Source organism: Streptomyces sp. NPDC041814 (assembly GCF_055590565.1).
Genome location: NZ_JBVJAM010000013.1, coordinates 1 through 57,671, shown reverse-complemented (window position 1 = coordinate 57,671; position 57,671 = coordinate 1). Strand labels below are relative to the sequence as shown.

Genomic DNA, 57,671 nt, shown 5'->3' with positions numbered 1-57,671 from the left:
TGCCCGGGAGGTAGCGGGTCGCGATGTCGCACCCGGCCATGCGGGGTCGGACATGGGGCAGCATGCTGTCCTGGAGCGTCTCCGCGACGTTCTCCTGGTAGGTGTACATGCGGGCGTTGTCCAGGACGAGCCCGGCCCGCGCGGCGAGTTCGGCGCCGGTGGTGCGGTCCATGTCGTCGAAGGGCTCACGTCCGGGGCGGCGCATCAGGACCATGAAGCCGAGGACCACGTCGCGGGCCTTCAGCGGCACGATGAGCAGCGAGCGGTCCGTGATCAGGGGGCGCAGGTCGCGCTTCTCGAACTCGCCGGAGATCCGGTTGCTCAGCTCCTCGCTCACATGGGGCACGATGACGGGCTCGCCGGTGACCATGCACTGGAAGAACGGGGTGTGTTCGGGGAAGGCGATGGCCTCGCCGACGGGCACGGTGTCGTCCCAGCGGCCCGGTTCGTCGTTGTGCTCGACCCAGACGCGGTGCCAGATGGTGGTGACGTCGGGCGGCCCGTCGGGGAAGCCCTCACCGGCGAGGACGGCGGCGCGCAGATGCGTACCGGCGAAGTCGGAGAAGCGGGGGACGGCGGCGCTGGTGACCTCGCGGATGGTGCGTTCCAGGTCGAGGGAGCTGCCGATGCGGCCGCTCACCTCGTTGAGGAATTCCAGCCGCTCGCGGACCGCCGCGTATTCGAGGTCCAGCTCGGGGCGGGGCGCGGTGCGCGGCGGGACCGCCCGCTCCTCACCGCCGTACCGCTCCTCCCGCACCGGCAGCGCTCCGGCGCGCCTGGGCACGCCCCAGTCCGGGGTGACGGGGATGCGTTCGTGGTGGCTGAACTCCAGGACCGGATAGCCCAGTTCGAGCACCTGGGCGACGATGCCGGTCGCCTCCTGGACACTCATGTTCGGCAGGATCTCGGACAGCCGCGCGGACAGCCCGGGGTGGCCGGGGAAGTCGGTGTGCAGGGCGAAGCCGGGGGCGACCGTACGGGCCGGGCCGTCCTCGCCCGTCTCCACCCCGCGCAACTGCGCGCAGTCGGCGGCGAGCACGAGGAGGCGGGCCGGTCCGGGCCCGGCCAGCGGGTAGGCCCACCAGAGCACGTCGATCCGGCCGTGTGCGGGCTCGTCCAGACGGGCCCGGCCCGACGCCGGGTAGGGGAAGTCCCCGCTGAGCGAGCTGTCGAGCGCGGGGCCCTCGTCGTACGGAGCGGGTGCGCCGTTCACTCCCAGCACGCCGGAGACGGGCAGGAGTTCACCGGCCGGGCAGCCGACCGCGTCCTCGCGGGCGACGCCGAAGAGCTTTCTCGCCCCGGACGACCAGTGCGAGACGAGCCCCTCCGCGTCGACCACGGCGACGGCGAGCGGCAGGCGGCCCGCCGTGCCGTCACCCGGCAGTGGTGTCCTCTGCGGCGGCACACCGAGGTCCATGAGGGGAAGGCTCCTTCCTCACCGCGGCATTCCGCGGCGCGTGACTCCACGGTACGGGGATGCGACCGGCGTCCGCGGGTCATCGGCGGAATCCCCGGCGGGGGTGGTGCGCCCCGCGTGCCGCGGGGCGCAACGGCTGTCCCCGTCCCGGGCGTTCAGTCCTCGTGCCCCAGCTGGAGGTCGCGCTCGGTGCGCCCGCCGCCGGCGACCTGGAGGACCGTGGCGACGGGCGGGTAGCCGGCCGCGATCACGGTGTACTCGCCGGTGGACAGGTCCACGAAGCGGAACGCCCCGTCCGGGCCGGTGGTCACGGTGTCCACGACGTTCCCCGCCGCGTCCAGGAGCGTGACCCGGGCGTCCTCGACGGGCCGCCCGGCGGTGGCCCGGACGATCCCGCGCAGCACGGCGCCGCCGGCCAGTTCGATGTCCTGCCGGGTCTCCCGGGCCGCCTGCACGCTCACCGGGAGCGCGGCGGGCCGGAAGGCCGGGGCGGAGGCGGCCAGGGTGTACTCGCCGGCGACGAGCTCGGTGATCACGTAGCCGCCCTCGCGCCCGCTGCGCGTGGAGGCGACGACCTCGCCGCGTACGTCGGTCAGCGTGACGGCCGCGTCGCGCACGGGCACCCCGTCGGCCGTGACGACGGTGCCGGCGAGCCGGCCGGCACCGCCGAGCACCACGTCCAGCTCGACCGGGCGTTCGCCGACGGTGACGCTGACGGCCTGCGGCTGGTGGCCCCCGGCGGCGGCGATCAGGACGTACGAACCGGCGCCCGGCACGCTGAGCGCGTACCGCCCCTCGTCGCCGCTGGCGCCCCGGCCTACCTGCTGGCCCTGGACGTCGATGAGGGTGAGGGCGGCGCGCGGCACCTTCGTACCGTCGGAGTGCTGGACGCTGCCGGAGACCGGGACGCCGGAGAGGTAGCCGGCGGACGGTACGGCGGCATCGGTGCGGGCGGAGGGGATCGGTGTGTACTCGGTGGCGGCTTCGGGGCCTGCGGTGGTTTCGGGGCTGTGGGACACCAGCGGTTTCTCCTTGAGGAAGAAGGCGAAGAACAGGCCGAGCACGAGGACCGGCACGAGGTAGAGGAAGATCCGGGGCATCGCGTCGGCGTACGCCTGGATGTAGGCGTCCCGCAGCGCGGGCTCCATCGTGTGGACCAGCTGCGGGCTGATCGACTCCGGGTCGGGGAGGTCCGCCCCGGCGGGCAGCCGGACGGCGAGCGCGTCGGCCAGCCGTCCGGCGAACAGGGTGCCGAAGACAGCGGCTCCGACGCTGCCGCCGATCTGCCGGAAGTAGTTGTTGGCGCTGGTGGCGGTGCCCAGGTCGGCGGGGCGCACGGAGTTCTGCACGGCGAGGACCAGGACCGGCATGATCAGCCCGATGCCGAGGCCGAGGACCGCCTGCGCGATGCTGTATTCGAGGCGCGGGGTGTCGGTCTCCAGCCGGGACAGCAGCCACATGCCCACCGCCGAGACCGCGCTGCCCGCGATCGGATAGACGCGGTAGCGCCCGGTGCGGGAGATGAGCTGGCCCGAGATCACGGAGGCGCCGACGATGCCGCCCATCATGGGGAGCATGAGCAGCCCGGACTCGGTGGCGGTGGCCCCGTCGACCATCTGGAGGAAGGTCGGCAGATAGCTGGCCGCGCCGAACAGTGCCACGCCGACGACCGCGCCGACCAGGGCGGTCACGTTGAAGATCGAGTCGCGGAACAGCCGGAGCGGGATGACGGGTTCGGCGGCGCGGCGTTCCACGAGGAGGAACAGCAGAGTCGTTCCGGCAGCACCGGTGCCCAGTCCCAGGATGGTGCCCGAGCCCCAGGCGTACTCCGTGCCGCCCCAGCTGGTCAGCAGCACCAGGCAGGTGGAGGCGGCGGCGAGGAGGGCGGCGCCGAGGATGTCGAGCCGGGGGCGGACGGTGGGGCGGGGGAGCTTGAGGACGACGGTGATCACGGCGAGGGTGATCAGGCCGAACGGCACGTTGATGTAGAAGCACCAGCGCCAGGAGGCGTGGTCGGTGAAGAAGCCGCCGAGCAGGGGTCCGGCCACCGAGGCGAGGCCGAAGGCGGCGCCGATGAGGCCCATGAACCGGCCGCGCTCGCGGGGCGGGACGACGTCCGCGATGATCGCCTGCACGCCGATCATCAGCCCGCCGCCGCCGATGCCCTGGAGGGCCCGGAAGGCGATGAGCTGGTCCATGGTGCGGGACCAGCCGGCCAGCGCGGAGCCGACGACGAAGACGATGATGGCGAACTGGAAGACGCCCTTGCGGCCGAAGAGGTCGCCCAGCTTTCCGTAGACCGGCAGTCCGATCGTGGAGGCGAGCAGATAGGCGGTGACCGCCCAGGACATCTTCTCCAGGCCGTGCAGCTCGCCGACGATCTTCGGGAGCGCGGTGGCGACGATCATCTGGTCGAGCGCCGCGAGCAGGAGCGTGAGCATCAGCCCGACGAAGACCAGCCGGATGCGGCGGGGGTCCGTCTCGATGCCGTCGGAGGTGTCACCGGCGGTGGGCACCGCCGGTGCGGGCGGCGCCGGGGGCGGGGCGGGCGCGGGCGCCGTCTCGGCGTCCCCCGGGCCGCCGGGCTCGTCCTCCAACAGTGTGATGCCACCCACCACGTGCCGCTCCCCTCGTCGCGCTGCCGCACATTTCTCGCACCGCGCGACAAGTGAGGGCAAACGCGACGGGGGGCGCCGGCGGCGCACTCAGGGGGCGTATCCCCCGGTGAGAGGCACTACGGCGCACGACCGTCCCGCCGGAAAGACCACCCGAACCGGTGAGGCCGGGCGGTGTCGACGCGGGGTCAGTTCTCGACCTCGGCGGCGAGGTTCGCCAGCAGCTCGTCGTAGATGCGGGCGAGGCCCTTGGGCGCGAAGGTCCTCTCGAAGAAGCCGCCGATGCCGCCGGCTCCGTCCCACACGGTCGTGACGACGGCCTTGGACCTGCCCTCGCCGGCCGGGGTGACGGTCCAGGTGGTGACCATCGAGGAGTTCCGGTCCTTCTCCACGAGCTGCCCATCGGTCGGCTCGGTGACCTCAAGAAGGCAGTCGCGCACCCGCTTGCTGGTGGCCTGGAGCTTCCAGTGGACGAGGGTGCCCTCGCCGTCTCCGCCCTCGCGCACCTCGTACTCGCTGTAGTGGGCGGGGAGCACCTTGCCGCGGACGTCCTTGTAGTCGGCCAGCGCGTCGAACACCGCCTCCGCGTCCGCCGCGATGATCCGCTCCGTCGTGGCTTCGACCTGCGCCATGCCTGCTCCTCCAGCACTCGGTTCTTCGGGGGTGTGCTGAGCCAACCACCTCGCGTGTCGGGCTCAAAATCCGGGCCGGGACGAAGGGGAAAAAACGATCATGGGAACAAGTGTTCTATTCTCGGTCCAGAACTACCGAGGAGGCGTCCATGCGCTGGGACAATCTGGCTGAAGACAACGCCAACCACCCCACGAGCGGTACGGGTGCGCTCTTCGCCGCCGACGCGGTGACCACCCGCACCTTCGACACCCCGGAATTCCGGGGCATCACCTTCCACGAGATCCGGGCCCGCTCGATCGTGAACCGGGTGCCCGGCGCCTCCCGGATGCCGTTCGAATGGACCGTGAACCCGTACCGGGGCTGCACGCACGCCTGTGTCTACTGCTTCGCCCGCAAGACCCACAGCTATCTCGATCTCGACACCGGGCTCGGCTTCGACTCGCAGATCGTCGTCAAGGTCAACGCCCCGGAGCTGGTCCGCCGCGAGATCGCCTCGCCGCGCTGGCACGGCGCGCACATCGCGATGGGCACGAACGTCGACTGCTACCAGCGGGCGGAGGGCCGCTACCGGCTGATGCCCGGCATCCTGACCGCCCTGCGCGACCACGCGAACCCGTTCTCGATCCTGACGAAGGGCACGCTGATCCTGCGCGACCTGGAACTGCTGCGGCAGGCCGCCGAGGTCACCGAAGTCGGCGTCTCGGTCTCGGTGGGCTTCACCGACCCCGAGCTGTGGCGGACCGTGGAGCCGGGCACGCCCTCGCCGGAGCGCCGCCTCGACGTCGTACGGCGGCTGAGCGAGGCGGGCATCGGCTGCGGTGTGCTGATGGCGCCGGTCATCCCGCACCTCGGCGACAGCCCCGAGCAGCTGCGGGCCACCGTCCGGGCGATCGCGGCCGCCGGCGCGACGTCGGTGACCCCGCTCGTCCTGCACCTGCGCCCCGGCGCCCGGGAGTGGTTCATGGAGTGGCTGGGCCACCACCACCCGCATCTCGTACGGCGTTACGAGCGGCTGTACGCGGACGGCGCCTACGCACCGACCTGGTACCAGCGCCGTATCACCCGGTACGTGCACGAGCTGGCGGCCGAGTACGGCATCGGACCCGCCCACCGGGGCACCGCCCGTCGCCTCCCCCGGCGCGAGCCGCGGGCACCGCTCGACGGCTCGGAGCCCACCCAGCTCACCCTGCTCTGAGCGGGCGGGGCCGCACGGGGGCACGCAAACGGGTCATCTCTCACCACAACGGGTCCTTCCCGCTCCGATTGCGGGGAACATGCGGCGGGGGCTGCGTACCGCGCAGCCGCGTTCCCCCACTCCGGGAGGCCATATGACGAACCGTTCAGTACTGCTGTGCGCCCTCGGGGCGACGGTCGCCGGTCTGGTGACCGCCGCGCCGGCCACGGCGGACACCGCGACACCGCGCGCCGCATCGCTCGCCTGGAAGGACTGCGGTACGAAGTCCGCCCCGACGCTCCAGTGCGCGACGGTGCGTTCCCCGCTCGACCACGACGACCCGACGGGCCGCCAGGTCACGCTGGCCCTGACGCGCGTGCCGCACACCGCGAAGACCTTCCAGGGCCCGCTGCTGGTGAACCCGGGCGGGCCCGGCGGCAGCGGCCTGTCGATGGCCCCCTTCGTCGCCGCCTCGCTGCCGGAGAAGGTCGCCTCGCAGTACGACGTGATCGGTTTCGACCCGCGCGGCGTCGGGAAGAGCCGCCCGGCCCTGGACTGCCTGCCCGGGTACTTCGACCCGGTCAGGCCCGACCCCGTACCGCAGTCCCTCGGCGGCGAGCGGGTCAACCGCAACCGCGCCCGTGACTTCGCCGCGGCCTGCGGCGAGAAGTACCCCGACCTGCTGCCGTACATGGACACCGTGAGCGCGGCCAAGGACCTGGACGTGATCCGCCGCGCGACCGGGGCGCGGCAGCTGAACTACTTCGGCTACTCCTACGGCACCTACCTGGGCGCGGTCTACGCGAAGCTCTTCCCGGACCGCGTCCGGCGCCTGGTCCTCGACTCGAACGTGGACCCCGAGGGCGTCTGGTACGAGGACAACCTCACCCAGGACTACGCGTTCGACACCCGGCACAAGGCGTTCGCCGCCTGGGTCGCGAAGTACGACACCGCCTACCACCTGGGCGGCGACCCGGCGAAGGTGGAGGCCGCCTGGTACCGGATGCGGGACGCGGTGAAGAAGCGTCCGGCGGGCAAGAGGGTCGGCGCGGGCGAGCTCGACGACACCTTCCTGCCGGGCGGCTACTACAACGGCTACTGGCCGGTGCTGGCCGAGGCGTTCGCCGCGTACGTCAACGACAAGGACGAGAAGCCGCTCGTCGCGGCGTTCGAACGGTTCGGCGCGGTGGACGCGGAGGGCGACAACGGCTATTCGGTCTACACGGCCGTGCAGTGCCGGGACGCCGACTGGCCGCGCGACTGGAACACCTGGCGCAACGACACCTGGCGGGTGCACGCGAAGGCCCCGTTCATGGCCTGGGGCAACACCTGGTACAACGCACCGTGCGCCGACTGGCCGGTGGAGCCGCTGAACCCGGTGCGGGTGTCCAACCACGCCCTGCCCCCGGTGCTGCTGTTCCAGGCGACGGACGACGCGGCGACCCCGTACGAAGGCGGAGTCACCCTGCACCGCAAGCTGCGCGGCTCGCGCCTCGTGGTCGAGCAGGGCGGCGGCAACCACGGCGTCACCCTGAGCGGCAACGCCTGCCTGGACCGTTACCTGACGGACTACCTGGCGAAGGGCACGGTCCCCCGCGCCGGGCGGGGCGAGGCGGACGCGGTCTGCGCGAAGACGCCCGACCCGGAGCCGGAGACCGCCAAGTCGGCCCGCCCGGCATCCCGTCCGGACCAGGGCGGCACGCTGCACGGCCTGCTGGGGTTCCGGGGCTGAACGAGGGGCCTCGGGACTGAACGGAACACCGAGGGGCGCACGCGGAAGGACCGCGTGCGCCCCTCCGCTCATGGCGCCGGCAGCCGCCCCAGCGCCTCCCGCGCCGCGTCCGCCAGCCGGGGGCTGGGCAGCGCGGCCTCCAGGACCGGGCGGGCGGTGGCGTCCCCGAGGGCGCCCAGGCCCTCGACGCAGGCGAGCGCGACCCGCCAGTGCGGTTCGCCGGGGCCCAGCAGCCGGGACAGCGTGGTCACGAGGGCCGGTACGGACTCCGGGGCCCGGAGCGCGGTGAGCAGGCGGACCGGGTGGAGGGCGTAGGCGGTGCGCAGGGAGTTGGTGGCGAGGGCCGCTGCGGCGCGCGGGGTGCGGGGGTCGCCGAGGCGGGCCAGCGCGTGGGCGGCACTGACGCAGCGGTCGGGGTCGCGGTGGTTGAGGAGGAGCACCAGGGTCTCGAAGGCGCGGCGGTCCCCGGCGCAGCCCAGCCGGAAGGCGGCGATCTCGCGGGCCCAGAGCGGGCGTTCGCGCTCGACCAGCACCCGGGCCAGCTCCTCGTCGTCCTGGGTGGCGAGCAGGGCGCGGCATTCCGCCGACTCCCCCGCCTCGTCGGCCAGCCGGTGCGCCAGTGACCGGAACTCCTCGTCATCCATGACCGTCAGCGTATCGGCGGCAACGGTGCGTATCCGAGGGGGCCTGAAATGTGGCCCGGGCCACAACCGGTCAGGGCTGGCGCGCTCGTTACCCACTGGTTAAGCTCAGTTGAGCGGGACGTGCTCCCGTCGCTCCGATGGCCTGGTGACGCAGCCACCCGGAGTGTTGTCGGTTCGGCAGCTGTACGAGACGTGGCCCCGGGACAGGGCCCGTCGCTCCTTTCCGGTCCCGGGCGTGGATCACGCCCGGTGGTCGAACACCACGACAGGCACCTCCCGCACGCCCCGCGCCGCGCGCGCCCCGTGCGTCCCCTCAGTCGTCACTCATCCCTGGAGTCCCGTGATGGACACCCCTCTCTCCACCATTGCCGTCGTCGGCCTCGGCACGATGGGCACCGGAATCGCCGAGGTCCTGGCCCGCTCCGGCCGCGAGGTCATCGGCATCGACACCGACGAGGCCGCCGCCCGCCGGGCCGTCGCCTCGCTGGAGGCGTCCACCGCCCGCGCCGTGGAGCGCGGGCGGATCACCGAGGAGGAACGGCGCGACGCGCTCGCCCGCTTCCGTACGTTCTCCGAACTCCAGGCTGCCGCCAACGCGGAGCTGGTCATCGAGGTCGTGCCGGAGTCGTACGAGATCAAGCAGCAGGTCTTCCGGGAGCTCGACGCGATCGTCTCCCCCGCAACGATCCTCGCGACCGGCACCAACGCCCTGTCGGTGACCCGTCTCGCGGCCGAGTCGCAGCACCCCGAGCGCGTGCTCGGCCTGCACTTCTTCAACCCGGCACCGGCGATGAAGCTGGTCGAGGTGGTCTCCTCGGTGCTGACGGCCCCGCCCGCCGTCGAGGCGGTCACCGAGCTGGCCCGTCTGCTGGGCAAGGAGCCGGTGGCGATCGGCGACCGGCCCGGGTTCGTCGCGGACGGCCTGCTCTTCGGCTACCTCAACCAGGCCGCCGCCATGTACGAGGCGAACTACGCCACCCGCGAGGACATCGACGCCGCGATGAAGCTGGGCTGCGGCCTGCCCATGGGCCCGCTGGCCCTGCTGGACCTGATCGGCATCGACACGGCCCGGACGGTCCTGGAGGCGATGTACTCCGCCTCGCACGACCGCCTGCACGCCCCCGCGCCCGTTCTCGGCCAGCTCGCCTCCGCCGGTCTCACCGGCCGCAAGGCGGGCCGCGGCTTCTACACCTACGCCGAGCCGGGCAGCCAGACCGTGGTGCCGGACGCGCTGACCCCCGCGCCGCGCGGCGCGGGGGCCGCCGGGCGCCCCGTGCGGTCGGTGGGCGTCGCGGGCTCGGGGACGATGGCCTCGGGGATCGCGGAGGTCTTCGCCAAGGCGGGCTACGAGGTGGTGCTCGCCGCGCGCGGCCAGGAGAAGGCGGACCTCGCCAAGGCCCGGATCGCCAAGTCGCTGGACCGGTCGGTCGCCAAGGGGCGGCTGAGCGAGCAGGTCCGGGACGAGGCGCTGGGCCGCATCACCGCGGCGGCCTCGCTGGACGCGTTCGCCGAGGTGGACCTGGCCGTGGAGGCGGTCGCCGAGGACCTGCTGGTCAAGCAGGAGCTGTTCGCCACGCTGGACAAGGTGTGCCGGCCGGGTGCGGTGCTGGCCACGACGACCTCCTCGCTGCCGGTCGTCGCCATCGCGCGGGCCACCGGGCGGCCCGAGGACGTCGTCGGGATGCACTTCTTCAACCCGGCGCCCGCGATGAAGCTGGTCGAGGTCGTGCGTACGGTCCTCACCGGCGACGAGGTGCACGCCACGGTCCACGAGGTGTGCCACGCGGTCCGCAAGCACCCGGTGGACTGCGGGGACCGGGCGGGCTTCATCGTGAACGCGCTGCTGTTCCCGTACCTCAACAACGCCATCAAGATGGTCGAGGAGCACTACGCGTCCCTCGATGACATCGACGCCGCGATGAAGCTGGGCGGCGGCTACCCGATGGGCCCGTTCGAGCTGCTGGACGTGGTCGGGCTCGATGTGTCGCTGGCCATCGAGAAGGTGCTCCACAAGGAGTTCCGCGACCCCGGCCTGGCGCCCGCCCCGCTCCTGGAGCACCTGGTGGCCGCCGGCTGCCTCGGCCGCAAGACGGGGCGCGGATTCCGCGAATATGCCCGGCGCTGACACGGGAGCGGGCTGGGGCGGGCTGCTCGGACCCCCGGGCGGCCCGCCCCCGCAGGCGCGCTCTCCCGCCCCCATGCAGTACGTTCACACCATGTCCCAGCCCGCCAGGTCCACCCGTGTGTCCGCCGCGCCCGACGTGCCGGAGAGTGCCGCAGGCACCCGAGCCGCGGCCCAGCGGCTCAAAATGCGCCGCGAGCTGGCCGCCGCGGCGATGGAACTCTTCGCGACGAAGGGGTACGAAGCGACCACGGTCGATGAGATCGCCGGCGCGGCGGGCGTGGCCCGGCGGACCTTCTTCCGCCACTTCCGCTCCAAGGAAGAGGCCATCTTCCCGGACCACGACGACACCCTCGTCCGGGCCGAGGCCGTCCTCAACGCGGCCCCGGCGCACGAGCATCCGCTCGACACGGTGTGCCGCGGCATCAAGGAAGTCATGAAGATGTACGCGGCCAAGCCCGCGGTCTCCGTGGCCCGCTACAAGCTGACCCGTGAGGTGCCGACCCTGCGCCAGGCGGAGATCGCCTCGGTGGCCCGCTACGAGCGGCTCTTCACCCGCTATCTGCTGGGCCACTTCGACGAGCGCGACCAGCATCCCGGCAACGACGACCCGTTGCTGGCCGAGGTCGCCGCGTCCGCCGTCGTCACCGCGCACAACCATGTGCTGCGCCGCTGGCTGCGGGCGGACGGGCAGGGCGATGTGGAGGCGCAGCTCGACCAGGCGTTCGCCATCGTGCGCGACACCTTCGGTACGGGCATCGGCGCGGGCCGCACGGCGGGCGCCGAGCCCGCTCAGCCGCCGGCCGCCTCGATGGAGACCCGGGGCGAGGTACTGGTCGCGGTGGCGCGTACGGACGCGCCCCTGGACGAGGTCATGCGGACGATCCAGCAGGCCCTCAAGGAGCGCTGAGCGGGAATCCGTTTGCCGGGTGCGCCCCCCGGTGCTGAGGTGTGCGGATGAACGATCATGTGACATCCGAACCCGCCCGTCTCCTCGCCCTCTACGACCGGGTCATGCGCGCGGGCGCCCGCCCCGAGAGCCCCGGCGCCCGCGTGGAACGCGTGGGGGACGTCGTCCGGCACGAGGGCGCGGCTCACGACTGGCACGGGGTTCTGTGGTCGGCGCCGGACCTGGACGCCGCCCGTGCGGACGCGGCGATCGCGGAGCAGGTGGCGCACTGCGAGCGGGCGGGCTGCGAGGAGTTCGAGTGGAAGCTCTACGGGCACGACCGGCCCGCCGACCTGGGCGCGCGGCTGCTGGCGGCCGGTTTCGAGGCCGAGGAGCCGGAGACGCTGCTGGTGGCGCGGGTGGCGGAGCTCGCCGCGGAGGTGCGGCTGCCGGAGGGCGTCCGGCTGGAGGAGGTGCGGGACGAGGCGGGCGCGGAGCTGATGGCGCGCGCCAATGAGCGGGCCTTCGGCCGGGACGGGTCATGGCTGCGCCGCCTGGTCCTGGAGCGGCTGCGGGAGGACCCGGAGCATTTCGTGGCGCTCGTGGCCATGGCGGGCGACGAACCGGTGAGCTCCGCCCGGATGGACTTGTACCCGGGCACGGGGTTCGCGGGGCTGTGGGGCGGCGGCACGGACCCCGCGTGGCGCGGGCGGGGCGTCTACCGGGCGCTGGTGGCCTTCCGGGCGGGCGTGGCGGCGGAGCGGGGCTACGACTACCTCCAGGTCGACGCCACCGAGGACAGCCGCCCGATCCTGGAGCGCCTCGGCTTCACGGCACTGACCAGCACGACTCCGTACATCTACCGCCGCACGCGTCCCTGACCGGCCATATCGGGGCCAATCAATCCATACCGCCGCCCGTGTTGCTCATGCGTGGCGACCGGCTGACAATTGAGGGAAATTACTGGCACCGAGTGCCTTGTCAGCTGTCACGCAGTGCCATACGTTGAAGGCATCCGGGCGGCCGGCGTGCTGGCATCTCACGTACGCCGGCTGTCCCCGCAAACCACCGCGTTTGCGCGCCCGGGCGCCTGCGTCACCAGGCAACCCTTCTGCTCCACCGAGCAAGCAGCCGAGCTCCACCCCGCCGAACCGACGGCACACCTCCAGACCCATTCCCTGTTCTCAGGGCCCCTCAGCGTTCCCTCAAACGCCGCACCATCGGAGGCACCCGTGAAGGAAATCCTGGACGCGATCCAGTCGCAGACCGAAGCGAAGGGCGGTTCCGACGCGCCCACCGCCGCCGACTTCGCGGCGCTGCCCGTGCCCGATTCGTACCGCGCGGTCACCGTCCACAAGGACGAGGCCGAGATGTTCGCGGGCGTCGACAGTCGCGACAAGGACCCGCGCAAGTCGCTCCACGTGGAGGACGTGCCGGTGCCGGAGCTCGGCCCGGGCGAGGCCCTGGTCGCGGTCATGGCCAGCTCGGTGAACTACAACTCCGTCTGGACCTCGATCTTCGAGCCGGTCTCCACCTTCGGCTTCCTGGAGCGCTACGGCAGGGTCAGCGAGCTCACCAAGCGCCACGACCTGCCGTACCACGTCATCGGTTCCGACCTGGCGGGCGTCGTCCTGCGCACCGGCCCTGGCGTCAACGCCTGGAAGCCGGGCGACGAGGTCGTCGCGCACTGCCTCTCGGTCGAACTGGAGTCCTCGGACGGCCACAACGACACGATGCTCGACCCGGAGCAGCGGATCTGGGGCTTCGAGACCAACTTCGGCGGTCTGGCGGAGATCGCGCTCGTCAAGTCGAACCAGCTCATGCCGAAGCCCGGTCACCTCAGCTGGGAGGAGGCCGCGGCTCCCGGGCTCGTCAACTCCACCGCGTACCGCCAGCTCGTCTCCCGCAACGGCGCCGGCATGAAGCAGGGCGACAACGTGCTGATCTGGGGCGCCAGCGGCGGACTCGGCTCGTACGCCACGCAGTTCGCGCTGGCCGGCGGCGCCAACCCGATCTGTGTCGTCTCCAGCGAGCAGAAGGCGGAGATCTGCCGGAAGATGGGCGCCGAGGCGATCATCGACCGCAACGCCGAGGGCTACAAGTTCTGGCAGGACGAGCAGAATCAGGACCCGCGCGAGTGGAAGCGGTTCGGCAAGCGCATCCGTGAGCTGACCGGGGGCGAGGACGTCGACATCGTCTTCGAGCACCCCGGCCGCGAAACCTTCGGCGCGAGCGTCTACGTGACCCGCAAGGGCGGCACCATCGTCACCTGCGCCTCCACCTCGGGCTACAACCACGAGTACGACAACCGCTACCTCTGGATGTCGCTGAAGCGCATCATCGGCTCCCACTTCGCCAACTACCGCGAGGCGTGGGAGGCCAACCGGCTGATCGCCAAGGGAAAGATCCACCCGACGCTCTCCAAGGTCTACTCGCTGGAGGAGACCGGACAGGCCGCCCACGACGTGCACCGCAACGCCCACCAGGGCAAGGTCGGCGTCCTGGCGCTGGCCCCGCGCGAGGGCATGGGCGTGCGCGACCGGGAGATGCGCGAGAAGCACTTGGACGCCATCAATCGCTTCCGGAACGTGTGACATGAGTGGCCGTCAGAAGGACCGCCCCTGGCTCATGCGGACGTACGCCGGCCACTCCACGGCCGAGGCGTCCAACGAGCTGTACCGCCGCAACCTCGCCAAGGGCCAGACGGGTCTGTCGGTAGCCTTCGACCTGCCGACCCAGACGGGGTACGACCCCGACCACGTACTGGCACGCGGCGAGGTCGGCCGGGTCGGTGTGCCCGTGTCGCACCTCGGTGACATGCGCCGGCTGTTCCAGGACATCCCCCTGGAGCAGATGAACACCTCGATGACGATCAACGCCACCGCCATGTGGCTGCTGGCGCTCTACCAGGTCGTCGCGGAGGAACAGGGCGCCGACCCGGGCAAGCTCCAGGGCACCACGCAGAACGACATCGTCAAGGAGTACCTGTCGCGCGGGACGCACGTCTTCCCGCCCGGGCCCTCGCTGCGGCTGACCACCGACATGATCACGTACACGGTCAACCGCATCCCCAAGTGGAACCCGATCAACATCTGCAGCTACCACCTCCAGGAGGCGGGAGCCACCCCGGTCCAGGAGATCGCCTACGCCATGTCGACGGCCATCGCCGTCCTCGACGCCGTACGCGACTCCGGGCAGGTGCCCGAGGAGAAGTTCGGGGCCGTCGTCGCGCGGATCTCGTTCTTCGTGAACGCGGGCGTCCGCTTCATCGAGGAGATGTGCAAGATGCGCGCCTTCGGCCGCATCTGGGACCGGGTCACGCGCGAGCGCTACGGCATCACGGACGCCAAGCAGCGCCGGTTCCGCTACGGCGTCCAGGTCAACTCCCTCGGCCTGACCGAGGCGCAGCCGGAGAACAACGTCCAGCGCATCGTGCTCGAAATGCTGGCCGTGACCCTCTCGAAGGATGCCCGGGCCCGCGCGGTCCAGCTGCCCGCCTGGAACGAGGCGCTGGGGCTCCCCCGGCCCTGGGACCAGCAGTGGTCGCTGCGCATCCAGCAGGTCCTGGCGCACGAGAGCGACCTGCTGGAGTACGAGGACATCTTCGCCGGCTCGCACGTCGTCGAGGCCAAGGTGGACGAACTGGTCGCCGACTCGCTGGCCGAGATGGACCGGATCGAGCAGATGGGCGGCGCCATGGCGGCCGTCGAGTCCGGCTACCTCAAGTCCGAGCTGGTCTCCTCGCACGCCGAACGCCGCGCCCGGATCGAGCGCGGCGACGAGAAGATCGTCGGCGTCAACGTCTACGAGACGACCGAGCCCAACCCGCTCACCGCCGACCTCGACGGGGCGATCATGACGGTCGACCCGGCGAACGAGGCGAAGGTCGTCGCCGCGCTCCAAGCGTGGCGGGACAACCGCGACGAGCCCCGGGCCACCGAGGCGCTGGCCGCGCTCAAGAAGGCCGCCGCCGGCACCGGGAACCTGATGGAGGCGACCGTCGAGTGCGCCCGAGCCGGGGTGACCACCGGCGAGTGGTCCTGGGCGCTGCGCGATGTGTTCGGCGAGTTCCGGGCGCCGACCGGGGTGTCGTCCGCCCCGGTCGCGGTCACCGCCGAGGAGGGCTCGCCGCTCGCCCTCGTACGCGAGAAGACCGCGCGGACCGCCGAGGAGCTGGGCGCCGGGCGGCTGCGGCTGCTGGTCGGCAAGCCGGGCCTGGACGGGCACTCCAACGGCGCCGAGCAGATCGCGGTGCGGGCCCGGGACGCCGGCTTCGAGGTGGTCTACCAGGGCATCCGCCTGACGCCCGAACAGATCGTGTCGGCGGCCGTCGCCGAGGACGTGCACTGCGTCGGCCTGTCCATCCTGTCCGGCTCGCACGCCGAGCTGGTGCCGGACGTGCTCGCCCGGCTGCGCCGCACCGGGGCCGGCGACATCCCGGTCATCGCCGGCGGCATCATTCCCCCGGCCGACGCCGAGGCCCTGATCAGGGCGGGTGTCGCCGCCGTCTTCACCCCGAAGGACTTCGGCATCACGGAGATCATCGGCCGTATCGTCGACGAGATCCGGAAAGCGAACAAGCTCGACCCTCTGGAGGTCCCCGCATGACCACGCCCGACCCGTCGCCCGCCACCACCCCGAACTCGGGCGGCTCCGCCGCGCAGCCCCTCAACCGCCTGCGCCCGCGCCGCTCGTGTCTCGCGGTACCGGGAAGCAACCCCCGGTTCCTGGAGAAGGCCCAGGGCCTCCCGGCCGACCAGGTGTTCCTGGACCTGGAGGACGCCTGCGCGCCGCTCGCCAAGGAGGGCGCCCGCCACCACATCGTGGACGCCCTGAACAACGGCGACTGGACGGGCAAGACCCGGGTGGTCCGGGTCAACGACTGGACGACGCACTGGACGTACCGCGATGTCATCACGGTGGTCGAGGGCGCGGGGCCGAACCTCGACTGCATCATGCTGCCGAAGGTCCAGGACGCCCAGCAGGTCGTCGCGCTGGACCTGCTGTTGACCCAGATCGAGAAGACGATGGGCTTCGAGGTCGGCCGCATCGGCATCGAGGCGCAGATCGAGAACGCCAAGGGCCTCGTCAACATCGACGAGATCGGTGCCGCCTCACCCCGCCTGGAGACGCTGATCTTCGGCCCGGCCGACTTCATGGCGTCGATCAACATGAAGACCCTGGTCGTCGGCCAGCAGCCGCCCGGCTACCCGGCGGACGCCTACCACTACATCCTGATGCGCATCCTGATGGCCGCCCGTACGCACGACCTCCAGGCGATCGACGGCCCCTTCCTCCAGATCCGCGACGTGGACGCGTACCGCGAGGTCGCGGGCCGCGCCGCGGCGCTCGGCTTCGACGGCAAGTGGGTCCTGCACCCCGGTCAGGTCGACGCGGCCAACGAGGTGTTCTCGCCTTCTCAGGAGGACTACGACCACGCCGAGCTGATCCTGGACGCCTACGACTGGTGCACCTCCGAGGAGGGCGGCAAGAAGGGCTCGGCGATGCTCGGCGACGAGATGATCGACGAGGCCAGCCGCAAGATGGCCCTGGTCATCGCGGGCAAGGGCCGGGCGGCCGGCATGCAGCGCACCTCCAAGTTCGAAGCCCCGGAGGCCTGATATGCAGTTCGGACGCACTTACGAGGAATTCGAGGTCGGTGCGGTCTACAAGCACTGGCCCGGGAAGACGGTCACCGAATACGACGACCACCTCTTCTGCCTGCTGACCATGAATCATCACCCGCTGCACATGGACAGCAACTATGCGGAGAGCACCACGGATTTCGGCAAGAACGTCGTCGTGGGCAACTACATCTACTCGCTGCTGCTCGGCATGTCGGTGCCGGACGTCTCCGGAAAGGCCATCGCCAACCTGGAGATCGAGTCGCTGAAGCACGTGGCGCCGACCTTTCACGGCGACACGATCTACGGCGAGACGACGGTCCTGGACAAGACGCCGTCGAGGTCCAAGAGCGACCGCGGAATCGTCTACGTGGAGACCAAGGGCTACAAGCAGGACGGCACGCTCGTCTGCGTGTTCCGACGCAAGGTCATGGTCCCCACCGAGACCTACATCAAGGAGCGGGGCGGGGAGCAGCCCGGCCGCCCTGAGCTCAGCCAGCCTTCGCAGAAGAACGTGGAGAAGCAGTCATGACGCGACTCGCCCAGACGGCCGAGCTCACCGAGGTCCAGCGGGAGATCCTTTCGACGGTCAGGAACTTTGTCGACAAGGAGATCATCCCCGTCGCGACGCAGCTCGAACACCGCGACGAGTACCCCACCGAGATCGTGGAGGGGCTGAAGGAGCTCGGCCTGTTCGGGCTGATGATCCCCGAGGAGTACGGCGGTCTGGGCGAGTCACTGCTCACGTACGCGCTGTGCGTGGAGGAGATCGCCCGGGGCTGGATGAGCGTGTCGGGCATCATCAACACGCACTTCATCGTGGCGTACATGCTCAAGCAGCACGGCACGCAGGAGCAGAAGGACACCTTCCTGCCGCGCATGGCGCTGGGCGAGGTGCGGGGCGCGTTCTCGATGTCGGAGCCGGCGCTCGGCTCGGACGTCTCGGCGATCAGCTCGAAGGGCGTCAGGGACGGCGAGGAGTACGTCCTGAACGGCCAGAAGATGTGGCTGACGAACGGCGGTACGTCCTCACTCGTCGCCGTGCTGTGCCGGAGTGACGAAGGACACCCCGAGGGCACCGCTCCCCACAAGTCGATGACGACGTTCCTGGTGGAGAAGGAACCGGGCTTCGGAGAGGTCCGGCCCGGGCTCACCATCCCCGGAAAGATCGACAAGATGGGATACAAGGGGGTCGATACCACCGAGCTCATCATGGACGGACTGCGAATTCCGGCCAATCGCGTGCTGGGGGGCGTCACCGGCCGAGGGTTTTACCAAATGATGGACGGAGTCGAGGTCGGCCGGGTCAATGTGGCGGCCCGTGGCTGCGGTGTCGCACAGCGTGCATTCGAACTGGGCGTTTCCTACGCACAGCAGCGCCAGACCTTCGGAAAGCCCATCGCGCAGCACCAGGCGATCCAGTTCAAGCTGGCCGAAATGGCCACCAAGGTCGAGGCCGCCCATGCGATGATGGTAAATGCGGCACGCAAAAAGGACTCCGGGGAGCGAAACGACCTGGAGGCAGGGATGGCGAAGTACCTCGCCTCCGAGTACTGCAAGGAAGTCGTCGAGGACGCCTTCCGTATCCACGGCGGCTACGGCTTCTCCAAGGAGTACGAGATCGAGCGCCTCTACCGCGAGGCACCGATGCTGCTGATCGGTGAAGGTACCGCCGAGATCCAGAAAATGATCATCGGGCGCCGGCTGCTCGAGGAGTACCGTTTCCAGGGTTGATCGTCCCTTTCGTGGTGATTTAACCGCGAAGAAGATCACACCCTGTCATCCTCAACCGGTGCCTTCCAGACGTCCGACTCGGCTGCTGGCTTGCCCAGTTGCGGCCAGCAACCGATAACATCGCCGGAAAAGCCGCCGTCCCCCGTTGCCAGCGCGGCTCAATCCGCTACGAAGGTCATCCATGCCCGACAGCCATACCTCTGCCTCACGCGGCCGGGTCCGCATCGCACGCGGAGCTTCGCCGTGGCTCCTGCCGACCGTCGCCACCGCCGCCCTCAGCCTGACCCGCGCCCGCCGGTCCGGGCGCTGGGCGGCCGTGGCCGTGCCCACCACCGCGCTCGCGGCGGGCATGCTCTGGTTCTTCCGGGACCCGGAGCGCGAGATCAGCCGGGGGCGCGTCATCTCACCGGCCGACGGCGTGGTGCAGAGCATCATGCCGTGGAAGGACGGGCGTACCCGCGTGGCGATCTTCATGAGCCCGCTGAACGTCCACGTGAACCGCGCGCCGCTCGCCGGCACGGTGACGTCGGTGGAGCACGTGCCCGGTGGCTTCGTCCCCGCGTTCAACAAGGAGAGCGAGAACAACGAACGCGTTGTCTGGCACTTCGACACCGAGCTGGGTGACATCGAGATGGTGCAGATCGCCGGCGCGGTGGCCCGCCGCATCGTGCCCTACATCCCGCAGGGCACGAAGGTGGAGCAGGGCGAGCGCATCGGGCTGATCCGCTTCGGCTCCCGCGTCGACATCTACCTCCCGGAAGGTGTGGACGTCGCGGTCGAGGTCGGCCAGGCCACCACCGCGGGGGTGACTCGCATTGACCGTGATTGATCCCGACACACAGGCCGGCTGGGTCCCGGAGGCCGAGGCGGAGGACGACGCCGACGACATGCCGCTCTCGCTGCGGCTGTCGATAGCGGACACCCTCACCCTCGGTAACGCCACATGCGGGTTCATGGCGGTGTACTTCACCACCACGGGCATCCTGATCCCGCACCTCACGGGCAGTGACGAGAGCGGCATGGCGCGGCACTCCGCGGCCACCGCCGTGATCCTCATGCTCATGGCGGCGATCTTCGACCTGTTCGACGGGCTCGTCGCCCGCAAGCTGCGCTCCTCGCCGATGGGTGCCGAGCTGGACAACCTCTCGGACCTCATCAGCTTCGGGCTCGCCCCGGCGTACTTCGTCCTCGTGTACGGCATGGTCGCGGACGACGCACACCAGCGGGTCTCGGCGCTCGCGGCGATCGTGGTGCTGCTGGCGGTGGTGCTCAGACTCGCGCGGTTCTCGTGCGTGACGATGAAGGACGGCATGTTCCAGGGCATGCCGAGCCCCTTCGGAGCGCTCACGGTCATCTCGATCGTGCTGCTTGAGCTGCCCTTCGTCCCGACGCTGCTCGCGATCATCGGGGTGGCGTGGCTGATGGTGAGCCGGGTCGAGTATCCGAAGCCGCGGGGCGTCCTCGCAGTGGCGATGCTCGGCTGGATCGTCTCGGCGATGGGGCTCCTGGCGGCCTGGGCGCTGGACGCCCCCGGCGGTCAGCTGCTCCTCCAGACCGGCTGCGCGCTCCAGGTGGTCCTGGGTGCGGTCATCCCGCTCTTCGCGACCGCCCGCCGGGTGAACACCTTCCGCGACAACCGCCGCGAGGCACGCGCGGCACAGCTGCCGTAGCGGACAGCACGAACGACACGAGGGCCCGGATGCCGCAAGGCATCCGGGCCCTCGTGCGTGCTCCGGCGCTTCCCCCCTCAACCCCCGCACAGTGCACATTCTTCTCATGCCCACGTCGATTATTTGAGCTTGCACGGCGAATTCTTGCGCAGCACCGTGGACTTCCTTGCGACGGTGCTCCTAGCCTGTGGGACGTCCGAAGAGCCCCCACGAGCCGCAAGGACGACTTCGACGTGACTTCCCCACCCCGACGACCGCTGCTCAAGCGCTCGATATCCGCCTCCCTCTCGCTGGCACTCGCCGCCTTCGGCACCGCCGCCGCCGTGGTGCTGACCGGCGCTCCGGCCGCCCGGGCCGCCGGTGTCCCCGCCCCCTCGCCGCTCTCCGTACCCGGCCGCGGCGCGACCGTCCCGTTCAAGGAACAGGAGGCCGAGTACGCGGCCACCAACGGCACCCTGATCGGCCCGAACCGCCTCTACGGCACGCTCCCGTCCGAGGCGTCGGGCCGGCAGGCGGTGACCCTGGACGCCGTCGGCGAGTACGTGGAGTTCACGCTCACCGCCCCCGCCGACGCGATGTCCTTCCGGTACTCGCTGCCGGACAACGCCGCCGGGACGGGCCGGGACGCCTCGATCGACGTACGCGTGAACGGGGCCTCGCCCAAGGCGGTGCCGGTGACCTCCAGGTACGGCTGGTACTACGGGGGCTACCCGTTCAACAACAACCCGGGCGACACCAACCCGCACCACTTCTACGACGAGGCCCGGACCATGTTCGGGTCGACGCTGCCTGCCGGTACGAAGGTCCGGCTCCAGGTGTCCTCGACCGCCGACTCACCGTCGTTCACCATCGACCTGGCGGACTTCGAGCAGGTCGGCGCGCCCATCGCCAAGCCCTCCGGCGCGCTGGACGTGGTCTCCGACTTCGGGGCCGACCCGACCGGGGCCGCCGACTCGACCGCCAAGATCCAGGCGGCCGTGGACGCGGGCAGGGCGCAGGGGAAGGAGGTGTACATCCCACGGGGCACGTTCCAGGTCCGCGACCACATCATCGTGGACAAGGTGACCCTGCGCGGCGCCGGGCCCTGGTACTCCGTGCTGACCGGGCGCGACCCGTCCAACCGGAGCAAGGCCGTCGGTGTCTACGGCAAGTACGCCGGGGAGGGCGGCAGCAGCAATGTCACGCTCAAGGACTTCGCCATCATCGGCGACATCCGCGAGCGGGTCGACAACGACCAGGTGAACGCCATCGGTGGCGCCCTGTCCGACTCGACCGTCGACAACGTCTGGATGCAGCACACCAAGTGCGGCGCCTGGATGGACGGTCCGATGGACAACTTCACCATCAAGAACAGCCGCATCCTGGACCAGACCGCGGACGGGGTGAACTTCCACTACGGCGTCACCAACTCGACGGTCACCAACACCTTCGTCCGCAACACCGGTGACGACGGGCTCGCCATGTGGGCGGAGAACGTTCCGAACGTGAAGAACAAGTTCACGTTCAACACGGTGATCCTGCCGATCCTCGCCAACAACATCGTCACCTACGGCGGCAAGGACATCACCCTGTCCGACAACGTCATGGCGGACACCATCACCAACGGCGGCGGCCTGCACATCGCCAACCGTTACCCGGGAGTCAACTCCGGCCAGGGCACCGCGGTTTCGGGCACCACCACGGCCGCCCGCAACACCCTGATCCGGACCGGGAACAGCGACTACAACTGGAACTTCGGGGTCGGCGCGATCTGGTTCAGCGGGCTCAACGAACCGATCAACGGCAACATCGACATCACCGACAGCGAGGTCCTGGACAGCTCCTACGCCGCGATCCACCTCATCGAGGGCGCGACCAACGGGCTGCACTTCAAGAACATCAGGATCGACGGCGCCGGCACCTACGCGCTCCAGATCCAGGCCCCCGGCACCGCCACCTTCGACAACGTCACGGCGACGCACATCGCGCAGTCGAACCCGATCCACAACTGCGTCGGCAGCGGCTTCCAGATCACCCGGGGCTCCGGGAACTCCGGCTGGTACGCCGACCCTCCGGCCTGCACCGGCGTCTGGCCGGACCCGGTGTGGACCAACGGCGGGGTCCCGGGCGGCGGCACCGGTCCCACCGACCCGCCGACCGACCCCACGGACCCGCCGACGGACCCGACCGACCCGCCCGAGGAGACCGGTAACCTCGCCCAGGGCCGTCAGGTCACCGAGTCCGGGCACGCCGACGTGTACGGCGCCTCCAACGCGGTCGACGGCAACCCGAACACGTACTGGGAGAGCTCCAACAACGCCTTCCCGCAGACGATCACCGTGGACCTCGGCGCCGCGAAGTCCGTCAAGCGGCTCGTCCTGAAGCTGCCCCCGTCGTCCGCCTGGGCGACCCGCACCCAGACCCTGAGCGTGTCGGGCAGCACCGACAACAACACGTACAACTCCCTGAAAAGCTCGGCGGGTTACACCTTCAATCCGTCGAGCGGCAACCAGGCGACGGTCACCCTGCCGGGCACGCCGGCGCGCTATCTGAAGCTGACGTTCACCGCCAACACCGGCTGGCCGGCCGCGCAGCTCTCGGAACTGGAGGCGTACACCAGCTGACCCGGCACCACCGGGACACCGGTGGGCGGCACGCGCGACGCGTGCCGCCCACCGGGCGTTTCCCCTTGCGGGGGACGCTACTTGAGGGTGTAGGACTTGGCTGCCGCCGCGACCTCGGCCGGCCTGACCACCTTCAGGCCGCCGGGGACCTTGTCGTCCGGCTTCATGATCACGCTCTCCCTGGTGGAGGGCGCCGCCGGGTCCGTGAAGTCGTGCGAGACCCCGAAATCGGTGCCGAATCCGGTGATGGTGAGCAGCGCCTTGTCGATGCCCTCGCGGGTGAGGTCCTTGGCCGTGCAGGCCTTCTTCAGGGCCTCGCCGTACAGGTCGGCGGCCGTGTAGCCGGCGATGACGCCGTTGTCGAGAACGTCCTTGGGGTAGGCGGCGGCGTACTCCTTCGCCAGCTTCGCCGGGCCGGTGCCCGGGTCGCCGATGGGCAGGGTGGAGGCGGCGACGTAGTAGTCCCGCATCAGGGCCGGGCCCGCCTGTGTCTTCAGCAGCTGCGGGGCGTACGCGGAGTTGTTGCCGATCACCGGGACCTTGAGGCCGGTGGCGGCGGCGACCCCGACGAGCGAGGCGGCCTGGCGGGGGCCCGCGCTGACGACGACGGCCTTGACTCCCGCTTGCTTCAGGGCGGCGACCTGGCCGGTCATGTCGTCGTCGGACGGCTTGATCATCTGCTCCACCACGGTGAGGCCCGCCTGCTTGGCCGCGTACTTCGATCCGGCGAGCGCGTTCTCGCCGTAGTCGCCCTCGAAGTACACATGGCCGATCTTGTCGCCCTTGGCGATGTGCTTCTCCGCCAGCAGGTAGTCGATGGCGTTGATCGTCTCGACGTCGTACGTGGCGCCGATCATACGTACGTACTTGCTGCCGAGCAGGTTCGCGGACCACGCCTGCGGCAGGACGAGGCCCTTGTCCAGGCCGTCGATGCGCTGCTCCACCGCCCCGACGAACGGGGAGCCGATGAACTGGACGAAACCCAGCACCTTCGGTTCCAGCTCGGTGTATCCCGCGACCGCCTTCTGCGGGTCGTAGCCGTGGTCGCGCACGGTCAGCTCGATCTTGCGGTCGCAGATGCCGCCCTTGGCGTTGGTCTCCTTCACCCAGAGCTGCTGGGCCTGGGTGACGCTCTTGCCGAGCGAGGCGTAGACACCGGTCATGTCGGTGAGCGCGCCGAGTGCGATCACCGAGTCGGTGACGCCCTTGCCCGTCTTCACCCCGCCCTTGGCCTCCTCTCCCCCGTCGGAGGACTTGGCCTTCTCGCTGCATCCCGTGAGGGTGAGGGCGAGGGCCGCGCACACGGCCCCGAGCACACGCAGTTTCATTTCTTCTCCCCTGGGTTCTTCATCGGGCGCGTCAGGCCGCCGGGCAGGAACAGGACCGCCGCTACGATCGCGGCGCCGTACAGATAGCGCGATGCCTCGCCCGGGGTCAGCCCGCCCGTACCGGGGGCGGCGACCAGCGGCAGGGAGTCGCTGTAGTGGGTGAGGAGCTGCGGCAGCAGCGAGACGAAGGCGGCGCCGACGACCGCCCCCGCCACGGTGCCGAGCCCGCCGATCACGATCATGGCGAGGTATTCGAGGGACAGGACCATGCCGAAGTACTCGGGCACCGTCCGCTGGAAGACCAGGGCCAGGAGCACCCCGGCCAGTCCGGCGTACATGGAGGACAGGACGAAGACCCCGGCCCGGTAGCGGGCCACCGGGACGCCCATCACACCGGCCGCGATGCGGTGGTCGCGGATGGCGTTCAGCGCCCGGCCCGGCCGCCCGCGCAGCACTCCGCGCGCGAACAGGGCGCTGAGGAGCAGGGCGAGCAGCGCCACGTACCAGAGTTTCTCGGAGGACTGGAACGGCACCGCGGCCACCAGCGTCTCGCTGTCGTCGAAGGTGAGCCCGAAGAGCGACAGCGGCGGCACCGAGCGGCCGTTGTAACCGCCGGTCAGCGACGAGGCGTTGAACAGCACGTGCTGGCCGATGAAGATCAGCGCCAGGGTGGCGATGCCGAGATAGGCCCCGCGCAGCCGTCCCGCGATCGGGCTGAACAGTCCCCCGGCGGCTCCGGCGAGGAGGACGGCGAGCACGGCCGCGAGCCAGCCGGGCAGGCCGAGCCCGGACAGGGCGTGCCCGTTCTCCGTACCGCCCTCCCCCGCCAGCACGCAGTAGCCGTAAGCGCCCACGGCGAGGAAGAACGCGTGGCCCATGGACAGCTGTCCGGTGGCCCCGGTCAGCAGGTTCAGCCCGATCGCGCCGATCGCGGCGGCCATCGCGAACAGCCCGGCCTGGAGCCAGAAGCGGTCCAGATAGAAGGGGAGGGCGAGCAGCAGCACCGATCCCGCCGCCCAGGCCCAGGTGCGGGGACGGCGCAGCCGCGCGGTCACGGTGTACGCGAACGGGGTGGCGGTCTCAGACACGGGCGGGCTCCTTCGTACCGAGGAGTCCGGCGGGGCGTACGAGCAGCACGATCACCATCACCAGGTAGGGGGCCAGGTCGCCGATGCCCCGGCCGAGGAACGACAGATCGCTCTGGTAGCCGGTGGCGAGGGATTCGGTGACACCGACGATGAGGCCGCCGGCGAGGGCGCCGGTCGTGGAGTCGAGGCCGCCGAGGATGGCGGCGGGGAACGCCTTGAGCGCGGCGAGCGAGGTCGCCCGTTCCAGGCCGGGCGTGGGGAAGACGGTGAGGAACAGCGCGGCGACGGCGGCGAGCGCCCCGGCGACCGCCCAGGCGGCGAGCGAGACCCGGCCGAGCCTGATCCCCATCAGCGCCGCCGTCCGGGGGTTCTCGGCGGCGGCGCGCATCGAGACGCCCCAGGAGGTGAAGCGGAAGGCGAGCAGGAAGACGGTGATGAGGAGGGCGGCGGCGACGAACGCGGCGACGCGGGTCTGGGCGAGCGTGACCCCGCCGATCGTCAGGACCCGGTTGCCCCAGGGGTCGCCGAGCGCGAGCACCTCGGTGCCCATGCGCCGGGTGAGTTCGGTCGTCAGGAGGATGTCGACGCCGATGGTGACGATGGCGAGGACGCTGTGGTCGCCGCCCCGGTAGCGGCGCATCACCAGGAAGTCGACGGCGGCGCCGACGACGGCCGCGCCCGCGATGCCGGTCGCGAGTGCGGGCCAGAAACCGATGTCGTCGTGGAGCACGGCGGTCACGTAACCGCCCGCCAGCAGCAGTGACGCGTGGGCGAAGTTGACGACTTCGGTGGCCTTGAAGATGACGACGAAGCCGAGCGCGATCAGGGCGTAGACCGAGCCGATGGACAGGCCGCCGAGGAGGAGTTCGATGAAGGTGGTCATTGCGGTGCTCCCAGATATGCCTGGACGACGGCGGGATCGTTCTGGACCTCGGCGGGGGTGCCGTCGGCGATCCCGCGTCCGAAATCGAGTACGGTCACGGCGTCCGCGAGCCGCATCACGACCCCCATGTCGTGCTCGACCAGCACGATCGAGATGCCGAGGCCGTCGCGGATCCCGGCCACGACCGCTGCCGTACGCTGCCGCTCGTCGGCGGTCATCCCGGCGACGGGTTCGTCCAGCAGGAGCACCTGAGGCTCCGTGCACAGCGCCCGGCCCAGCTCGACCAGCTTCTGCTGGCCGTACGGCAGTGCGCTCGCGGGCCGGTCCAACGTCGCTTCCAGGCCGATGAACTCCGCGATCTCCCGGACGCGTTCGCGGTGCGCGCGGGCCTCCCGCGATGCGGACGGCAGCCGTAGTCCGGCGGCCAGGAACCCGGCCCGGGTGAGCCGGTGCCGCCCGAGCATGAGGGTGTCGGCGACGGTGGCGTACGGGGGCAGCGCGAGGTTCTGGAAGGTGCGGGCCACCCCGAGCGCGGCGATCCGGTGCGGGGCGAGCCCGGTCAGCTCGGTCTCCCCGAGCCGGACGCTGCCGGAGGCCGCCCGGCAGACCCCGGACAGCACGTTGAACGTGGTCGACTTGCCGGCGCCGTTGGGGCCGATGACGGCGTGCACGCTGCCCGGCTCGACGGTGAACGAGACGCCGTCGAGGGCGGTGAGCCCGGCGAAGCGGACGGTGACGTCCCGGACGGTGAGCTGCGCGGGGGCGGTCACGCGGACCACCTGCTCAGGGTGCGTACGGGGGTGGCCGCCGCCCGGTCCGCGTCGGCGGCGGCCGCCTCGTCCACGACGCCCAGATAGCGGCGGCGCACCTCGTCGGAGGCGGCCAGCTCGTCGGCGGGCCCGTGCAGGGTGACCTCGCCGACCTCCAGGACGTACGCCGTGGTGGCGAGGCCCAGGGCGATCGACGCGTTCTGCTCCACGAGCAGGACGGACGTGCCGGAGGCGTTGATCTCGCGCACCGTGTCGGCGATGCGCTGCGCCATCAGCGGGGCGAGGCCGAGTGAGGGTTCGTCCAGGAGAAGCAACTGGGGGCGGGCCATCAGGGCGCGGCCCATGGCCAGCATCTGCTGCTCGCCGCCGGACAGCAGCCCGGCGCTCTGGTGGGCGCGGCCTGCGAGTACGGGGAACAGCTCGTGTACGCGGTCCAGCGCCCGGGCCGCCGCCTTACGGCCTCCGCGCGCGCCGAGGGCTCCGGCGCGCAGGTTGTCGGCCACCGTCATACGGGCGAACACCTGGCGGCCTTCGGGCACGTGGACGATCCCGGAGGCGACCACCCGGTCGGGCCGCAGCCCGTCCAGGGGGCGCCCGTCGAACCGGACGGTGCCGGTGGCGGTGCCTCCGTGGAAGCGGAGGCACCGCGATATGGCCCGCAGCAGGGTGGTCTTGCCGGCACCGTTGCCGCCGAGTACGGCGGTGATCGTGCCGGCCGGGACGTCGAGGTCGATGCCGCGCAGTGAGCGTACGGGGCCGTAGGTGGCGGTGAGTGCGCGGATCTCCAGCGTGGGCATGGGGTTCGTCCTCCTTCCGCGTTCCTGTGTTGCCACAGGTCAGCAGGGGGAGGAGGGGGGCGTCCATGGGGTGCGGGGGGAAGCGTTGCGGGTGCCCCGGGTGGGCGGGGGTGGGGTTGTGCGGGCGCACAGGGCGGGGGGTGCGCGGCGGGCCTTGTCCCCTGCCCGCCCCTTCCCGGAACTGGGGGCCTCCGCCCCCGGACCCCCGCTCCTCAATCGCCGGAGGGGCTGAACAAGGGCGGAGCCCCAGTCACGGGAAGGGGCGGGTAGAGAAAAGCCTCAGACCAGAAAGTCACGCGCGATCGACTCCGCCGCACGCTCAAGGAGCGCCCCCGCCTCCGCCATGCACACCGCCGGATCCGGCTCCAGGTCCAGCAGCGCGTACGCCCGCCGGATCCCCGCCCCCTCCAGCGCCTCCGGCGTCAGCGCGAGGCGGCCGCACACCGCGACGACCTCCACTCCCGCCGCCCGCGCCGCCGCCGCGACGCCCGCCGGGGCCTTGCCGTGCAGGGTCTGGGCGTCGAGGGAGCCCTCGCCGGTGATGACGAACGTCGCCCGGTCCAGGGCGGGCGCGAAGCCCAGGACGTCGAGCATGACCTCGATCCCTGGGCGGAAGCGCGCGCCGAGGGCGACGAGCGCCCCGTAGCCGATGCCTCCGGCCGCCCCCGCTCCGGGGAGGTCCGCCTGCTCGGCGCCGAGGAGCGACGCGTAGTGCGCGAGGGCGGCGTCGAGCGTCGCGATGTCCGCCTCGGTCGCGCCCTTCTGGCGGCCGTAGACCTCCGGCGCGCCCTTGGGGCCGGTCAACGGGTTGTCGACGTCGCTGGCGAGGACCAGGTCGATGCCCGCGAATCGCGGGTCGAGTCCGGACAGGTCCGCCTCGGCGAGGTCCGCGAGACCGCCGCCGCCCGGCCCGACCGGCTTGCCGTCCGCGTCGAGGAAGCGGGCTCCGAGCGCGGCGAGCATGCCCGCGCCGCCGTCCGTGGTCGCGCTGCCGCCGACGCCGAACACGATGGTCCGGGCCCCCGCGTCGACCGCGGCGAGCAGGAGTTCCCCGGAGCCGTAGGTGGTGGCCGTGAGGGGCGCGAAGACGCCGTCGGGGAGGTGCTGGAGGCCGGATGCCTCGGCCATCTCGACCACCGCGGTGGTCCCCCGCATCGCGTACGCGGCGGTGACGGGATCGCCCAGGGGCCCGGTCACCCGCGCCTCGCGGCGCTCGAATCCGGCGGCCACCGCCGCGGCCACCGTGCCGTCGCCGCCGTCGGCGACCGGCAGGGTCTCCACCCGTACATCCGGGACGACGCGCCGCAGCCCGGCCGTCACCCGCTCCGCGACCTGCACAGCCGTGAGCGAGCCCTTGAACTTGTCCGCCGCGACGAGCACGCGTGCGGTCTCCATCACTGCTCCGTCCGTCACCATGATTCCCTTTGCATTCGAACAGGCAGTCGCGCCGCCCCGACACTATCCGCCTGACCCCCTGCCTGCCCATGGTCTGATCGATCAAAGTGGACCTACGCTGACCGTATGACCACCACTGACTACGCCACGTACATCGCCGGTCTGCCCAAGGTCCTCGTGGGAGCCGCCTGCATCTTCCGGGACGCGAGCGGCCGGGTGCTACTGGTCGAGCCGAGCTACCGGGAGGGGTGGACGCTGCCCGGCGGCACGGTCGAGTCGGCAGACGGGGAGGGGCCGCGCCAGGGTGCGCGCCGCGAGTCGCTGGAGGAGATCGGGCTGGACATCGAGCCGGGCCGGCTCCTCGCCGTGGACTGGACGCGCGGCCGCGAGCGGCCGCCGATCGTGGCGTACGTGTACGACGGCGGGGTCCTGGACGACGAGCAGCTGAAGGCGATCCGGCTCCAGGAGTCGGAGCTGTTGTCGTGGAAGCTGGTCGAGCCGGCGGAGATCGACCGGTATCTGATCGGTGCGCGCGCCGGGCGGATGCACGCGGCGCTGGAGGCCCTGGAGTCGGGCACGGGCGCCGTGGAACTGGAGGACGGCCGCCCCGTGGGCTGAGGCGGGGCGGGCGGTCAGCCCTGGGTGTCCGGCGGCCTGGTCTCGTCCTCGCGCCTGGTCTCGTCGCGCGCCGCCACCCGGGCCTCGGTGCGGTGGCCGCGCGCGATGTAGTCGCGTACGACGAGCTCGACCGCGTCCTGCGGGTTGCCGACGCCCGCGAGCACCATCACTTCGACCACGAGTTCCGCGTCGAGGCTGATCGCTACCTTCGCCATGGCCCGACGGTAGCACCGCGTACGGGTACGGTCCCGGGCATGACTCTCCACGCCACCCGGGCCTCGTACGACACCGTCGCCGCCGACTACGCCGCGCTCCTCGCGGACGAGCTGGCGGCGAAGCACCTGGACCGGGCGATGCTCGGTGCCTTCGCCGCGTACGTGCGCGAGGAGGGCGGCGGGGCGGTCGCCGATCTCGGCTGCGGGCCCGGGCGGATCACCGCGTATCTGCGGGGTCTCGGCCTCGACGCCTCCGGCACGGACCTCTCTCCCGGCATGGTCGCCGAGGCCCGGCGGCGCCATCCGGACCTGCGGTTCGAGGTGGGCACGATGAGCGCGCTGGACCTCCCCGACGGCTCCCTGGGCGGGGCCGTCGCCTGGTACTCGCTCGTCCACACGCCGCCCGGGGAGCTGGGGCCGTACGTGGCCGAGTTCCGCCGGGTCCTGGCGCCCGGCGGCCATCTGCTCCTCGCCTTCAAGGCGGGCGACGACGAGGGCGTACGTCTTGAGCACGCGTACGGGCACGCCGTGGACCTCGACGTGTACCGCTTCGACCCGGACCGGGTGGCCGCGCTGCTCGATGCCGCCGGGTTCGAGGTGCGGGCCCGGCTGGTACGGGCCGCCGACCCGGAGGAGCGGACCCCGCAGGCATTCCTGATCGCACGGCGTCCGGCCGGGTGAGGTAGTGTGGACCGCTGCGAAGGGGAGTAGCCCCGCAAACCGGTCGTCGACACACTGGAGCCTCGCGGTTCCCGGTGGCCGGGCTCGTGGATCATCACGGGTGGGCGAGACCTTCGGTCAGGTATGACACGCCCACGCCCTGTGGGCGGTGCCGTCATGCCGGGCCGAGTGGTCCTCCGAAACGCCGACCGGCACTTCGTGGAGATCCGGGGCCCGGCTCGTACAGAAAGCCACCCGGAATGCATCTCGACCCCCTGGCGATCATCACCGCTTTCGGGCTGATCTTCCTCGCCGAACTCCCGGACAAGACGATGTTCGCGTCGCTCGCCATGGGCACGCGCATGCGCCCGCTCTACGTCTGGTTCGGCACTTCGTCCGCGTTCATCGTGCATGTCGCCATCGCTGTGGGTGCGGGCGGGCTGCTCGGTCTGCTGCCCGACTGGATCGTCAAGCTGGTCTCGGCCCTGCTCTTCGCATTCGGCGCGTTCATGCTGCTGCGCGGGGGCGGGGACGACGAGGACGACGAGGCGGGCCCGAAGACGGTGACCGGGTTCTGGCCGGTGTACTCGACGGCTTTCATGGCGGTGTTCATCAGCGAGTGGGGCGACCTCACGCAGATCACGACCGCCAACCTGGCGGCGAGCAACGGCACCTGGTCGACCGCGATCGGTTCCGCCGCCGCCCTGATGTCCGTGTCGGCGCTGGCGCTGCTGGCGGGCCGGTTCATCGCGAAGCGCGTACCGCTGAAGACCGTGCAGCGGATCGGCGGGCTGTGCATGCTGGGCCTGGCGATCTGGACGGTGACCGAGATCTTCACCGGCTGAGCCGCGGGACGTGCCGGACGGCGAAGGGCCCCGCACGCGGGTGTGCGGGGCCCTTCGCCGTACCCGCTCTCAGAACAGCGCCGGGGTGCTCGCCGCCGTACCGTTCTCGAACGCCAGCAGGCGCTGCTTGCGGTCCAGGCCGCCGCCGTAGCCCGTGAGGCTTCCCGAGGCCCCGATCACCCGGTGGCAGGGGACGATGATGCCGACCGGGTTCTTGCCGTTGGCCAGGCCCACCGCCCGGGAGGCGCCGGGCTTGCCCAGGTTCTCGGCGAGTTCGCCGTACGAGCGGGTCTCGCCGTACGGAATGAGCCGCAGCTGCTCCCAGACGCTGCGCTGGAACGGGGTGCCGTCCAGGTGCAACGGCAGGTCGAAGTCGCGCAGTTCACCGGCGAAGTAGGCGTCGAGCTGGCGGATCGCCTCGGTGAAGGGGCGGGGGTCGGGCTCGCCGAAGGTCTCCTCGGCGGGCCGGTGGCGCTGGGCGGTCATGTAGAGGCCGGCCAGGACACCGTCGGTGGCGACGAGGGTCAGCGGGCCGTAGGGGCTGTCGGTGACGGTGTGCTGCCGGGTCACGGGGCACTTCCTTCCGCGTCCGGGAGGTGGTTGATGGGGTGGTCGTCCACGGTCCAGAGGTACTGGACGGCGTACGCCCGCCAGGGGCGCCAGCCGGCCGCGCGGGCGGTGAGGGCTGCCGGGGTCGAGGGCAGACCGAGCTGCTGGGCGGACCTGCGGATGCCGAGGTCGGTCGGGAGGAAGGCGTCCGGGTCGCCGAGCGCCCGCATCGCGATGACCTCGACGGTCCAGGGGCCGAAGCCGGGCAGCGCGGCCAGTTCGGTGCGGGCCCGCTCCCAGTCGGAGTCGGGGCCGAGAAGCAGCGAGCCGTCCGCGAGGGCCCGGACGAGGGTGGTGAGCGTGCGGCGGCGGGTGCGCGGGAGTGCCAGTCGCTCGGGGTCGAGTCCGGCCAGCGCCTCCGGGTCCGGGAAGAGGTGGGTGAGTCCGCCCTCGGGGTCGTCCACCGGGGTGCCGTGGGCGGTGACCAGGCGGGCGGCGTGGGTGCGGGCGGCGGCGGTGGACACCTGCTGTCCGAGCACGGCGCGGACGGCGAACTCGGCGCCGTCGACGGTCCTCGGCACCCGGCGGCCCGGGCCCGCGTCGACCAGCGGGGCGAGCAGCGGGTCGGCGCGCAGCTGTTCGTCCACGGCGACGGGGTCGGCGTCCAGGTCGAGGAGCCAGCGGCAGCGGCTGATGGCGAGGGTCAGGTCGCGCGGGTCGGTGAGGGAGAGCCGGCAGGCGATGTGGTCGGGGCACGGGGTGAGCGCGACGATGCCGTGGCCGTGCGGCAGGGCGAGGGTGCGGCGGTACGCGCCGTCGCGCCACTCCTCGACGCCGGGGACGGCGGTCGCGGCTAGGTGGCCGAAGAGGTTGCTGGGGTTGAGCGGGGCCCGGTACGGCAGGCGCAGCGTGATGACGCCGGGGGTGGCGGGCGCGGGTGCGGTGCGGGCGGACCGGGTGCGCAGCTCACCGGGGGCCAGGGCGAAGACCTCGCGGACGGTGTCGTTGAAGGTGCGCACGGAGGAGAAACCGGCGGCGAAGGCGATCTCGGCCATGGGGAGCGCGGTGGTCTCGATGAGCACGCGTGCGGTCTGGGCGCGCTGGGCGCGGGCCAGGGCGAGCGGACCGGCGCCCAGCTCGGCGAGCAGCTGGCGTTCGATCTGGCGGGGCGAGTAGCCGAGGCGGGCGGCGAGGCCGGGGACTCCTTCGCGGTCCACGACCCCGTCCCGGATGAGCCGTATCGCGCGGGCCACGGAGTCGGCGCGGGCGTTCCACTCCGGGGATCCGGGGCTGGTGTCGGGGCGGCACCGCTTGCAGGCCCGGAACCCGGCCTGCTGGCAGGCGGCCGCGCTGGGGTAGAACGTCATGTTCTCGGCCTTGGGCGGCACGACGGGGCAGCTCGGGCGGCAGTAGATCCGGGTGGTCAGGACGGCCGTGAAGAACCAGCCGTCGAAGCGGGCGTCCTTGGACCGGACCGCCCGGACGCAGCGCTCGGTGTCGGTGTGCATGGTTCAAGGATGGGCCACCGGTGGGGCGTGAGGCTGGCGGAAATCCGACATGGGCGTCGGGCTGCCTGGGGCTGCCCGACGCCCGGTGCGGCTCAGCCGAGGAGGGCGGAGGCGAAGATGCCGGGGAGCCTCGTCGCCTTCGGGTCGGCGGTGTACGCGGTGAGCCGTTCCATGGTCGTCCGGCCGGTGCGGTTGGTGACGTAGTACGGCGGGCGCGGGGACAGGGACGGGGAGCCCGTGAACAGGCCGCGCGGGGCGGGCGCGAAGGGGGCGCGTACGACGGTCTTCTCGACGTGCTCCAGCATGAACGCGTTGTGCACGAAGCCGACACCGCTGCCGATGTCCTGGCGGCTGTGTCCGGGGAAGGCTCCCCAGGGGGTGTAGCCGAGCAGGAAGCCGAAGGCCGACCAGCAGTTGACGCCGAGGGTGCCGTAGCGAAGCCCGGCGACCGCCTCGTCCACCGCTCGGCGGTGGGCGCGTTCGGTGCGGGGGTGGACCAGCAGGGTCGCCCCGAGGGTGCCGGGGAGCCGGTCGTTGGCGAACTCCGTCGCCGCGCGCAGGAACGCGGGGGCGTCGGCGCCCGGCAGGCGTACGACTCCGAGGGCGCTGGCGAACACCTCGATGTCCAGCATCGGGTCGCCCTCGTCCGTGATGTCCGGGACCAGGAGGCGGCAGGCGCCCTCGCCGTGGGTCTCGGCGTCCGGGTGGGCGCGGACGACCGCCCCGAGGCGGTCGGCGGCACCGGGGTAGTAGTCGGCGCGGGGCGGCAGTTCGCGCAGGACCCGGCGGATCTCGGCGAGCAGCCGTTCGGTGCCGTCCCAGTCCCGGGGGACGACGAGGATCTGGCTGGCGACGCAGTTGTGGCCGGAGTTGTTCATCTTGCTGGTGACGATGTGCTCGGCCTGGAAGCGGAAGTCCGCCGCGCTCCACGGGCCGGGGGTGACGATGCAGGGGCTGATGCCGCCGAGCTCGCTCGTGAACGGCTTGTCGTTGAGCGGGGTGTCCTCCCTCCGGCGCCGCTCGGCCTGCTCGTCGGTGCCCCAGACGATCGCGTCGTGGGTGCGCTCGCTGCCGGTGACGTGGATGGTGTCGACGCCGTCGTGGGTGGTGAGGTAGGCACCGGTGTCCGCGCCGCCGTCCACGAAGCGCACCCAGCCCTTCTCTATGAACTCGGCGAACACCTTCTCGAAGTGCGGGCGCAGATAGGCGTTGACGGGGTTCATCTTGGCGAGGACGACCTCGCCCTCCGCGTACAGCTTGTGCAGGATGTCCAGCGGGGTGATCGCGGGGACGTTGCCCGCGCCCAGGACCAGGGCGACGGCCGGGCCGCCACCGCGGCCCCGGTACTCCCCCGCGGCGTCGGCCAGCGCCTGCGCCCGGGTGGTCCCGGGGAGGGTCCAGACCTCGGCGGTGAACCCGCTCAGCAGGAGGCGGTCGGAGCCGGTGGCGGGGAAGACGTCGACGAGGACGCGTCCCTCGCGTTCGCGGACGGCCTTGGGCTCGACCGGGTCCTGTCCGGCGGCGAGCCTGCGCAGCACGTGGAGGTGGGCGCTCACCGTCTGGGCCAGCGCCCAGGGGGCGGTGACCCAGTCCTCGGCGGCCCAGGCCGAGTCCTCGGCGTACCCCTTGGCCGCTGCGGCGTCGGCGACCATGGCGGGCGCGGCCTCGGCGATGCGCGGGAGCATGCGCTCCAGGAGGCGGACGCGTTCGGGGAGCGGGGTGGCGGTCCAGGTGGCGGCCCGGTCGCGCAGGCCGGCGACGGCGAGGTCGAGCGAGCTGGTGTCGAGTGCGGGGGCGGCGCTCACGGGCGGGCTCCTTGGGTGGGTCCGGTGGGGGGAAGGGTCAGGGGGTCGGGCGGGCGGCGTCGCGGGCCGGGTCGATGAGCCAGAAGGATGCCGCAGCCCCCAGCACGAGGAGAAGACCGGAGAGCACGACGGCGTTCTGGTAGCCGCCGGTCCCCTGGGCGTCCACGAGGGCGCCCACGACGGCCGGGGCGGCCAGTCCGGCCATGGTGACCAGCGCGTTCATGACGCCCAGCGCGCCGCCCGCCCTGTTCGGCGGGGCCAGTTCGCTGACGGTGGTCGCCGCGACGGCCGCGTACGAACCGCCGAACCCGAAGCCGAGGGCGATCAGCACCGTCTTGGCCGTGGCGCCGTCCGCGAGCGGAACGGCCAGGCAGCACAGGGCGCCGAGCGCGAGCAGCGTGCCGCCGACCCAGCCCCGGGCGCGGCGGCTGCCGACGCCGCGCCGCATCAGCCGTCCGGTGACACCGGCCTGGGCGAGCAGGACGACGGCGCCGATGGTCCAGGGCGCGACGACGACGGTGCCCGCCTCGCCGGCCGTGTAGCCGAGGGCGTTGCGGAGGTAGGACGGCAGCCAGACCAGCATGAGGGCGACGGTCCAGTAGCTGGTGAAGTAGGCGAGGGTGGCGCCGATCCAGGTGCGGCTGGTGAGGATCGCGCGGTACGGGACCGGAGCGGCCGGTGCCTCCTCGCGAACGGCCGTGGGGGCGGCGTCGACGCGGTGCCCGCCGTCGGCTCCGAGCGCCTTCCAGAGCGCGGCCCAGACCAGGCCCACGCCCGCCAGCACCCACAGGGCGGTCCGCCAGCCGTGGTGCTGGATGACCCAGGACAGGCCGGGCGCGGAGGTGATCACGCCGAGGGTGACGCCGAGGGTGATCAGGGCGCCCGGCAGGTTGCGCCGGTCGTTGGGGAACCAGGCGAGGGTGGCCTGCTGGGCCACCGGGAAGGCCGGGCCCTCCGCCGCGCCGAGGAAGACCCGGGAGGCGACGAGGACGGCGAGGCCGCCGCCGACCGCCGCGGGCACCTGGGCCACGGACCAGAGCAGGGCCATGATCAGCAGCAGGACCTTCGGCGACACCCGGTCGGCGGCGAGGCCCACCAGGACGGCGGCGACCGAGAACAGCAGGAAGAACGCGCCGTTGACCAGGCCGAACTGAGTGGCGGTCAGGTGCAGGTCCGCACGGATCTCGTCGGCGGCGAGACCGAGTACGGACTTGTCGGCGAAGTTGACCATCATGAAGACCACGAGGAGCACGGTCACCGTCCAGGCCCGGTTACGGGTGCCGGCGGGTGCCACCGCTTCGGTGGGGTGCTGGGGCCGTTCGATCGGTGCCGCGGTCATGGGATCTCCTGGGAAGGGGGTGCGGAGGGGGTCAGGAGAGCGGCACGCCGGCGATGGCGATGCGCTCCATGATCCGGCGCTGCGGGAAGTAGTCGTTGATCGCGTAGTGCTGGGTGGCGATGTTGTCCCAGATGGCGATCGAGTCGGCCTCCCAGTGGAAGCGGACCTGGTACTCGGGGATGCGGGCCTGGAGGACCAGGATGTCGAGCAGTTCGCGGCTCTCGGCGTCGGACAGGCCGTTGATGCGGGTGGTGAAGGGCTCGTTGACGTAGAGGGTCTTGCGGCCGCTGCGCGGGTGGCGGACGACGACGGGGTGCTCGACCTGCGGCCAGGACTTGCGGAACTCGGCCTTCTGCTCGTCGTTCATGAGGGCGCCCCAGCTGGGTGCCCAGTCGTGCACGGCGGTGAGCTCGGCGATGCGGGCCTTGAGGTCGTCGGGCAGGTTGTCGTAGGCGGCGGCCATGTCCGCCCACATCGTGTCGCCGCCCGCGCCGGGCACCTCCACGGCGCGCAGCACGGAGCCGAGCGCCGGGTTGACCATGAACGAGTGGTCGCTGTGCCAGATGTTCTTGTTGCCGGCGGCCTTGGCGTCCTTGGCGAGGCGCGAGACACCGGCCGTGGCGGTCTTCGGGAAGAACGGGTTGGGCTCGGGCGGGCCCCAGATGCCGGACAGGGCGAGCTGGTGCTCGGCGGTGAAGCCGGTCTGCTTGCGGAAGAAGATCACCTTCCACTCCAGCAGTGCCTGGCGCAGTTCCCCGGCGAGTTCCTCGGTGATCGGGCGGGTCAGGTCGGCTCCGCCGAGCACCGCGCCGAAGTGCGGGGTGAGCGGGCTGACCTCGACCTGCCGGTAGGTGGCGGGCTCGGCACCGGGAGCGAGGCGTTCGAGGGTCCGGCTCCCGTAGTGCATGAGCGGCTTGTCCAGGACCGGCCTCGGGTTCGTCACAGCGGTCTGCATGGGTGTTCCTCCCGACGGCGGAGCTAATTACGTAACCAGCAGTATCGATATGAGGATGCGGCGGGGCAAGGGGTGCGGCGCATTGATTTCCGGGGGATCCCCCCGGGCCGCCGGGTGACCGTTGTGACTGGTTCCGGGCATGCCTGAGCGCCCGGCGGCGGGGCCGGGCGGAGGGTGCGGGAGGCGCGCGGTTACGCGGGGGCGGCGACCGCCCGGCCGATCAGGTCCACCAAGGAATCCACCAACCCCTGGTCCGGCAGGCGCTGTTCACCAACCATGCGGAAGACCAGGGACGCGGCGACGAGCGTCGCGGCGGCGGCGATGTCCACATCGGCCCGGACATCGCCGCGCGCCACCCCGCGCTCCAGGAGGTGCCGGGTCTCGCTCATCACGCGGGCCGTGTAGTCGCGGTACGCGCCCGGCTCGGCGCCCGCTTCCGACGCGGAGCCGATCACCCCGGCGAGCAGCCGCGAGACGCCCGGCCGCCGGTACGCCTCCATGCGCGCCGTCAGCACGGCGCGCAGCTCGGCCCGGAAGTCGCCCATGTCGGGGACGGCGAGCGGCCCGATCCGGGACTCGGCGGCGGCGAGGACGAGGTCCTGCTTGGTGGCCCAACGCCGGTACATGGCCGGTTTGCTGACGCCGGCCCGGGCCGCCACGGCGTCCATCGTCAGGGCGCCCATGCCGTTCTCCGTCACCAGGTCCACGACGGCGTCCAACACGGCCCGGGTGACGCGCTCCTCGCGGGGTCTGCCGGGGCCCCGCTTCGCCCCGGTCAGCTGTTCGTCGGCCATGCGCCGACCCTACGCGGACCGGCCCCACCGCCTCCCGCAGGGGTGCGGGCCCGGGCTCACCGCGTCAGTTCGTCGCGCAGGACGTGCTTCGTGATCTTCCCGGACGGCGTACGGGGCAGGGCGGGGCGCAGGATCAGTTCGCGGGGCACCTTGTAGCGGGCGATCCGGGTCTCCAGCCAGGCGCGAACGCCCTCCAGATCGAGCGCGGCACCCTCGCGCGGGACGACCACGGCGACCACGGTCTCGCCCCACTGGGGGTGGGGACGGCCGACCACGGCGACGTCCAGGACGTCCGGGTGGCCGCGCAGGGCGCCCTCCACCTCCTGCGAGGCGACGTTCTCGCCGCCGGTGATGATCACGTCCTTCATCCGGTCCACGACCGTGACGAACCCGTCCTCGTCCACCCGGCCCAGGTCACCGCTGCGGTACCAGTCGCCCGCGAACGCCTCGGCGGTGGCCTTCTCGTCGTCCAGGTAGCCCACCATGCGGGTGTCGGAGCGCAGCCAGATCTCACCGGTCTCCCCCGCCCCCGCGTCCGCGCCGTCCTGGCGCACGACCCTCAGCTCGACCCCGGGCATGCCGCCCCTGCCGATCGCACCGGCCTTGGCGACCTGGTCGGCGGGCGGGAGCGAGGCACCGACGGGGCCCGTCTCGCTCATCCCGTACACCTGGTGGAAGTCCTCGGAGCCGTACGCCTTCATGAGGCGGCGGGCAGTGTCCGCGTCGAGCGGTCCCGCGCCGTAGATCCAGGCCCGCACGGACGAGAGGTCGTACGAGGCGAAGTCGGGGACCGCCTGGGTCGGTGCGATCAGCGCGATCGGGGCGGCGAACATCGCGGTGACGCGTTCGCGCTGGATGACCTCCAGCATGCCCCGGGGCTCGTACTCGCGCTGGAGCACCAGCGTGCCGCGGGTCAGCAGCGTGCCCATCACCCAGTTGTTGAGCGGGGACGCATGCCAGACGGGCATGCAGATCAGGAAGCGCTCGTCGCGGCGCAGCGGGATGGCGGCGGCGGTGTACGCGGCCGTGAGGGCCACCGTCCGGTGGGTGTGGACGCAGCCCTTGGGGGTGCCGGAGGTGCCCGAGGTGTACAGGATCTGCGCGACCTCGTCGTCCGGCCCCGGCTCCCCGGCGTACGGTTCGGCGGCCGCAATCCGTGCCTCGAACGCGTCGGCGGGCAGCGCGCCCGGCCCCGCGTCGGGGTGGCTGACCAGCCAGGTCACCTCGGCGTCGGCGGCGGTGGCGCGCTCGCCGATCTCCGCGTCGACCACGGCGATCCGGGCCCCGCAGTGAGCCAGCTGGCGGGCCACCTCGGCGGTCTGGAGCTTGTGGTTGACGGGGACCAGGGTGGCACCCGCGTACCAGGCGCCGAACGCGGCGAACAGGAAGGCCGGGGTGTTGTACGTCATCACGGCCAGCCGGTCGCCGGGGCGCAGCCCGGCCACCCGCAGCACGGTCGCGGCACGGCGGGCCGCGTCGGCGAATTCCCGGTAGGACCACCGCTGCTCACCGTGGACGACCGCTTCGTGGTCGCCGGCCGAGCGGACTGCGCTGTCCAGCAGGGTACTGAGGTGCATCACGTTCTCCTGACGAGCCGGACCGTGCGAACGGACCATGGCGGGAAACTCTGAATGATGGTTCACTTCTTTCATGGCCTACCGCAAGACCCCAGCCGAAATCAGTCGGCTCGAAGCAGCCAGGGAGCATCTGATCGCCGCGGCCACCTCGGTGGTCACGGAGGTCGGCTGGTCGCAGGCGTCGGTCACCGCCGTCGCCGACTCGGCCGGCATCGCGGCCGGCTCCGTCTACCAGCACTTCTCGTCCAAGGCGGCCCTGGCCGTGGAGGTGTTCCGGCGGGCCGCCGGGCGCGAGGTCGAGGTGCTGGGCACGGTGCTGCGGGAGCCGGGGACACCGGTCGAGCGGCTGGCCCGGGGCGTCGAGGTCTTCGCCCGCCGCGCCCTGGAGAACCGGGGCCTGGCCTACGCGCTGCTCGCCGCCCCGGCCGATCCGGCGGTCGGCGCCGAACGCCTGGAGTACCGCCGCCGCTACCGCGCCCTGTTCGCCGAGGTGGTCCACGCGGGCATCGAGGAGGGCCTGCTGCCCGCGCAGAACGGCGAGATCACCGCCGCCGCGCTCACCGGCGCGGTCGGCGAGGTCCTGGTCGACCCGCTCGGCGCCGGTGACGGGGAGACCACCGAGGCCCTGCTCACCGAGCTCGTCGCCATGGCCCTGCGCTGCGCGGGCGCCCCGCCCGCCCCGCGCCCCTGACCGATCCGCGTACCCCTTCCCGCAGGAGGCTCCCGTGTCCACGACCGTCCCGCCCCGCAGCAACCCCACCGCCGCGACCCACGAAGTGACCAATCAGGCACCGCCGTTGACCGGGCACGACGTGGCCGACGACGCGGTGCTCCTGGAGGGCCTGCGCCGCGAGGGCGCCGAATGGCACACCGAGGAGCTGCACCGCCTCGGCCGTCTCGCCGGCAGCGCGCAGGCGCAGGAGTGGGCCGAGCAGGCCAACGCCAACGAGCCCGTGCTGCGCACCCACGACCGCTACGGCCACCGCGTGGACGAGGTCGACTTCCACCCCGCCTACCACCACCTGATGAACGCCTCGGTGGGCGCGGGCCTGGCCGGCGCCGCCTGGGCGGACGAGCGCCCCGGCGCCCACGTGGCGCGCGCGGCCGGTTTCATGGTGATGTCGACGCTGGAGGCGGGCCACCTCTGCCCGGTCTCCATGACGTACGCCGTCGTCCCGGCCCTGCGCCACGCCCCCGACCTGGCGAAGACGTACGAACCGCTGCTGACCGGCCGGGTGTACGAGGCCGGGCTGCGCACCCCGGCCGAGAAGCCGGGGCTGCTCGCCGGGATGGGCATGACGGAGAAGCAGGGCGGCACCGATGTGCGCGCCAACTCCACCACGGCCACCGAGGCGGGCGACGGGACCTGGCGGCTGCGCGGGCACAAGTGGTTCACCAGCGCCCCGATGAACGACCTCTTCCTGGTCCTCGCCCAGGCGCCGGGTGGTCTCTCCTGCTTCCTGGTGCCGCGTGTCCTGCCGGACGGCAGCCGCAACACCTTCCGCATCCAGCGGCTCAAGGACAAGCTCGGCAACCGCTCCAACGCCAGCAGCGAGCCCGAGTTCGACGACACGGTCGCCTGGCTCGTCGGCGCGGAGGGCAAGGGTGTCCGCACCATCATCGACATGGTGACGATGACCCGTCTGGACTGCGTCATCGGCTCGGCCGCCGGCATCCGGGCCGCGCTCGCCCAGGCCGCCCACCATGTGCGGTACCGCTCGGTGTTCGGCACCAAGCTGATCGACCAGCCGCTGATGCGCAATGTGATCGGTGACCTCGCGGTCGAGTCCGAGGCGGCGACCACGCTCGGGCTGCGGCTGGCGGGCGCCGCCGACCGGGCCCGGCGCGGCGACTCCGGGGAGCGGGCATTCCTGCGGCTGGCCACGGCGGTGTCCAAGTACTGGGTGTGCAAGCGCCAGCCGGTCGCGGTCGCGGAGGCGCTGGAATGCCTCGGCGGCAACGGCTACGTCGAGGAGTCGGGCATGCCGCGCATGTACCGGGAGGCCCCGCTCAACGGCATCTGGGAGGGCTCGGGCAATGTGAACGCGCTGGACCTGCTGCGCGCGCTGGCCCGGGAGCCGGAGTCGCTGGAAGCCTTCCGCACCGAGGTCGAGGCCGCCTCGGGGGCGGACCGCCGGCTGGACGCGGCCTGGCAGGAGCTGCGCGGCGAGCTGGTCCTCACCGAGGACGCCCCGCTGCGGGCCCGGCGCCTCATCGAGCGCGCGGCGCTGGTGCTCCAGGGCTCGCTGCTCGTCCGGCACGCGCCGACGGCGGTCGCGGATGCGTTCTGCGCCTCGCGGCTGGCCGGGGACCGGGGGCTCGCCTTCGGCACCCTGGCACCGGACACCGACTTCGCGGGGCTGCTGGAGCGGCTGCCCGCGTAAGTACCCCTGAACGGAGCCGGACCGCCCGCTACCGGGCGTCCGGCTCCGTTTCCATGAGCGCCCGCGCCTCGGCCGCATGGGCCGCGCCCGCCGGGTAGGGCAGGGCCCGGACCAGGTCGTCGGCACGTGTCAGCGCCTCCCGGGCGGCCTCACCGTCGCCGAGCCGGTGCAGGGCCAGGGCGAGGACCGTCCGGGCGTCCGCCTCGGCGAGCCGTTCGCCTGTGCGGGCGGCGCGGGCGACCTCGTCGGCGGCCAGCCGCCGCGCCGGTTCCGGGCGGCCGCTGCGCAGCTCCGCCCAGGCCGCGAGCACCGGCACGTCCCGCTCGTGGCCCTCCAGGACGCGCCGGGCCTGCCCGGGCAGCCCGTCGCGCAGGGCGAGTTCGGCACGGGCCGCCCGCACCTCGTGGCCCGCCTGCCGGTCCACCAGACCCGGCGACGACTGCGCACGGTCCAGCAGCGCGGCGGCGCCGGGGGCGTCCCCGGTGCGCATCCGGACGAGGGCGAGGGCCGCCAGGGTGTACGGAAGGCACCAGGCGTCGTCCTGCTCGGCGCCCGCGACCGCCGCCTCCGCGAGGGTGCGCGCCGTGTCGAACTCCCGCAGGAGCAGCCACAGTTCGGCGAGGTTGGCGCGCTCGAAGGCGGCCCCGGCCAGGTCGCCCGACTGCTCGACGAGGTCGAGGGCCCGCTGTCCGGTGGCCACCGCCCGCCGCAATTGGCCGCTGCGCCGCTCGTTCTCCCGCAGCGTCGAGAGGACCTGGCCCAGGAGGGTCGGGTCGCCGTACGCCTCGGCCGGGGGCAGGGCGAGGTCGGCCGCCTCACGGGCCTCGTCCAGCCGGCCGCTGAGGCCCAGGATGCTGGCGCGCAGCGAGTGGGCCCGGGCCATCAGCCCTTCTCCGGCCCGTCCGGCCACCCGCTGCCCAGCGGCCACCGCCTGCTGGGCGGCCGGGTAGGCGTCCCCGTACCGTCCCTGGATGCGGCACAACACGGCCTGGGCCAGGTAGTGCCCGGCGGCGGGCTCCGGGGCGGTGTCGGGGGTGACCGGGTGCGCGGCGAGCACTTGGCGGCCCGCGTCGGGCAGGCCCGTGCGTCCGAGGGTGTCGGCCAGCCAGGCCGCGGCGAGCACGATGTCCTCGTGGTCGCCGCGCCGGACGAACTCGTCGAGCGCGAGGCGCAGCACCTCGGCCGCCTGGGCGAAGTTGCCCATGCGGCGCAGCACCTGGCTGTGGGCGAGGCGGGCACGGGCGGCGTCCACGTCGAGCCGGGCGACCAGGTCGCGGTAGTAGCGGTCGGCGGTGTCGTTGGCGAAGAGGGCGGCTGCCCGGGCGGCTGCCCGGCGCAGGTACTCGGCGGCGCGCGGGTCGTCGGCGCGGGTGAAGTGCGAGGCCAGGGTGTCCACGGCGTCGGGGCGGCGGCGGAGCACCGCCTGCGCGAAGGCACCGTGGAGCTGCCTGCGGCGGATGGCGGAGAGCTTCTCGTAGCAGGTGAGCCGGACCAGGGGGTGGCGGAAGGTGAGGCCCGCCTCGTGCCTGCCCCCGACCAGGATGTCCCGCTCCTCGATCAGCGAGGCGTCCATGGCCCGTTCCAGCGCGTCGGTGGCGGCGCCCCCGGTGACGACGGGGTGGAGTCCGTGCGCGGCGACGTCGAGCAGTTCCGACAACGATGTCTCCGGTCCGGCCACGGAGAGCGCCTCGACAATTCTCCGGGCGTCGGGGTCGAGCCGCGCGAGCCGGTCCGCGACGAGCTGCCGGACGCCGTCCGGGGCGGCGGTCCCGGCGCCGTCCGCCATGCCGTGGGCGAGTTCGACGGCGAACAGCGGGTTGCCGAGGGAGAGTTCCCAGATCCGGTCCGTGGCGCCGGAGGCGGGGGCGGCCGTCTGCCCGACCGTGTCGCGTACGACGGCGAGGCACGCCGCCTGGTCCAGGCGCGGCACGTCCTCGCGGACGGCGAGGCCCTGGCGGACCAGGGACGACAGTCCGGCACCGCGCGGATCGCCGTCGGGTATCTCCTCCTCCCGGTACGTCACGAGGAACCGCCAGCCGTCCGTCCGCTCGGCCCGCCGGGCCAGGTGGCTGAGCAGCTGGAAGGAGCCCAGGTCCGCGGCGTGCAGGTCGTCCAGCACGACCAGTACCGGCTGTACGGTGGCCAGCTCGCCGAGCAGAGCGGCCGCGGCGCGGAAGAGGCGGTCGCGCTCCTCCTCGGGGCTGCGTTCGGAGTCGGCGCGGACCCTGCCGAGGGCGGGCAGGAACGCCGCCAGTTCGGGGTACTCGCCGCCGACGCGGGCGCGTTCCGCCTCGTCGCGTTCGGCGAGCCAGCCGTCCAGGGCCTCGGCGAAGGCGCCGTACGGGGTGTGCCCCTCCGCGTCGTGTCCGCCGCCCCACAGGACGGCGGTGCCGGAGGCGGCGGCCTGCCGGGCCACCTCGCCGACCAGCCGGGTCTTGCCGACGCCCGCCTCCCCGGTGAGCACGGTGACGACGGCGGGCCCGTCCGCCGCGAGCAGCCGCCCGAGCACGTCCTCGCGGCCGCGCAGCGGGGTGGCGGCGGGGACGCGGAGCGAGGCTGGCAGGGACGGCGCGGACGGCGGACCGGCGGGCTCGGCCGCGAGCGCGGCGCGGTGCAGGCGCTCGGTCTCCGGGCCGGGCCGTACGCCGAGTTCGGCATCGAGGGCCGCCCGGCAGACGTGGTACTGGCGCACCGCGCGGCGGCGCAGCCCGAGCCGGGTGTAGGCGTCGATGAGCAGGCGGTGGGCCAGCTCCTCGGCCGGACTGTCGGCCAGCACCTGTTCCGCGAGGGCGACGGCCTCCTGAGCCTCGTCCACCCGGAGGTGGGCGCCGGCCAGGGCGAGGAGCAGGCGTTCCTTGAGGTCGGCGAGCTGGGAGCGGCGGCCCTCGGCCCAGTCGGCGTAGCGGTCCTCGGGGAGGAGTTCGCCGGAGAAGCGCTCCAGGGCCCGGCGGAGGTCGTCCACGCCGCCGGTGGCGAGCGCGGTCCGGGCCTTCTCCTCGGCGCGGTCGGCGTCGATGCGGACGCGGGCGGGATCGAGGTAGAGCAGTCCGCCTTCGGAGACGAGGTACGAGGAGGTGGCGCGGGAGGCGAGCTCGGGTTCGAGGGCCCGGCGGGCGGCGTGCAGGGCGACGCGCAGACTGCCCTGGGCGGCCTGGGGGTCCGCGTCGGGCCAGCAGACGTCGATGACCTGTTCACGGTGGAGCCGGTGTCCGGGTACGACGGCGAGCAGCTTCACCAGGGACTGCGCGGTCTGCCTCGGCCAGCGCTCGGCCAGGGCCGGACCGCCGTCGCGAGTCACCCGGAATCCACCGAAAAGGCGTATGTGCACCAGGGGTGGCGCCTGGTTCGTGCTGTGTGTGTGCCGCTCGTTCATGAGGGCGCCCACTGTAACCGGACAGGCCGTGAACCCCTCCGGCGGCTGCCGGAGGGGTTCACGAAACGGGGTGACCGCCTGGGCTCAGGAGAACTTGAGGGCGATCGTGTAGTGCGTGTACAGGTTCGGCACCGAGTAGCCGCCTCCGATGAGCTCGGCCGCCTGGTTGTAGCCGCGCTCGTCGAAATTGAGCATGACGGCCTCTTCGGCCCCGTCGCCGTCGAAGTCACCGGTGGTGTAATTGCGGGCGCCACCGGCGCTGGGGGCCGCGCCGAGAAAGTCCGGGTACTGCTCGTCGCCGGTCACCACGGCCGGGTCCCAGAGGTAGAGCCCACCCGGGCAGGCGGAGAGGATCACCTTGTCGCCGTTCGGGGCGGTGATCCAGGTCGCTCCCTGGGTCGGCGGGATCATGAACACACGGTTGTCCGCGTCCCCGTCGGCACCGAAGGAGTAGAACGCGGCGGTGCTGGACTCCAGCAGGACGCCATCGCCGTCGAAGTAGTTGCCGTGCGTGTACAGACCGCCCGTGATCGCGGTGTGCAGCACCTCTCCGGTGCGGCCGTCGCGGATCTCCACGACGTCGTACGGGCTGAACGCGTCGGTTCCGGAGAGCCCGGAGGGCGCCCAGACAACCCACGTGTAGACGACCGCGTGGCCGTCCGCGTACGGGATGGCGGGCGAGGCGTACACCGCGTGGTCGAGGATGCCGGCGCGCACCTTGCCGTCCTGGGCCTTGGCGGGAGCCTTCGGAGCCGCGGCCCAGCCGAGCGCACCGGTCTTGGCGTCGAGCTGGACGGCCCGCATGGCGGGGGTGTCCAGGGCGAAGGAGTTCTTGCTGGTGTACTGCACGTACACCTTGCCGTCACCCGTCGAGGGGTCGGAGAACTGCACGTCGCCCGCGTCCGCCGGTGCGGCGTAGGTCCACAGCGCGGTGCCGTCGCCCTTGTAGACACGCAGCTGGTCGGTCGGGACGAGAATGTCGGACTTCTTGTCCCCGTCGACGTCCGCGAGCGTCACGGAACGGACGTACTGGCCGCCGCCGTCGATGGTGTGCAGGATCGCGCCGGTGCGCGAGTCGAGCACGACGACCGCGCCGTCCGTGGCGACGACGATCTCCGGGGTCGCGTCCCCGGTGACGTCGGCGGTCTCGATGGCGTGGACCGAGCCCGGCAGCGTGGTCTGCCACAGCGTCTTCGGCTTGCCGTCGAGCAGCGAGGTGCCGGAGTAGGCCCAGATGCCGTGGGAGGTGCCGCCCTCTACGAAGTCGTCCTTCTTGTCCCCGTCGATGTCCAGCGACTTGCCGTACGCCATGTCGCCCTGAAGCGGCGTCAGCTGCTCCTGGCTGCCGTCCTTGAACGCGTAGGTCCGGACGTTCTGGTCGGCGTCGACCACCCGGATGTGCCGGCCGTTCTTGTCCTCGAAGATGTCCTGGAACGTGGGCGACGCGGTGGCGCCCTTCGTCTGCCAGGCGACCTTGCCCTTCCCGGAGAAGACGGTCAGGGACGCGTACCGGTTGATGTTGGCGGCGGTACCGGTCTCCGCGTCGTCCTTACCTGCCGCGACCAGCTTCTTGCCGACCACGTCGAGCCGCCAGGTGCTGGGGCCGTCGTGTCCGTTGGAGGCGTCGCGCTTGGTGGTGTGCTGCCACAGCGGGGTCTCGGGGTCGTCCCCGTCCAGGACGCGGATCGTGCTCGCGTTCACGAACATCGAGTCCGTCAGCGAGGACTCGGAGACGGCGTACTCGGCGTCCCCGCTGCCGCTCAGATTCCCGACCGCCAGGGCGGTGGGCACCACGTTGAAGCGGGTGTCGAGCGTGGTCCGGCGGCCGTCGGCGAGGTCGTACGCGGCAAGCTCGTAGCGCATCTCGTCGGTGAAGTCGGCCTGTTCCACGGCGACGAGCTGCCCGCGGCCCTCGTCCACGCGCAGCTGGCGGACGTACAGCGAGCTGTCCGTCTGCCACTGGACCGCGCCGTCGTTCATGTCGAGGACGAGTGCCCTGCCCCGGGAAGCGTGGGTGGACGTCTTGCGCAGGTTCCACGCGACGGCGACCTTGCCGGCACCGAGGTCCTGGAGGGCGCCCCAGCTGGCCGGGGCCGTCTCACCGGAGTCGTACGTCCAGGTGCTGGACTCCGTGAGCTTGCCGTCCGCGTACGAGAAGCGGGTGCTGGTGAGCTTCGCCGTGCTGTCCGCGGGGGCCTTCCCGTTGTACTTGGGCGAGTCGGCGACGAGCAGCGCACCGTCGACGATCTTGACCTGGCTCGCGTACAGGTAGTACTTCGACCAGACCGTCTTGCCGGTCGTGCCGTCGAGGACCGTCACCATGGTGCCGGAGGTCATCGTGGTGCCCGGGATGGTCACACCGGAGGGCGGGACCATGCCGACGTTGGCCGAGAAGACCACGTCGGGCACGCCGTCACCGGTGAGGTCGCCGGTGTCGTAGCCCTGGTCCGAGTCGGGCGTGAAGGGGCTGACCGCGTTGTAGCCCATCTGCACGTGCGGCGGGTAGAGCTCCTTCTCCCACACGCGCAGGGGCTTGATCCCCCAGTCCGCGTACAGGTCGTCCGTGGCGCGGGTCCACTGCTCGGTGCCGTCGGCGGCGGTGCGTGTCACGTGGGCCAGGCTGTGCAGGGTGAAGTAGTCACCCTGCTGGTTGCCCACCGGCATAGTGGTGGCGTAGCCGTGCACGTTCTCGATGGTCGACGTGGCCTTGACGGAGATGTTCGCGGACGCCTCGGTGGAGGCGCCGGAGTCCGCACCCGCCGTGTCGGTGTCGGTCGCGGCGGCATCGGCGGTGGCCCCGGCGTCCCCGTACAGGTCCGGCTGCATGCGCTCGGCCAGCTTGGCGGCCTGGGCGTTCGTCAGGCGCATGCCCGAGCCCGAACCGGAACCGGAGTCGGCGGCGAGTGCGTGCGGGGCGGCGGTCAGCGCGAGACCCGCGGCGACCAGTCCGGAGGCGAGCCGCAGGGCCCGTCGCGAGTTGTGGGCTCTCATCACTTGTCTTCCTGCGCGAAGTGAACGGCCGAGCCGGCGGTGATGACCGGCTGGTCGAAGGAGTACTGGAGGGCATCCGTACCGGTCTGGTTCTCGATGCCGACGGTCGCCCCGGCGCCGTGGTCCGGGACGGTGTTGTACTGCACGGTCACCGAGCCGGTGGCCTCGTCGAAGACGGCCTCGAAGGTGGCGCGGCCGGCGGTGCCGTCGGCGTAGGCGGCGTTGTTCCACACGATGGCGAAGGAGCGGTTGCCCTTCGAGCCGGTGACCGCGGTCTGCACGGACGACTTCTTGTCCAGGACCAGGTCGTCCCAGAGGACCGCGACGGTGCCGTTCGGGCGGGCTGCCGAGGGCAGCGCGGTGTTGGCGTAGTCGCCGATCCGCGGTGCCAGGAAGTTGACCAGGCCGTTCGTGGTGACGGACGCGGTGGTGTACGAGACGCCGTAGTGCTTGACCGGGAAGGGCAGCGCGATCGTCTTGGCGTCCTCGTCACCCGTGAGCGCCACCTTGGTGGTGCCCTTGATCCAGGAGTACGTGGCCGGGGCGCAGGTGTTGCCGTAGGCGTCGGACAGCGCCGGAAGGTTCACCTTGGCGGTCTCGTCGCCGTCGACGGTGAGGGCGCCGCGGTAGACGCCGTTGCACAGGATCGGGGCGCTGGGCGTCACACTCAGGGTGTAGCTGCCCTCGGCGACCGCCGGCAGGCTGAACGCACCGCTGGTGTCGGTCTTCACAGCCGCGAGCGGGGAGCCGTCGACGGTGACCGTGGCCTTGGAGAGCGGCCGGCCCTGGACGTCGTAGACGGTGCCGGAGACCTTGTGCGAGGCGACCGCGTCGAGCGTGAAGTTCTGGGTCAGGGCCTGGCCCTTGGTGACCTGGACGCCGGTGACGGTCTTCGGCGCGTAGCCGTAGCCGCTCAGGGTGAAGGAGTACGTGCCCTCGGCCAGCGTGAGCCGGTAGGCGCCGCCCGCGACGGTGTTGACGATGCGCGAGGTGCCGGAGGCGTCGGTGGCCTTGACGCTCAGGCCGGTCAGTGCCTTGCCGGTGACCGCGTCGGTGACCGTGCCGGTGACGGTGGCCGCGGTGTGCGGGGCCTTGTCGACGGAGGCGAAGATGTCGAGCTTGCCCTCGCCCCAGACGTTGTTGGCGTCGGCGGTGCCGCCGCAGTGCGTGTCGTCCACGTCGATCGCGCCGTCGTTGAGCAGCGCGCGCGTGGCGTCGATGTCACCGATCAGCGAGGGGGCGGCGGACCACAGCAGGGCCACCGCGCCGGCGACGTGCGGGGTCGCCATCGACGTACCGGAGATGGTGTTGTACGAGCTGCCCGGCCAGGTGGAGCGGATGTCGACGCCGGGCGCCGAGATGTTCGGCTTCTGCGAGCCGTCGACGAGCGAGGGACCGAAGCCGGAGAACGACGCGATCTTGCCCGTGGAGGCGTAGGCCCCGACACCGTAGGTCGCGGCCTGCGCGCCCGGCGGGTGGGTCGTGGAGCAGGTGACGCCGTCACCGTCGTTGCCGGCGGCGAACGCCTCGAAGATGCCGGCGGAGTTCCACGCCTCGACGATGTCCTTGTAGAACGTCGACGTCGTGTCGTCGGTGCCCCACGAGTTGTTGACGATGTTCGGCGCGAGGTCCGGGCGGGGGTTCTGCCCGTTGTGGTCGGTCGGCGCGAGGATCCACTGGCCGGCCATGAGCAGCGAGGTGTCGTTGCACTGGTCCGTCTCGCAGCCCTTGGCCGCGATCCAGGTCGCGTTCGGGGCGACACCGACCCCGCCCTTGCCGACCATGGTGCCCATCGTGTGGGTGCCGTGGCCGTTGTTGTCGCAGGGGGCGCTCGTCGGGCACTCACCACTGGCGTCGTACCAGTTGTAGTCGTGCGTGAAGGAGCCGTCGCCGTTGTTGCCCCGGTAGTTGTCGACCAGGTCCGGGTGGTCGTACTGGACGCCGGAGTCGACGTTGGCGATGACGATGCCCTCGCCGCGGTCCTGGTAGTCGTCCCAGACCCGGTCGGCCTTGATGTCCTTGACGCCCCACTCGGGGGTGGCTTCCTCGGCCGCCGCGGCCTCGGTGGCGGCCTTCAGCGCGGTCTTCGTCTCGGCCGCGGTGGGCTTCGACTCGATGTCGTCCAGCTTGTAGTGCTGCTCCTTGACGATGCTCGCGACGTCCGAGCGCTTCGCGAGCTGCTCCACGAGGTCCTGGTCCCCCGTGACCTTGACCGCGTTGGCGATCCAGAAGTCCTGGTGGCCGACCTTCTCCTTGTCGAGGAAGGTGTTCAGCGGCTGCTGGCTCTTGTGGGCCTTCGTCTTCAGCTCGTCGAACGCCGACTTCGCCCGCGCGGCGTGGCCGTGCTTGCGCTTGGCGGTCGTGAGGTCGGCCTTGTCCTTGAGGACGACGAAGAACGACGTCTCGCCGCCCTTGGCCACGGCCTTCAGCAGGGCGGAGTCGACCTGGGCGGTCGGGCCGTCGGCGGCGGCCGCGGACGGGGGGCCGATCAGCAGGCCCGTGACGGTGAGCGCTGCTGCCGCCCATGCGGCGGTTCTCCGCCGGGGCGATCGGGACAGGTGCATCGGGATGCTCCTCCAGGAACGGTACGGGGAGCCCGCACGCTAGGAGGACGGCGTTACTCGGGCATTACAAGTCAGCCCCGACCCACGTTTACGCAGGTCAAACCGGTTCCCAGCAACTTCTCGGCCACCCTCGCGAGCGGGCCGTGCCACGCGCCGGCGTGTCCGTTCGGCGCAACCCCGCTCGCGCGCGCCCGCCGGTCGCCGTTGCCTGGACAGTCAGGGCATCCGGACCCGGCGGGAGGCGCGGTGGACGACGGCGGCGCGACGGCGAGTGACGGCTCCTCAGCCACGGAGGTCGAGGCCCTGCGGCAACGGGTGGCCGCGCTGGAGGAGGCGCGCGCCCGGCCTCCCCGGCACCGGGGCCGGTCCTTCCTCGCCGCCCTCCTCATCGTCGTCGGCTGTCTGCTCGCCCCGCTGTCCGTCGTCGCCGCGTGGGCGTCGGACCAGGTCGGGGACACCGACCGTTACGTGGCCACGGTCGCCCCGCTCGCCTCCGACCCGGCCGTCCAGGACGCCGTGGCCGACCGGGTGACCGACGCGCTCATGACCCGGATCGACCTGTCCGCGCTGCTGTCCGGGGTCTCACCGGACGACCGGCCCCGCCTGGAGAAGGCCCTCGGGCGCCTCGGCGGTTCGCTGGAGGACGCGGTCCGGAGTCTGGTCCACGACCGGGCGCGCGCGGTCGCCGCGTCGGACGCCTTCGAGAAGGTGTGGACCGAGGGCAACCGGCGGGTGCACCGGGCCGTCGACAAGGCGCTGACCGGAAAGGGCGGCGGTGCGGTGGAACTGACCGACGACGCCGTCACGCTGGACCTCGCCCCCGTCATCGACCAGGTGAAGCAGCAGTTGGTGGACCGGGGCATGGCGGTGGCCGGGCACATCCCGGAGGTCCACACCGACATCACGCTGGTCAGGTCCGAGGACATCGGCAAGGTCAGGACGTACGTACGGGTCCTGCAGTTCCTGGGCGACTGGCTCGCCGTGATCGCCGTCCTGCTGATCGCCGGGGGCGTGCTGCTCTCGGTGCGGCGGCGGCGCTCGCTGGTGGCGGGGGCCCTCGGCGCCGCGCTCGCCGTGGGCCTGCTCGGTATCGGGCTACGGATCTTCAGGGCGGTCTATCTGGACGCGCTGCCCGCCGGGGTGTCGCAGGGGGCGGCGGGCGCGGTCTACGACGCGATGACCCGGTTCCTGGGCACGACGGTACGGATGGTGGTGGCCCTGGGCGTCGTGGTCGCGGCGGCGGCCTGGCTCACCGGTCCGGGGCGGCGTGCGACGACCGTCCGGGGGCTGTGGACGTCCGGGATCGGCGCGGTGCGGGCCACGGCCGACGGGGCGGGGCTGCGGACCGGTCCGGTCGGCCCGTTCGTACGCCGCTTCCGCGCCTGGTTCACCTGGCTGCTGGTGGCGGGAGCGCTGGTGGTCTACCTGCTGTGGGCGCACCCGACGGGCTGGGTCGTCGTCGGGATCGCGCTCTGTCTGCTGTTCCTGCTGGCGGTGGTGGAGTTCCTGGCGGCCGGGGAGCGGGAGCCGGCCGTCGGACCCGTCCTGGAGAGGAGCTGAGGAGATGGCGGGAGTCGACGCCGCCGCGGTCCGGAGGATGACCGGCGCGCTGTTCATCGAGCGCGGGCTGCGCAGTCCGGGCTCGACGCGGTTCTGGGGGCTGCTCGTGCTGGCCGCGGTCATCGCGAGCGCGGGGGTGGTCGGGGACTCGACGGCCACGGTGATCGGGGCGATGATCGTCGCCCCGCTGATGACGCCGATCCTGGGCTGCGCGCTGGCGCTGGTGCTGGCCCGCCGCCGTCAGGTGGTGCGCTGTCTGCTGCTGGTGACCGGGGGCGCGCTGGCGGTGGTGGCCATCGGCATGCTGCTCGGGTGGATCGCCGCCCCGCCGGACGCCTTCGCCTCGAACAGCCAGGTGTCCTCGCGGATCAGCCCGCGCCTGATCGACCTGCTCGCCGCGCTGGCCACCGGCACGGTCGGCGCGTTCGCCCTGGTGCGCGCCGACATCTCGGACACCCTGCCGGGCGTGGCCATCGCCATCTCCCTGGTGCCGCCGCTGGCCGTGACGGGGCTGCTGCTGACGGTGCGCCGGTACCACGACGCCGGGGAGTCCGCGCTCCTGTTCGCGACCAACGTGGCCGCGATCGTCGCCACCGGCACCGTGGTCTTCCTCTTGTACGGCGTCCGGGCGGGCGCCGAACGGGCGGACATGCGGGTCGGGCAGTTCCGGGGCTGGACGCTCGTGGCGGTGGCCTGTGTCGTCGTCCTGGTCGCCGTACCGCTCACCACCGGCACGATCCGGGTCGCCCACGACCGCCTGCTGGCCGCCGACGCCCGGCCGGTCGCCGAGCGGTGGGCGGCGACCGGGAAGTGGCAGATCGCGTCCGTGGAGGCGCGCAACGGTGTCGTCGTCATCGGCGTGCTGGGCCTGCCGCCGCAGCCCGCGCCGACCGCGCTGCGCGAGGCGCTGGACGACCACGGCATGCGGGACGCCGACCTCGAACTCCACCTGGTCGGCGGGCGTACGCACTGGTGCCCGGCGGACACCGACACCTGCACGGTGCGGCAGGGCGGGCGCGGCTGATCCGCGTCAGCGGCGGCGGCCCGGCTCCCCCGACTGCCGCAGTCGCCGCCAGACCGCCTTGGCCGCGTGGTGTCCGGACATGCCGTGCACCCCGGGGCCGGGCGGGGTCGCGGAGGAGCAGAGGAAGACCGCCGGGTGCGCGGTGGCGTAGGGGACGCGGGCCAGTTTGGGGCGGATGACGGTCTGGAGGCCGGCGAAGGCGCCGCAGGCGATGTCCCCGTCGACGTAGTTCGCGTTGCGCTCGGCGATGCCGGGCGGACCGGCGACCGCGCGGGCGAGGACCAGGTCGCGGAAGCCGGGGGCGAACCGCTCCAGCTGGCGTTCGATGACCTCGGTCGCGTCGCCCTGCCAGCCCGCCGGGACGTGCCCGTACACCCAGAAGACGTGCTTGCCCTCCGGGGCGCGGGAGGGGTCGACCAGGCTGGACTGCGCGGTGATCAGGAAGGGGACGCGGGGGTCGCGGCCGTCGACCGCCCGGTGCAGGGCGTCGTCGATCTCCCCGGCGGTGGGGCCGATGTGCACGGTGCCGGCCCGGCGGGGCTCCTCGGCGGTCCAGGGCACCGGGCCCGACAGCGCGTAGTCGATCTTGAAGCAGGATGCGCCGTAGCGGTACCCCTGGTAGGCGCGGCCGAGTCCGGCGATCCGGGCGAGGGCGGCCGGGGAGGTGTCGAAGACGTAGGCGCGGGCGGGCGGCAGTTCGTCCAGGCGCTTGACCTCCGTACCGGTCGTGATGGTGCCGCCCAGTTCCCGCAGGTACGAGGCGAGGGCGTCGGAGATGGCCTGGGAGCCGCCACGCGGAATGGGCCAGCCCCGCTCGTGCGCGGCGAGCGCGAAGAGCAGGGCGATGCCGCCGGTGGCGAGGCCGTTCGTGGGCGCGATGGCGTGCGCGGCGAGACCGGCGAGCAGGCCGCGCGCCTTCTCGCCCCGGAAGCGACGGGAGAGCAGGGAGGCGGGCTGGATGGCGTCGAGCCCGAACCGCGCCCAGCGGTACGGGTCGCGCGGCAGCCCGTCCCACGGGGTGCGCAGGAAGTCCTGGGCGAGGGCGTCCCAGTGGCCGAGGTAGGGGGCGAGGAGGCGTCGGTAGGCGCCCGCGTCCCCGGGGCCGAGCGACATCGCCGTCTCCCCCACCGAAGCGGCGAGCACGGCGGCGGTGCCGTCGGGGAAGGGGTGCGCGAGGGCCAGGTCGGGCTGGATCCATTCCAGTCCGTGCCGGTCGAGGGGCATCGTGTCGAAGGCCGGGGAGCCTATGGCCAGGGGGTGCACCGCCGAGCAGGGGTCGTGCCGGAAGCCGGGGAGCGTCAGCTCCTCCGTACGCGCCCCGCCGCCGACCGCGGGTCCGGCCTCGAAGACCTGGACGGCGAAGCCCCGGCGGGCCAGTTCGACTGCGGCGGTCAGTCCGTTGGGGCCCGCGCCCACCACGACCGCATCGAGCATCGACGGCACCTTCGGACTCCTTTGTCAGCCGACGGTCGGAGCCCCCAGGATATTCGCAGGCGCCGACAGCCGGGGGGCGGGTAGTGTCCTCGCCCGATGACATCGGAGAACCTCGCCGGCCCGGCCGGCTCCGCAATGGCCGCCCGGCTCACCCAGGTGCCCGGTATCCGGGCCGTCCTGCTCGGGGGCAGCCGGGCCCGGGGCACCCACCGCCCGGACTCCGACTGGGACCTGGGCGTGTACTACCGCGGTACGCCGGACACCGCCGCCCTGTCCGCGCTGGCCGCCGTATTCCAGGGCTCCCCGGTCGAGGTGACCGGTCCCGGCGGCTGGGGGCCGTGGGTGAACGCGGGGGGCTGGCTGCGGGTGGACGGCGTCCAGGTCGACTGGATCCTGCGGGACGCGGACCGGGTCGAGGCGGTCTGGGCCGACTGCCGTGAGGGCCGCTACGAGGTGGGCATCCAGCCCGGCCATCCGCTGGGCTTCTGGTCGCCCGTGTACCCGGGCGAGGTCGCGCTCGGGCGCGTGCTGTCCGACCCGGGCGGCGAGTTGACGGCCCTTCAGGAGGAGACCTCGGTCTACCCGGAGCCGCTGCGCAAGGCGTTGGCCGATGCGTCCTGGGAGGCGGACTTCTCGGTGGCGGCGGCCCGCAAGTCCGCCCGGGCGGGCGACCGGCTGCATGTCTCGCTCTGCCTGTCCCGGGCCTTCGGCGTCCTCGCCCAGTCGCTCCACGCCCACCACCGCACCTGGTGCCTCAACGAGAAGGGCGCGCTCGCGGCGACCGCCGCCCTGCCCGGGACCCCGCCCGGCTTCGCGGACCGGGTGGACGCGGCACTGCGGGGTCTGGACCCGGCGGCGGTGGAGACGGCCGCGGAGCTCGTACGCGAGGTGCGCGAGGTGCTGGCCGCCTCCTGAGCGGGATCGATCCTCGCGGATCGCGCTGCCCCGGGAGCCGCTGGACCTCTGACCTGCCCGGCGCCCGCCCGTCGTCAGGCGCCCGCGCGCAGCGCGGCCAGGACGCGGTCGGCGGTCGCCCGGTCGCGGGCGGCGGTGAAGGGCAGGGCGTTGCCCCCGGCGATGCGGAACGGGTCGCCGGACAGCGTGGCCTGCGCGCCGCCCGCCTCGGCGACCAGCAGGAGCCCCGCCGCGTGGTCCCAGGCGTACTCCCAGTCGTAGACCAGGGCGTCGACCTCACCACGGGCGACGGCCAGGTATTCGAGGCCGGCCGAGCCGCAGGGCCGCAGGGCGGCGAACCCTTCGGTGTACAGGCCCCGGAGGGCGCGCTTCTGCTCGTCGGTGGTGTAGTCGGGGTGCGACATCGCCACGTTCAGTACGGCACCGGGGGCGGGCGAGCCCGACCGGATCTCGGCGCCGTCGAGGGTCGCCCCCCGGCCCCGGACCGCGACGGCCATCTCGTCGGGAACCGGCGCGTACGTCCAGGAGGCCAGCAGCTCGCCGCGGTGGGCGAGGGCGACCAGGGTGCAGAAGCCGGGCTCGCCGCGCACGAACTGGCGGGTGCCGTCGACCGGGTCCACTATCCATACGGGCGCCTCGCCGCCCAGCGCCTCGTACACCTTCGGGTCGGCGTGGACGGCCTCCTCGCCGACGACGACCGAGCCGGGCAGGAGCCGCACGAGGGAGGCGGTGAGGTGTTCCTCGGCACGCCGGTCCGCGACGGTGACGAGGTCGTGCGGGCCGTTCTTCTCGACCACCTCGTGGGCGGCGAGCTGCCGGTAGCGGGGCATGATCTCGGCGGCGGCCGCTGCGCGGACCGCCGCCTCGATGTCGGTCAGGTCACCGGCGAGGAAGGCATCGATCATGCCCCCAGCCAATCATGGGCGCCCGGGGCGCCGGAGGGCCGGGCCGGTCAGCCGTTGACCGTCCACTTCTGGTTGGCCGTTCCCGCGCAGGTCCAGATCTGCAGCCGGGTGCCGTTGGCGGAGTTGTTGCCCGTGACGTCCAGGCACTTGTTCGCCTGGGGGTTCACGATGTCGCGGGCCCCGCTGACGGCCCACTTCTGCGCGGCCGAACCGTTGCAGTCCCAGAGCTGGACCGGGGTGCCGTCCGCCGTGCCGCCGGAGGCCACGTCGAGGCACTTGCCGAGCGCCCGGATCGTGCCGTCCGAGCCCACGGTCCACTGCTGGGCGGCGGTGCCGTTGCAGTCGTAGAGCTGGACCGGGGTGCCGTTCGCGGTGTTGGCGGCGGCGACGTCCACACACTTCCCGGCGAGCCCGGTGATCCGGCCGCCCGTGGCGGGGGGCTGGCTGTCGCTGGTGGTGACGCGGACGTGGTCGACGACGAGCTGGTTGGGGAAGGCGGTGCTGCCGTCGGGGTCGCCGGGCCAGTAGCCGCCGACCG

General features: G+C 72.2%; 45 protein-coding genes (1 of these 45 running past the window's edge). 21 read left to right on the top strand and 24 right to left on the bottom strand.

Annotated elements, in window-relative coordinates:
- The 3 genes from ACZ6C6_RS28365 to ACZ6C6_RS28355 form a co-directional block, all read right to left on the bottom strand.
- Window positions 1-1,417 carry the 5' portion of an ATP-binding SpoIIE family protein phosphatase gene (locus tag ACZ6C6_RS28365; protein WP_469206639.1) on the bottom strand. 1,025 nt of this gene lie to the left of the window's left edge, so 1,417 of the gene's 2,442 nt are visible here — the first part of the coding sequence; the start codon lies at window positions 1,415-1,417; its stop codon lies off the left edge, out of view.
- A gap of 155 nt (window positions 1,418-1,572) precedes the next feature.
- On the bottom strand, window positions 1,573-4,035 hold the full coding sequence (locus tag ACZ6C6_RS28360; RefSeq protein WP_469206638.1) for an MFS transporter: 2,463 nt from the start codon (window positions 4,033-4,035) through the stop codon (window positions 1,573-1,575).
- A 185-nt stretch (window positions 4,036-4,220) separates the two neighbouring features.
- Window positions 4,221-4,664, bottom strand: coding sequence for an SRPBCC family protein (locus ACZ6C6_RS28355; protein WP_469206636.1), 444 nt, complete (start codon window positions 4,662-4,664; stop codon window positions 4,221-4,223).
- 149 nt (window positions 4,665-4,813) lie between these two features.
- On the opposite strand from ACZ6C6_RS28355, the gene ACZ6C6_RS28350 reads away from it, so the two are divergent.
- Complete coding sequence (locus ACZ6C6_RS28350; RefSeq protein WP_469206634.1) at window positions 4,814-5,860, top strand: Rv2578c family radical SAM protein; 1,047 nt, start codon at window positions 4,814-4,816, stop codon at window positions 5,858-5,860.
- Window positions 5,861-5,993: 133 nt separating this feature from the next.
- On the top strand, window positions 5,994-7,571 hold the full coding sequence (locus tag ACZ6C6_RS28345) for an alpha/beta hydrolase (protein WP_469206632.1): 1,578 nt from the start codon (window positions 5,994-5,996) through the stop codon (window positions 7,569-7,571).
- A 68-nt stretch (window positions 7,572-7,639) separates the two neighbouring features.
- Here the strand turns inward: ACZ6C6_RS28345 and ACZ6C6_RS28340 are convergent, their stop codons facing one another.
- A complete protein-coding gene (locus ACZ6C6_RS28340) occupies window positions 7,640-8,215 on the bottom strand; it encodes an adenylosuccinate lyase (protein ID WP_469206630.1) in 576 nt (191 codons plus the stop codon).
- 343 nt (window positions 8,216-8,558) lie between these two features.
- On the opposite strand from ACZ6C6_RS28340, the gene ACZ6C6_RS28335 reads away from it, so the two are divergent.
- The 11 genes from ACZ6C6_RS28335 to ACZ6C6_RS28285 all read left to right on the top strand — a co-directional run bounded on the left by ACZ6C6_RS28335 (window position 8,559) and on the right by ACZ6C6_RS28285 (window position 22,857).
- Window positions 8,559-10,340: a 3-hydroxyacyl-CoA dehydrogenase family protein gene (locus ACZ6C6_RS28335; protein WP_469206628.1), complete on the top strand. Its 1,782-nt coding sequence runs from the start codon at window positions 8,559-8,561 to the stop codon at window positions 10,338-10,340.
- A gap of 91 nt (window positions 10,341-10,431) precedes the next feature.
- A complete protein-coding gene (locus ACZ6C6_RS28330; RefSeq protein WP_469206626.1) occupies window positions 10,432-11,247 on the top strand; it encodes a TetR family transcriptional regulator in 816 nt (271 codons plus the stop codon).
- 47 nt (window positions 11,248-11,294) lie between these two features.
- Window positions 11,295-12,107 (top strand): GNAT family N-acetyltransferase, encoded by an 813-nt coding sequence (locus ACZ6C6_RS28325; protein ID WP_469206624.1) that lies wholly within the window; start codon window positions 11,295-11,297, stop codon window positions 12,105-12,107.
- A gap of 351 nt (window positions 12,108-12,458) precedes the next feature.
- A complete protein-coding gene (gene ccrA, locus ACZ6C6_RS28320; protein WP_469206623.1) occupies window positions 12,459-13,820 on the top strand; it encodes a crotonyl-CoA carboxylase/reductase in 1,362 nt (453 codons plus the stop codon).
- A gap of 1 nt (window position 13,821) precedes the next feature.
- A complete protein-coding gene (locus tag ACZ6C6_RS28315) occupies window positions 13,822-15,834 on the top strand; it encodes a protein meaA (RefSeq protein ID WP_469206621.1) in 2,013 nt (670 codons plus the stop codon).
- The gene (locus ACZ6C6_RS28310) at window positions 15,831-16,847 is read left to right on the top strand and encodes an HpcH/HpaI aldolase/citrate lyase family protein (RefSeq protein WP_469206619.1); all 1,017 of its coding nucleotides are present in this window, start codon (window positions 15,831-15,833) and stop codon (window positions 16,845-16,847) included. The genes ACZ6C6_RS28315 and ACZ6C6_RS28310 overlap by 4 nt, the downstream gene beginning before the upstream one ends.
- A gap of 1 nt (window position 16,848) precedes the next feature.
- A complete protein-coding gene (locus ACZ6C6_RS28305) occupies window positions 16,849-17,382 on the top strand; it encodes a MaoC family dehydratase (protein ID WP_018100351.1) in 534 nt (177 codons plus the stop codon).
- The gene (locus tag ACZ6C6_RS28300) at window positions 17,379-18,584 is read left to right on the top strand and encodes an acyl-CoA dehydrogenase family protein (protein ID WP_469206617.1); all 1,206 of its coding nucleotides are present in this window, start codon (window positions 17,379-17,381) and stop codon (window positions 18,582-18,584) included. Before ACZ6C6_RS28305 ends, ACZ6C6_RS28300 begins: the two co-directional genes overlap by 4 nt.
- A 181-nt stretch (window positions 18,585-18,765) precedes the next feature.
- On the top strand, window positions 18,766-19,413 hold the full coding sequence (locus ACZ6C6_RS28295) for a phosphatidylserine decarboxylase (protein ID WP_469206615.1): 648 nt from the start codon (window positions 18,766-18,768) through the stop codon (window positions 19,411-19,413).
- Complete coding sequence (pssA, locus tag ACZ6C6_RS28290; protein WP_469206613.1) at window positions 19,400-20,254, top strand: CDP-diacylglycerol--serine O-phosphatidyltransferase; 855 nt, start codon at window positions 19,400-19,402, stop codon at window positions 20,252-20,254. The genes ACZ6C6_RS28295 and pssA overlap by 14 nt, the downstream gene beginning before the upstream one ends.
- A gap of 233 nt (window positions 20,255-20,487) precedes the next feature.
- The gene (locus tag ACZ6C6_RS28285; RefSeq protein WP_469206611.1) at window positions 20,488-22,857 is read left to right on the top strand and encodes a discoidin domain-containing protein; all 2,370 of its coding nucleotides are present in this window, start codon (window positions 20,488-20,490) and stop codon (window positions 22,855-22,857) included.
- A 77-nt stretch (window positions 22,858-22,934) separates the two neighbouring features.
- On the opposite strand, the gene ACZ6C6_RS28280 is transcribed toward ACZ6C6_RS28285, so the two are convergent.
- The 6 genes from ACZ6C6_RS28280 to ACZ6C6_RS28255 all read right to left on the bottom strand — a co-directional run bounded on the left by ACZ6C6_RS28280 (window position 22,935) and on the right by ACZ6C6_RS28255 (window position 29,118).
- Window positions 22,935-24,185 (bottom strand): ABC transporter substrate-binding protein, encoded by a 1,251-nt coding sequence (locus ACZ6C6_RS28280; protein WP_469206609.1) that lies wholly within the window; start codon window positions 24,183-24,185, stop codon window positions 22,935-22,937.
- Window positions 24,182-25,273: a branched-chain amino acid ABC transporter permease gene (locus tag ACZ6C6_RS28275; protein ID WP_469206608.1), complete on the bottom strand. Its 1,092-nt coding sequence runs from the start codon at window positions 25,271-25,273 to the stop codon at window positions 24,182-24,184. Before ACZ6C6_RS28275 ends, ACZ6C6_RS28280 begins: the two co-directional genes overlap by 4 nt.
- Window positions 25,266-26,156, bottom strand: coding sequence for a branched-chain amino acid ABC transporter permease (locus ACZ6C6_RS28270; RefSeq protein WP_469206606.1), 891 nt, complete (start codon window positions 26,154-26,156; stop codon window positions 25,266-25,268). Before ACZ6C6_RS28270 ends, ACZ6C6_RS28275 begins: the two co-directional genes overlap by 8 nt.
- Window positions 26,153-26,935, bottom strand: coding sequence for an ABC transporter ATP-binding protein (locus tag ACZ6C6_RS28265; protein ID WP_469206604.1), 783 nt, complete (start codon window positions 26,933-26,935; stop codon window positions 26,153-26,155). The genes ACZ6C6_RS28270 and ACZ6C6_RS28265 overlap by 4 nt, the downstream gene beginning before the upstream one ends.
- Complete coding sequence (locus tag ACZ6C6_RS28260) at window positions 26,923-27,723, bottom strand: ABC transporter ATP-binding protein (protein WP_469206602.1); 801 nt, start codon at window positions 27,721-27,723, stop codon at window positions 26,923-26,925. The genes ACZ6C6_RS28265 and ACZ6C6_RS28260 overlap by 13 nt, the downstream gene beginning before the upstream one ends.
- Before the next feature lie 279 nt (window positions 27,724-28,002).
- Window positions 28,003-29,118: a glycerate kinase gene (locus ACZ6C6_RS28255; protein WP_469206600.1), complete on the bottom strand. Its 1,116-nt coding sequence runs from the start codon at window positions 29,116-29,118 to the stop codon at window positions 28,003-28,005.
- 126 nt (window positions 29,119-29,244) lie between these two features.
- Between ACZ6C6_RS28255 and ACZ6C6_RS28250 the strand changes: the two genes are divergently transcribed.
- Window positions 29,245-29,736: an NUDIX domain-containing protein gene (locus ACZ6C6_RS28250; RefSeq protein WP_469206598.1), complete on the top strand. Its 492-nt coding sequence runs from the start codon at window positions 29,245-29,247 to the stop codon at window positions 29,734-29,736.
- A 14-nt stretch (window positions 29,737-29,750) separates the two neighbouring features.
- Here the strand turns inward: ACZ6C6_RS28250 and ACZ6C6_RS28245 are convergent, their stop codons facing one another.
- Window positions 29,751-29,951, bottom strand: coding sequence for a type II toxin-antitoxin system VapB family antitoxin (locus ACZ6C6_RS28245; protein WP_164398721.1), 201 nt, complete (start codon window positions 29,949-29,951; stop codon window positions 29,751-29,753).
- A gap of 39 nt (window positions 29,952-29,990) precedes the next feature.
- On the opposite strand from ACZ6C6_RS28245, the gene ACZ6C6_RS28240 reads away from it, so the two are divergent.
- The gene (locus ACZ6C6_RS28240) at window positions 29,991-30,632 is read left to right on the top strand and encodes a class I SAM-dependent DNA methyltransferase (RefSeq protein WP_469206596.1); all 642 of its coding nucleotides are present in this window, start codon (window positions 29,991-29,993) and stop codon (window positions 30,630-30,632) included.
- Window positions 30,633-30,871: 239 nt separating this feature from the next.
- Window positions 30,872-31,456, top strand: a complete 585-nt coding sequence (locus tag ACZ6C6_RS28235; protein ID WP_469206594.1) for a TMEM165/GDT1 family protein — start codon at window positions 30,872-30,874, stop codon at window positions 31,454-31,456.
- Between the two features lie 69 nt (window positions 31,457-31,525).
- On the opposite strand, the gene ACZ6C6_RS28230 is transcribed toward ACZ6C6_RS28235, so the two are convergent.
- The 7 genes from ACZ6C6_RS28230 to ACZ6C6_RS28200 all read right to left on the bottom strand — a co-directional run bounded on the left by ACZ6C6_RS28230 (window position 31,526) and on the right by ACZ6C6_RS28200 (window position 39,983).
- Entirely contained in the window at window positions 31,526-32,026 is a 501-nt protein-coding gene (locus ACZ6C6_RS28230) for a methylated-DNA--[protein]-cysteine S-methyltransferase (RefSeq protein ID WP_469206592.1), read from the bottom strand.
- Window positions 32,023-33,513 (bottom strand): AlkA N-terminal domain-containing protein, encoded by a 1,491-nt coding sequence (locus ACZ6C6_RS28225; RefSeq protein WP_469206590.1) that lies wholly within the window; start codon window positions 33,511-33,513, stop codon window positions 32,023-32,025. Before ACZ6C6_RS28225 ends, ACZ6C6_RS28230 begins: the two co-directional genes overlap by 4 nt.
- Window positions 33,514-33,605: 92 nt before the next feature.
- On the bottom strand, window positions 33,606-35,318 hold the full coding sequence (locus ACZ6C6_RS28220; RefSeq protein ID WP_469206588.1) for an aldehyde dehydrogenase family protein: 1,713 nt from the start codon (window positions 35,316-35,318) through the stop codon (window positions 33,606-33,608).
- Window positions 35,319-35,355: 37 nt separating this feature from the next.
- Window positions 35,356-36,657: an MFS transporter gene (locus tag ACZ6C6_RS28215; protein ID WP_469206587.1), complete on the bottom strand. Its 1,302-nt coding sequence runs from the start codon at window positions 36,655-36,657 to the stop codon at window positions 35,356-35,358.
- Between the two features lie 31 nt (window positions 36,658-36,688).
- Entirely contained in the window at window positions 36,689-37,612 is a 924-nt protein-coding gene (locus ACZ6C6_RS28210; protein WP_469206585.1) for a TauD/TfdA dioxygenase family protein, read from the bottom strand.
- 191 nt (window positions 37,613-37,803) lie between these two features.
- Window positions 37,804-38,406 (bottom strand): TetR/AcrR family transcriptional regulator, encoded by a 603-nt coding sequence (locus ACZ6C6_RS28205; protein WP_469206583.1) that lies wholly within the window; start codon window positions 38,404-38,406, stop codon window positions 37,804-37,806.
- Window positions 38,407-38,462: 56 nt separating this feature from the next.
- On the bottom strand, window positions 38,463-39,983 hold the full coding sequence (locus ACZ6C6_RS28200) for a class I adenylate-forming enzyme family protein (protein ID WP_469206581.1): 1,521 nt from the start codon (window positions 39,981-39,983) through the stop codon (window positions 38,463-38,465).
- A gap of 73 nt (window positions 39,984-40,056) precedes the next feature.
- Between ACZ6C6_RS28200 and ACZ6C6_RS28195 the strand changes: the two genes are divergently transcribed.
- Both ACZ6C6_RS28195 and ACZ6C6_RS28190 read left to right on the top strand, forming a co-directional pair.
- Window positions 40,057-40,674 carry a TetR/AcrR family transcriptional regulator gene (locus tag ACZ6C6_RS28195; RefSeq protein ID WP_469206579.1) on the top strand — a complete coding sequence of 206 codons (618 nt, stop codon included), beginning with the start codon at window positions 40,057-40,059 and terminating at the stop codon, window positions 40,672-40,674.
- Window positions 40,675-40,708: 34 nt separating this feature from the next.
- A complete protein-coding gene (locus ACZ6C6_RS28190) occupies window positions 40,709-42,367 on the top strand; it encodes an acyl-CoA dehydrogenase family protein (protein ID WP_469206577.1) in 1,659 nt (552 codons plus the stop codon).
- A gap of 28 nt (window positions 42,368-42,395) precedes the next feature.
- Here the strand turns inward: ACZ6C6_RS28190 and ACZ6C6_RS28185 are convergent, their stop codons facing one another.
- The 3 genes from ACZ6C6_RS28185 to ACZ6C6_RS28175 all read right to left on the bottom strand — a co-directional run bounded on the left by ACZ6C6_RS28185 (window position 42,396) and on the right by ACZ6C6_RS28175 (window position 51,295).
- Complete coding sequence (locus ACZ6C6_RS28185; RefSeq protein WP_469206575.1) at window positions 42,396-45,740, bottom strand: ATP-binding protein; 3,345 nt, start codon at window positions 45,738-45,740, stop codon at window positions 42,396-42,398.
- 84 nt (window positions 45,741-45,824) lie between these two features.
- Entirely contained in the window at window positions 45,825-48,731 is a 2,907-nt protein-coding gene (locus ACZ6C6_RS28180) for an FG-GAP-like repeat-containing protein (RefSeq protein WP_469206573.1), read from the bottom strand.
- Complete coding sequence (locus tag ACZ6C6_RS28175) at window positions 48,731-51,295, bottom strand: S8 family serine peptidase (protein ID WP_469206571.1); 2,565 nt, start codon at window positions 51,293-51,295, stop codon at window positions 48,731-48,733. Before ACZ6C6_RS28175 ends, ACZ6C6_RS28180 begins: the two co-directional genes overlap by 1 nt.
- A gap of 246 nt (window positions 51,296-51,541) precedes the next feature.
- Between ACZ6C6_RS28175 and ACZ6C6_RS28170 the strand changes: the two genes are divergently transcribed.
- Window positions 51,542-52,855: a hypothetical protein gene (locus tag ACZ6C6_RS28170; protein ID WP_469206570.1), complete on the top strand. Its 1,314-nt coding sequence runs from the start codon at window positions 51,542-51,544 to the stop codon at window positions 52,853-52,855.
- A gap of 4 nt (window positions 52,856-52,859) precedes the next feature.
- Entirely contained in the window at window positions 52,860-53,879 is a 1,020-nt protein-coding gene (locus tag ACZ6C6_RS28165) for a DUF389 domain-containing protein (protein ID WP_469206568.1), read from the top strand.
- Window positions 53,880-53,885: 6 nt separating this feature from the next.
- On the opposite strand, the gene ACZ6C6_RS28160 is transcribed toward ACZ6C6_RS28165, so the two are convergent.
- A complete protein-coding gene (locus ACZ6C6_RS28160; protein WP_469206566.1) occupies window positions 53,886-55,322 on the bottom strand; it encodes a phytoene desaturase family protein in 1,437 nt (478 codons plus the stop codon).
- Window positions 55,323-55,409: 87 nt separating this feature from the next.
- On the opposite strand from ACZ6C6_RS28160, the gene ACZ6C6_RS28155 reads away from it, so the two are divergent.
- Entirely contained in the window at window positions 55,410-56,228 is an 819-nt protein-coding gene (locus tag ACZ6C6_RS28155; protein ID WP_469206564.1) for a nucleotidyltransferase domain-containing protein, read from the top strand.
- A 74-nt stretch (window positions 56,229-56,302) separates the two neighbouring features.
- Here ACZ6C6_RS28155 and ACZ6C6_RS28150 read toward each other — a convergent pair whose 3' ends face one another.
- Window positions 56,303-57,133 carry an inositol monophosphatase family protein gene (locus tag ACZ6C6_RS28150; RefSeq protein WP_469206562.1) on the bottom strand — a complete coding sequence of 277 codons (831 nt, stop codon included), beginning with the start codon at window positions 57,131-57,133 and terminating at the stop codon, window positions 56,303-56,305.
- Between the two features lie 47 nt (window positions 57,134-57,180).
- Window positions 57,181-57,671, bottom strand: a 491-nt coding sequence (locus ACZ6C6_RS28145) for a lectin (protein ID WP_469206560.1), incomplete at its 5' end; no start/stop codon positions are given.

Excerpts from the sequence above, each read along its gene's own strand:
- ACZ6C6_RS28260 (WP_469206602.1), bottom strand. The coding sequence starts at position 27,723 with ATGCCCACGCTGGAGATCCGCGCACTCACCGCCACCTACGGCCCCGTA.
- ACZ6C6_RS28270 (WP_469206606.1), bottom strand. The coding sequence starts at position 26,156 with ATGACCACCTTCATCGAACTCCTCCTCGGCGGCCTGTCCATCGGCTCG.
- ACZ6C6_RS28185 (WP_469206575.1), bottom strand. The coding sequence starts at position 45,740 with ATGAACGAGCGGCACACACACAGCACGAACCAGGCGCCACCCCTGGTG.
- ACZ6C6_RS28245 (WP_164398721.1), bottom strand. The coding sequence starts at position 29,951 with ATGGCGAAGGTAGCGATCAGCCTCGACGCGGAACTCGTGGTCGAAGTG.
- ACZ6C6_RS28240 (WP_469206596.1), top strand. The coding sequence starts at position 29,991 with ATGACTCTCCACGCCACCCGGGCCTCGTACGACACCGTCGCCGCCGAC.
- ACZ6C6_RS28195 (WP_469206579.1), top strand. The coding sequence starts at position 40,057 with ATGGCCTACCGCAAGACCCCAGCCGAAATCAGTCGGCTCGAAGCAGCC.
- ACZ6C6_RS28210 (WP_469206585.1), bottom strand. The coding sequence starts at position 37,612 with ATGCAGACCGCTGTGACGAACCCGAGGCCGGTCCTGGACAAGCCGCTC.
- ACZ6C6_RS28215 (WP_469206587.1), bottom strand. The coding sequence starts at position 36,657 with ATGACCGCGGCACCGATCGAACGGCCCCAGCACCCCACCGAAGCGGTG.
- ACZ6C6_RS28200 (WP_469206581.1), bottom strand. The coding sequence starts at position 39,983 with ATGCACCTCAGTACCCTGCTGGACAGCGCAGTCCGCTCGGCCGGCGAC.
- ACZ6C6_RS28250 (WP_469206598.1), top strand. The coding sequence starts at position 29,245 with ATGACCACCACTGACTACGCCACGTACATCGCCGGTCTGCCCAAGGTC.
- ACZ6C6_RS28345 (WP_469206632.1), top strand. The coding sequence starts at position 5,994 with ATGACGAACCGTTCAGTACTGCTGTGCGCCCTCGGGGCGACGGTCGCC.
- ACZ6C6_RS28180 (WP_469206573.1), bottom strand. The coding sequence starts at position 48,731 with ATGAGAGCCCACAACTCGCGACGGGCCCTGCGGCTCGCCTCCGGACTG.
- ACZ6C6_RS28155 (WP_469206564.1), top strand. The coding sequence starts at position 55,410 with ATGACATCGGAGAACCTCGCCGGCCCGGCCGGCTCCGCAATGGCCGCC.
- ACZ6C6_RS28205 (WP_469206583.1), bottom strand. The coding sequence starts at position 38,406 with ATGGCCGACGAACAGCTGACCGGGGCGAAGCGGGGCCCCGGCAGACCC.
- ACZ6C6_RS28255 (WP_469206600.1), bottom strand. The coding sequence starts at position 29,118 with ATGGAGACCGCACGCGTGCTCGTCGCGGCGGACAAGTTCAAGGGCTCG.
- ACZ6C6_RS28280 (WP_469206609.1), bottom strand. The coding sequence starts at position 24,185 with ATGAAACTGCGTGTGCTCGGGGCCGTGTGCGCGGCCCTCGCCCTCACC.
- ACZ6C6_RS28295 (WP_469206615.1), top strand. The coding sequence starts at position 18,766 with ATGCCCGACAGCCATACCTCTGCCTCACGCGGCCGGGTCCGCATCGCA.
- ACZ6C6_RS28235 (WP_469206594.1), top strand. The coding sequence starts at position 30,872 with ATGCATCTCGACCCCCTGGCGATCATCACCGCTTTCGGGCTGATCTTC.
- ACZ6C6_RS28355 (WP_469206636.1), bottom strand. The coding sequence starts at position 4,664 with ATGGCGCAGGTCGAAGCCACGACGGAGCGGATCATCGCGGCGGACGCG.
- ACZ6C6_RS28325 (WP_469206624.1), top strand. The coding sequence starts at position 11,295 with ATGAACGATCATGTGACATCCGAACCCGCCCGTCTCCTCGCCCTCTAC.
- ACZ6C6_RS28330 (WP_469206626.1), top strand. The coding sequence starts at position 10,432 with ATGTCCCAGCCCGCCAGGTCCACCCGTGTGTCCGCCGCGCCCGACGTG.
- ACZ6C6_RS28340 (WP_469206630.1), bottom strand. The coding sequence starts at position 8,215 with ATGGATGACGAGGAGTTCCGGTCACTGGCGCACCGGCTGGCCGACGAG.
- ACZ6C6_RS28150 (WP_469206562.1), bottom strand. The coding sequence starts at position 57,133 with ATGATCGATGCCTTCCTCGCCGGTGACCTGACCGACATCGAGGCGGCG.
- ACZ6C6_RS28225 (WP_469206590.1), bottom strand. The coding sequence starts at position 33,513 with ATGCACACCGACACCGAGCGCTGCGTCCGGGCGGTCCGGTCCAAGGAC.
- ACZ6C6_RS28300 (WP_469206617.1), top strand. The coding sequence starts at position 17,379 with ATGACGCGACTCGCCCAGACGGCCGAGCTCACCGAGGTCCAGCGGGAG.
- ACZ6C6_RS28165 (WP_469206568.1), top strand. The coding sequence starts at position 52,860 with ATGGCGGGAGTCGACGCCGCCGCGGTCCGGAGGATGACCGGCGCGCTG.
- ACZ6C6_RS28350 (WP_469206634.1), top strand. The coding sequence starts at position 4,814 with ATGCGCTGGGACAATCTGGCTGAAGACAACGCCAACCACCCCACGAGC.
- ACZ6C6_RS28335 (WP_469206628.1), top strand. The coding sequence starts at position 8,559 with ATGGACACCCCTCTCTCCACCATTGCCGTCGTCGGCCTCGGCACGATG.
- ACZ6C6_RS28310 (WP_469206619.1), top strand. The coding sequence starts at position 15,831 with ATGACCACGCCCGACCCGTCGCCCGCCACCACCCCGAACTCGGGCGGC.
- ACZ6C6_RS28175 (WP_469206571.1), bottom strand. The coding sequence starts at position 51,295 with ATGCACCTGTCCCGATCGCCCCGGCGGAGAACCGCCGCATGGGCGGCA.
- ACZ6C6_RS28315 (WP_469206621.1), top strand. The coding sequence starts at position 13,822 with ATGAGTGGCCGTCAGAAGGACCGCCCCTGGCTCATGCGGACGTACGCC.
- ACZ6C6_RS28305 (WP_018100351.1), top strand. The coding sequence starts at position 16,849 with ATGCAGTTCGGACGCACTTACGAGGAATTCGAGGTCGGTGCGGTCTAC.